51 protein-coding genes, 1 pseudogene and 1 riboswitch (1 of these 53 running past the window's edge) are annotated in these 56,021 nt (G+C 64.4%); of the genes and pseudogenes, 21 read left to right on the plus strand and 31 right to left on the minus strand.

All coding sequences use genetic code 11. The features are described from left to right. Positions 1-17: 17 nt before the first annotated feature. Positions 18-359, minus strand: a complete 342-nt coding sequence (locus C6P61_RS07325; RefSeq protein ID WP_105729281.1) for a zinc ribbon domain-containing protein YjdM — start codon at positions 357-359, stop codon at positions 18-20. A gap of 117 nt (positions 360-476) precedes the next feature. On the opposite strand from C6P61_RS07325, the pseudogene C6P61_RS07330 reads away from it, so the two are divergent. Next, positions 477-1,220: pseudogene (locus C6P61_RS07330) on the plus strand (YoaK family protein); the annotation flags it as partial. A 66-nt stretch (positions 1,221-1,286) separates the two neighbouring features. Here C6P61_RS07330 and C6P61_RS07335 read toward each other — a convergent pair. Continuing rightward, complete coding sequence (locus tag C6P61_RS07335; protein WP_105729283.1) at positions 1,287-2,870, minus strand: methyl-accepting chemotaxis protein; 1,584 nt, start codon at positions 2,868-2,870, stop codon at positions 1,287-1,289. 106 nt (positions 2,871-2,976) lie between these two features. Next, positions 2,977-3,184, plus strand: a riboswitch (cobalamin riboswitch). A gap of 311 nt (positions 3,185-3,495) precedes the next feature. Between C6P61_RS07335 and C6P61_RS07340 the strand changes: the two genes are divergently transcribed. The 3 genes from C6P61_RS07340 to leuE are packed head-to-tail and all read left to right on the plus strand — an operon-like array spanning position 3,496 to position 7,460. After that, positions 3,496-5,775 (plus strand): ribonucleoside-diphosphate reductase subunit alpha, encoded by a 2,280-nt coding sequence (locus C6P61_RS07340; RefSeq protein ID WP_105729284.1) that lies wholly within the window; start codon positions 3,496-3,498, stop codon positions 5,773-5,775. Then, positions 5,772-6,785 (plus strand): ribonucleotide-diphosphate reductase subunit beta, encoded by a 1,014-nt coding sequence (locus tag C6P61_RS07345; RefSeq protein WP_105729285.1) that lies wholly within the window; start codon positions 5,772-5,774, stop codon positions 6,783-6,785. Before C6P61_RS07340 ends, C6P61_RS07345 begins: the two co-directional genes overlap by 4 nt. A 9-nt stretch (positions 6,786-6,794) precedes the next feature. After that, the gene (leuE, locus tag C6P61_RS07350) at positions 6,795-7,460 is read left to right on the plus strand and encodes a leucine efflux protein LeuE (RefSeq protein ID WP_105729286.1); all 666 of its coding nucleotides are present in this window, start codon (positions 6,795-6,797) and stop codon (positions 7,458-7,460) included. 45 nt (positions 7,461-7,505) lie between these two features. Here leuE and C6P61_RS07355 read toward each other — a convergent pair whose 3' ends face one another. Both C6P61_RS07355 and hmpA read right to left on the minus strand, forming a co-directional pair. Continuing rightward, a complete protein-coding gene (locus C6P61_RS07355; RefSeq protein ID WP_244908825.1) occupies positions 7,506-8,612 on the minus strand; it encodes an HPP family protein in 1,107 nt (368 codons plus the stop codon). Between the two features lie 22 nt (positions 8,613-8,634). After that, on the minus strand, positions 8,635-9,813 hold the full coding sequence (hmpA, locus tag C6P61_RS07360) for an NO-inducible flavohemoprotein (RefSeq protein ID WP_105729288.1): 1,179 nt from the start codon (positions 9,811-9,813) through the stop codon (positions 8,635-8,637). 166 nt (positions 9,814-9,979) lie between these two features. Between hmpA and norR the strand changes: the two genes are divergently transcribed. The 4 genes from norR to mobB are packed head-to-tail and all read left to right on the plus strand — an operon-like array spanning position 9,980 to position 13,242. After that, the gene (gene norR, locus C6P61_RS07365) at positions 9,980-11,617 is read left to right on the plus strand and encodes a nitric oxide reductase transcriptional regulator NorR (protein WP_105729289.1); all 1,638 of its coding nucleotides are present in this window, start codon (positions 9,980-9,982) and stop codon (positions 11,615-11,617) included. 5 nt (positions 11,618-11,622) lie between these two features. Continuing rightward, positions 11,623-12,348, plus strand: coding sequence for an AzlC family ABC transporter permease (locus C6P61_RS07370; RefSeq protein WP_211296941.1), 726 nt, complete (start codon positions 11,623-11,625; stop codon positions 12,346-12,348). After that, positions 12,345-12,677 carry an AzlD domain-containing protein gene (locus tag C6P61_RS07375; protein WP_105729290.1) on the plus strand — a complete coding sequence of 111 codons (333 nt, stop codon included), beginning with the start codon at positions 12,345-12,347 and terminating at the stop codon, positions 12,675-12,677. Before C6P61_RS07370 ends, C6P61_RS07375 begins: the two co-directional genes overlap by 4 nt. A gap of 34 nt (positions 12,678-12,711) precedes the next feature. Next, positions 12,712-13,242, plus strand: a complete 531-nt coding sequence (gene mobB / locus C6P61_RS07380) for a molybdopterin-guanine dinucleotide biosynthesis protein B (RefSeq protein WP_105729291.1) — start codon at positions 12,712-12,714, stop codon at positions 13,240-13,242. Between the two features lie 41 nt (positions 13,243-13,283). On the opposite strand, the gene C6P61_RS07385 is transcribed toward mobB, so the two are convergent. Both C6P61_RS07385 and C6P61_RS07390 read right to left on the minus strand, forming a co-directional pair. Beyond that, on the minus strand, positions 13,284-14,279 hold the full coding sequence (locus tag C6P61_RS07385) for a tripartite tricarboxylate transporter substrate-binding protein (protein ID WP_105729334.1): 996 nt from the start codon (positions 14,277-14,279) through the stop codon (positions 13,284-13,286). A 53-nt stretch (positions 14,280-14,332) separates the two neighbouring features. Continuing rightward, positions 14,333-15,490: an alpha-hydroxy acid oxidase gene (locus C6P61_RS07390; RefSeq protein ID WP_105729292.1), complete on the minus strand. Its 1,158-nt coding sequence runs from the start codon at positions 15,488-15,490 to the stop codon at positions 14,333-14,335. A 173-nt stretch (positions 15,491-15,663) separates the two neighbouring features. On the opposite strand from C6P61_RS07390, the gene C6P61_RS07395 reads away from it, so the two are divergent. The 3 genes from C6P61_RS07395 to C6P61_RS18045 all read left to right on the plus strand — a co-directional run bounded on the left by C6P61_RS07395 (position 15,664) and on the right by C6P61_RS18045 (position 17,339). Then, positions 15,664-16,119: a hypothetical protein gene (locus C6P61_RS07395; RefSeq protein WP_105729293.1), complete on the plus strand. Its 456-nt coding sequence runs from the start codon at positions 15,664-15,666 to the stop codon at positions 16,117-16,119. Between the two features lie 120 nt (positions 16,120-16,239). Then, positions 16,240-16,926, plus strand: coding sequence for a DNA translocase FtsK (locus C6P61_RS07400; RefSeq protein ID WP_170067338.1), 687 nt, complete (start codon positions 16,240-16,242; stop codon positions 16,924-16,926). Between the two features lie 20 nt (positions 16,927-16,946). After that, on the plus strand, positions 16,947-17,339 hold the full coding sequence (locus C6P61_RS18045) for a restriction endonuclease subunit S domain-containing protein (RefSeq protein WP_211296942.1): 393 nt from the start codon (positions 16,947-16,949) through the stop codon (positions 17,337-17,339). Positions 17,340-17,509: 170 nt separating this feature from the next. Here the strand turns inward: C6P61_RS18045 and C6P61_RS07410 are convergent, their stop codons facing one another. From C6P61_RS07410 to C6P61_RS07425, 4 genes are read right to left on the minus strand one after another with little or no spacing between them, the layout of a single operon-like run. After that, on the minus strand, positions 17,510-19,261 hold the full coding sequence (locus C6P61_RS07410) for an ABC1 kinase family protein (RefSeq protein ID WP_105729295.1): 1,752 nt from the start codon (positions 19,259-19,261) through the stop codon (positions 17,510-17,512). Then, positions 19,261-19,446 carry a hypothetical protein gene (locus C6P61_RS07415; protein ID WP_105729296.1) on the minus strand — a complete coding sequence of 62 codons (186 nt, stop codon included), beginning with the start codon at positions 19,444-19,446 and terminating at the stop codon, positions 19,261-19,263. Before C6P61_RS07415 ends, C6P61_RS07410 begins: the two co-directional genes overlap by 1 nt. A 33-nt stretch (positions 19,447-19,479) precedes the next feature. Further along, on the minus strand, positions 19,480-20,166 hold the full coding sequence (locus C6P61_RS07420) for a response regulator (protein ID WP_105729297.1): 687 nt from the start codon (positions 20,164-20,166) through the stop codon (positions 19,480-19,482). After that, positions 20,163-21,557 carry a DUF4118 domain-containing protein gene (locus C6P61_RS07425; RefSeq protein ID WP_105729298.1) on the minus strand — a complete coding sequence of 465 codons (1,395 nt, stop codon included), beginning with the start codon at positions 21,555-21,557 and terminating at the stop codon, positions 20,163-20,165. The genes C6P61_RS07420 and C6P61_RS07425 overlap by 4 nt, the downstream gene beginning before the upstream one ends. Positions 21,558-21,783: 226 nt before the next feature. Here C6P61_RS07425 and C6P61_RS07430 point away from each other — a divergent pair, with 226 nt between their 5' ends. Beyond that, positions 21,784-23,652 (plus strand): potassium transporter Kup, encoded by a 1,869-nt coding sequence (locus C6P61_RS07430; protein WP_105729299.1) that lies wholly within the window; start codon positions 21,784-21,786, stop codon positions 23,650-23,652. Positions 23,653-23,703: 51 nt separating this feature from the next. On the opposite strand, the gene C6P61_RS07435 is transcribed toward C6P61_RS07430, so the two are convergent. The 6 genes from C6P61_RS07435 to C6P61_RS07460 all read right to left on the minus strand — a co-directional run bounded on the left by C6P61_RS07435 (position 23,704) and on the right by C6P61_RS07460 (position 29,380). Further along, entirely contained in the window at positions 23,704-24,414 is a 711-nt protein-coding gene (locus C6P61_RS07435) for a DUF6781 family protein (protein ID WP_105729300.1), read from the minus strand. A 100-nt stretch (positions 24,415-24,514) separates the two neighbouring features. Next, positions 24,515-26,407: a sensor domain-containing diguanylate cyclase gene (locus tag C6P61_RS07440; protein ID WP_105729301.1), complete on the minus strand. Its 1,893-nt coding sequence runs from the start codon at positions 26,405-26,407 to the stop codon at positions 24,515-24,517. 163 nt (positions 26,408-26,570) lie between these two features. Then, positions 26,571-27,137, minus strand: a complete 567-nt coding sequence (locus C6P61_RS07445) for a YceI family protein (protein WP_105729302.1) — start codon at positions 27,135-27,137, stop codon at positions 26,571-26,573. Positions 27,138-27,172: 35 nt separating this feature from the next. Further along, positions 27,173-27,739: a YceI family protein gene (locus C6P61_RS07450; protein WP_105729303.1), complete on the minus strand. Its 567-nt coding sequence runs from the start codon at positions 27,737-27,739 to the stop codon at positions 27,173-27,175. Positions 27,740-27,784: 45 nt separating this feature from the next. Then, entirely contained in the window at positions 27,785-28,345 is a 561-nt protein-coding gene (locus C6P61_RS07455; protein ID WP_105729304.1) for a cytochrome b, read from the minus strand. Between the two features lie 153 nt (positions 28,346-28,498). After that, positions 28,499-29,380, minus strand: a complete 882-nt coding sequence (locus C6P61_RS07460) for a lysophospholipid acyltransferase family protein (protein WP_170067339.1) — start codon at positions 29,378-29,380, stop codon at positions 28,499-28,501. Positions 29,381-29,517: 137 nt separating this feature from the next. On the opposite strand from C6P61_RS07460, the gene C6P61_RS07465 reads away from it, so the two are divergent. After that, entirely contained in the window at positions 29,518-30,654 is a 1,137-nt protein-coding gene (locus tag C6P61_RS07465) for an alkene reductase (protein WP_105729306.1), read from the plus strand. Here the strand turns inward: C6P61_RS07465 and C6P61_RS07470 are convergent. The 9 genes from C6P61_RS07470 to C6P61_RS07510 form a co-directional block, all read right to left on the minus strand. Then, complete coding sequence (locus tag C6P61_RS07470) at positions 30,636-32,048, minus strand: putative bifunctional diguanylate cyclase/phosphodiesterase (RefSeq protein ID WP_105729307.1); 1,413 nt, start codon at positions 32,046-32,048, stop codon at positions 30,636-30,638. The genes C6P61_RS07465 and C6P61_RS07470 overlap by 19 nt on opposite strands. A gap of 7 nt (positions 32,049-32,055) precedes the next feature. Continuing rightward, positions 32,056-33,534: an aldehyde dehydrogenase gene (locus C6P61_RS07475; RefSeq protein ID WP_105729308.1), complete on the minus strand. Its 1,479-nt coding sequence runs from the start codon at positions 33,532-33,534 to the stop codon at positions 32,056-32,058. A 90-nt stretch (positions 33,535-33,624) separates the two neighbouring features. Next, positions 33,625-34,461, minus strand: a complete 837-nt coding sequence (locus C6P61_RS07480; protein ID WP_105729309.1) for an ABC transporter permease — start codon at positions 34,459-34,461, stop codon at positions 33,625-33,627. A gap of 15 nt (positions 34,462-34,476) precedes the next feature. After that, positions 34,477-35,388, minus strand: a complete 912-nt coding sequence (locus C6P61_RS07485; RefSeq protein ID WP_105729310.1) for an ABC transporter permease — start codon at positions 35,386-35,388, stop codon at positions 34,477-34,479. An 11-nt stretch (positions 35,389-35,399) separates the two neighbouring features. Then, entirely contained in the window at positions 35,400-36,497 is a 1,098-nt protein-coding gene (locus tag C6P61_RS07490; protein ID WP_105729311.1) for an ABC transporter ATP-binding protein, read from the minus strand. A gap of 86 nt (positions 36,498-36,583) precedes the next feature. Further along, complete coding sequence (locus tag C6P61_RS07495) at positions 36,584-37,723, minus strand: extracellular solute-binding protein (protein ID WP_105729335.1); 1,140 nt, start codon at positions 37,721-37,723, stop codon at positions 36,584-36,586. A gap of 598 nt (positions 37,724-38,321) precedes the next feature. Beyond that, positions 38,322-39,743: an aspartate aminotransferase family protein gene (locus C6P61_RS07500; RefSeq protein WP_105729312.1), complete on the minus strand. Its 1,422-nt coding sequence runs from the start codon at positions 39,741-39,743 to the stop codon at positions 38,322-38,324. Between the two features lie 17 nt (positions 39,744-39,760). Beyond that, positions 39,761-41,134 carry a glutamine synthetase family protein gene (locus C6P61_RS07505; protein WP_105729313.1) on the minus strand — a complete coding sequence of 458 codons (1,374 nt, stop codon included), beginning with the start codon at positions 41,132-41,134 and terminating at the stop codon, positions 39,761-39,763. Then, positions 41,131-41,922, minus strand: a complete 792-nt coding sequence (locus C6P61_RS07510) for a gamma-glutamyl-gamma-aminobutyrate hydrolase family protein (protein ID WP_105729336.1) — start codon at positions 41,920-41,922, stop codon at positions 41,131-41,133. The genes C6P61_RS07505 and C6P61_RS07510 overlap by 4 nt, the downstream gene beginning before the upstream one ends. Before the next feature lie 605 nt (positions 41,923-42,527). On the opposite strand from C6P61_RS07510, the gene C6P61_RS17630 reads away from it, so the two are divergent. Both C6P61_RS17630 and C6P61_RS07520 read left to right on the plus strand, forming a co-directional pair. After that, the gene (locus C6P61_RS17630) at positions 42,528-45,023 is read left to right on the plus strand and encodes a phospholipase D-like domain-containing protein (RefSeq protein ID WP_146114989.1); all 2,496 of its coding nucleotides are present in this window, start codon (positions 42,528-42,530) and stop codon (positions 45,021-45,023) included. A gap of 8 nt (positions 45,024-45,031) precedes the next feature. Next, a complete protein-coding gene (locus tag C6P61_RS07520; protein WP_244908826.1) occupies positions 45,032-45,559 on the plus strand; it encodes a flavin reductase family protein in 528 nt (175 codons plus the stop codon). 99 nt (positions 45,560-45,658) lie between these two features. On the opposite strand, the gene C6P61_RS17635 is transcribed toward C6P61_RS07520, so the two are convergent. Then, on the minus strand, positions 45,659-46,117 hold the full coding sequence (locus tag C6P61_RS17635; protein ID WP_146114990.1) for a hypothetical protein: 459 nt from the start codon (positions 46,115-46,117) through the stop codon (positions 45,659-45,661). Positions 46,118-46,476: 359 nt separating this feature from the next. Then, complete coding sequence (locus tag C6P61_RS17640; RefSeq protein WP_146114991.1) at positions 46,477-46,947, minus strand: hypothetical protein; 471 nt, start codon at positions 46,945-46,947, stop codon at positions 46,477-46,479. 582 nt (positions 46,948-47,529) lie between these two features. On the opposite strand from C6P61_RS17640, the gene C6P61_RS17920 reads away from it, so the two are divergent. Beyond that, on the plus strand, positions 47,530-47,685 hold the full coding sequence (locus C6P61_RS17920) for a hypothetical protein (RefSeq protein ID WP_170067340.1): 156 nt from the start codon (positions 47,530-47,532) through the stop codon (positions 47,683-47,685). A gap of 16 nt (positions 47,686-47,701) precedes the next feature. Here the strand turns inward: C6P61_RS17920 and C6P61_RS07525 are convergent, their stop codons facing one another. Continuing rightward, entirely contained in the window at positions 47,702-49,069 is a 1,368-nt protein-coding gene (locus C6P61_RS07525) for a D-serine ammonia-lyase (protein WP_105729316.1), read from the minus strand. A 122-nt stretch (positions 49,070-49,191) separates the two neighbouring features. Here C6P61_RS07525 and C6P61_RS07530 point away from each other — a divergent pair, with 122 nt between their 5' ends. Beyond that, a complete protein-coding gene (locus C6P61_RS07530) occupies positions 49,192-49,422 on the plus strand; it encodes a DUF2281 domain-containing protein (RefSeq protein ID WP_105729317.1) in 231 nt (76 codons plus the stop codon). Between the two features lie 99 nt (positions 49,423-49,521). On the opposite strand, the gene C6P61_RS07535 is transcribed toward C6P61_RS07530, so the two are convergent. Next, positions 49,522-49,749: a helix-turn-helix domain-containing protein gene (locus C6P61_RS07535; RefSeq protein ID WP_244908828.1), complete on the minus strand. Its 228-nt coding sequence runs from the start codon at positions 49,747-49,749 to the stop codon at positions 49,522-49,524. 57 nt (positions 49,750-49,806) lie between these two features. Here C6P61_RS07535 and C6P61_RS07540 point away from each other — a divergent pair, with 57 nt between their 5' ends. Continuing rightward, a complete protein-coding gene (locus C6P61_RS07540) occupies positions 49,807-50,427 on the plus strand; it encodes an FMN-binding negative transcriptional regulator (protein WP_105729318.1) in 621 nt (206 codons plus the stop codon). A gap of 32 nt (positions 50,428-50,459) precedes the next feature. Here C6P61_RS07540 and C6P61_RS07545 read toward each other — a convergent pair whose 3' ends face one another. Continuing rightward, the gene (locus C6P61_RS07545; protein ID WP_105729319.1) at positions 50,460-51,365 is read right to left on the minus strand and encodes a LysR family transcriptional regulator; all 906 of its coding nucleotides are present in this window, start codon (positions 51,363-51,365) and stop codon (positions 50,460-50,462) included. 113 nt (positions 51,366-51,478) lie between these two features. Here C6P61_RS07545 and C6P61_RS07550 point away from each other — a divergent pair, with 113 nt between their 5' ends. Genes C6P61_RS07550 through C6P61_RS07560 form a run of 3 tightly spaced genes read left to right on the plus strand, consistent with a single transcriptional unit; the run spans position 51,479 to position 54,780 of the window. After that, positions 51,479-52,015: a VOC family protein gene (locus C6P61_RS07550; RefSeq protein WP_105729320.1), complete on the plus strand. Its 537-nt coding sequence runs from the start codon at positions 51,479-51,481 to the stop codon at positions 52,013-52,015. 29 nt (positions 52,016-52,044) lie between these two features. After that, positions 52,045-53,376 (plus strand): fumarylacetoacetase, encoded by a 1,332-nt coding sequence (gene fahA, locus C6P61_RS07555; protein WP_105729321.1) that lies wholly within the window; start codon positions 52,045-52,047, stop codon positions 53,374-53,376. A 48-nt stretch (positions 53,377-53,424) separates the two neighbouring features. Continuing rightward, positions 53,425-54,780 carry an MFS transporter gene (locus C6P61_RS07560; RefSeq protein ID WP_105729322.1) on the plus strand — a complete coding sequence of 452 codons (1,356 nt, stop codon included), beginning with the start codon at positions 53,425-53,427 and terminating at the stop codon, positions 54,778-54,780. Between the two features lie 18 nt (positions 54,781-54,798). Here C6P61_RS07560 and C6P61_RS07565 read toward each other — a convergent pair whose 3' ends face one another. Further along, positions 54,799-56,021 carry the 3' portion of an AMP-binding protein gene (locus tag C6P61_RS07565; RefSeq protein ID WP_105729323.1) on the minus strand. The gene runs 1,591 nt beyond the window's last position, so only the last 1,223 of its 2,814 coding nucleotides appear in the window; its start codon lies off the right edge, out of view; the stop codon is at positions 54,799-54,801.

The following is a 56,021-nucleotide window of genomic DNA, read 5'->3' on the forward strand; positions in this document are numbered from 1 at the left end:
AGACTTTGAACACGCTCTCAGGCCTTCTTGATGAACTCGGACTTGAGCTGCATCGGACCGAAACCCTCGATCTTGCAGTCGATGTCGTGGTCGCCTTCGATCAGGCGGATGTTCTTGACCTTGGTGCCGACCTTGATCACGGTCGACGAGCCCTTGACCTTGAGGTCCTTGATCAGCGTGACGGTGTCGCCGTCCTGCAGCAGGTTGCCGTGGGCATCCTTCCAGACCTTGGCGGCTTCCTCGGCCGGCGCGGACTCGGTGGCGCTCCATTCGTGGCCGCATTCCGGGCAGATCAGCTGGCTGCCGTCCTCGTAGCTGTACTCGGACTGACATTTCGGGCAGGGGGGCAGTGAACTCATGGGTTTTCCTTCTGGGTAGGGGCTGGATCGACGATTCGGCAGCCGTCAGGGCCGATCCGGCATCTTGTTAACATACCAGAACATTGGCCCCTGCCAAGAGCAACAGGCCGCGCATAGATGCCGATCCAGTACGCCAGAAAATTGACCGGAAGCCGGCGCAGCGCGCAGGCCAACCACCAGCTTGGCCTGATGCTGGCCTTCGTCGCCGGCGCCGCCAACGCGGGCGGCTTCCTGGCCGTGCATCAGTACACCTCCCACATGACGGGCATCGTCTCGGCCATGGCCGACCACCTGGCGCTCGGGCAGTTCCGTGACTACCTGACCGGCTTCGGGGCGCTGCTGTCCTTCATCGCTGGCGCGGCCTGCAGCGCGATCCTGGTCAACTTCGCGCGCCGTCGGCGCCTGCACAGCCTGTTCGCGCTGCCGCTGATGGCAGAGGCGTTGCTGCTGCTCGGTTTTGGCGCGCTCGGCGAACGGCTGTCCCATGTCGCCGGCCTGTTCGTGCCGCTGACGGTGATGCTGCTGAGCTTCATCATGGGGCTGCAGAACGCGCTGATCACCAAGCTGTCACATGCCGAGATCCGCACCACCCATATCACCGGCCTGGTGACCGACATCGGGATCGAGCTCGGCAAGATGGCGTACTGGAACTCGTCCGACCCCGCCCTGCCGCCGGTGCGCGCCAATCCGGTCCGGCTGCGGGTATTGCTGCAGCTGGCGGTCTGCTTCTTCGTCGGCGGCGTCAGCGGGGCGCTGGGCTTCAAGCTGATCGGCTATCTGGCCACCCTGCCGCTGGCGCTGCTGCTGCTGGCACTGGCCGGCGTACCCGCCATCGACGACCTGAGCCGGCTCTGGCGCCGGCGCCAGGGCTGAGCCGGCCTGGCCGCGCGAGCCAATCAAGCTCGGCGCTCTGAGGGTCAGGCGCGCTCAGGCCACCCTTGTCATGGCCAGGGAAGGCAGCCTGAACACGGAAGTCGCCTCGACCAGATCAGCCGCCTTGCGATCCAGGCTCCTGGCCGCAGTGGCCATCTCCTCCTCCATGCCGGCATTCTGCCGGGTAATCTGGTCCATGCTGGTGACGGCGCTGCCGACCTGCGCCACGCCCTGACTCTGCTCCTGGCTGGCGACGGTGATGACTGCGACCACATCCGTCACCTGCTTGATTCCGGCAACGATGTCGGCCATGGTCTTGCCAGCGCTCTCGACCAGCGCCGCCCCCTGCTCGACCCGCTGCACGCTGTCGGTGATGAGGGACGTGATTTCACGCGCTGCCGCCGAGCTGCGACCGGCCAGGCTGCGGACCTCGCTGGCAACGACGGCAAAGCCACGGCCCTGCTCGCCAGCACGGGCTGCCTCGACGGCCGCATTGAGCGCCAGCAGATTGGTCTGGAACGCGATGCTGTCGATGACGGCAATGATGTCCGAGATCTTGCGCGAGCTCTGGTTGATGCCCTGCATGGTGTCGACCACATTGCCGACCACTTCACCGCCATAGGCGGCAACCTGGCTGGCGCTCTGGGCGAGCCGGTTGGCCTGCGTGGCGCTGTCCGCGTTCTGGCGCACGGTGGAGCCGAATTCGTCGATCGAACCGGCCATCTCTGCCAGGGAGTGGGCCTGGGTCTCGGTGCGCGAAGACAGCTCCATATTGCCGGCCGCGATCTGTTGCGAGGCGGAAGACACCGCATCGGCATCCCGGCGCACCCCGGCCACGATCTCGATCAGGCCGTCCTGCATGCGCTTGACGGCCGCCAGCACGCTGTTGGAGTCGTCAGCGCGCAGCGCGATCTGGCGGGTCAGGTCTCCGGCTGCCACTTGATTGAAGATCTCGCGCAACTCCCGGGGCTCGGTCCCGAGATCGGCGGCCAGGCTGCGCTCGATCAACACGGCAGCCATGACCGATAGCGCGACCGCCAGCACGATGCCGAGGATCAGTCCGTTGCGCTGGGCCACATAGGACTCGCGTGCCTCGGCCAGCAGGGTGTTGGAGCGACGCTGAGCGAACTCGGCATAGTCCTTGGAGGCCTTGATGAGCCTGGCCAGCAAGGGACGGCATTCGTCGTTCATGCGCTGGATGGCCGTCGCGTGTTCCCCCTCGAGCGCCAGCGCCACGATGCCCAGGGCCACCGGGGCGTAGAGCTTTTCGGTGTCCTCGATCGTCGCGATCAGTTGGCGCCCTTCGGGCGCTGCGTCAGTGGTCTCGGCCAGTTTCTTGAGTTGCGCCAGCGCCTCGGAGACATCCGCATGCGCCTTGTCGACAGCATCCTTTTCATGAGCGAGATCCTCGAACCGGGTCACGAGCACCAGGTTGCGCGCCGCGATGGCACGCTGCTCGACTCCCTCCCGGACACGCTCGACAGTATGGGCACGGGCGCTGATGACGTTGACCATGTGATCGAAACGATCATTTGCCTCCGACAGCAGCATGATGCCCGCACCAGAAATCACGATGACAACTGCAATAATTACACTAAAAACGATCGCCAGCTTGCTACGAATTGACAAATCCACCATAGGGTTTCCTTCTGCAACTGCTAAATAAAAAACATTATTTAAACAGAAGGGTTAATTCCTGGTGCATGCGTAGATGCCCGTACAGACTGCCGGTCCGCCACGAACCGGTATGATTCTGTTTTTGGGTGTGTCGGCTCAGCTTGCTGGGCGACGTTGAACGGGAAGCCGGTGCCGCTGCTGCAAGCAGCCATTCCGGCGCAGCCCCCGCTGCTGTAAGCCTGACGACTCCGCCTGTTGCCACTGTGCGCAAGCATGGGAAGGCGCGGAGAAGGATGAAGGCAAGCCAGAATACCGGCCCGAAAAAACAGCCAGCACCATTCCCCGGGGTGACGGGAAAAAGCGGCCGCATCGCCCTGGCATGAGCCGGGCTGGCGGCTTTTTTTCATCCTCCGCCTGGTGCCGTTCTCGGAACCATTCGACGGGAGGATTCGAATGCATGTCTTTGCTCACCACTGCCTGCCTGGACCAGCGCCCGGGCGGCCCGCTGTCGCACTGGCCCTGAAGGCCATCGGCGCGCCCCCCTCGCGGCCGGCCCCCTAGCCGACCGCCTATCGCCATTCCCGACCGACCGCCCCGGCTGCTGCCTACGGGCGGCAGGTTTCCTGTTTTTTTCTGCACCACCGCCATGGACGTCATCAAGCGCGACGGCTCGCGCGAAGCCTTCGACTTCGCCAAAATCGAGCGACTCAACGAATTTGCCACCCAGGGCCTCAATGTCGACCTGGGCCTGTTGCGCAGCCAGATCAAGCTGCTGGTCTACGATGGCATGCAGACGCGCGAGATCTTCCAGGCGCAGAACAAGGCCGCCGCCGGCCTGATCTCGACCGACAACCCGGACTTCACCTTCGTCGCGGCGCGCTATCTGCTGGCCGAGACCATGAAGATCGCGACCGGCTCGGCGCGCTATCCGGCGCTGGCCGAAACCATCGCGCGCGGTGTCGCGGCCGGCCGCTACACCCAGCGCATGGGCGAGGCCTTCGACCTGGCCGCACTCGACGCGGCGATCAAGCCCGAGCGCGACTACCAGTTCGACTACTACGGCCTGCAGAACCTGGTCGACCGCTACCTGATGCGCGACGTGCAGCAGCAGCTGATCGAGCTGCCGCAGCATTTCTTCATGCGGGTGGCGATGGGCGTGTCGCTGCAGGAGGACAACCCGACCGCGCGTGCGATCGAGTTCTACGACCTGCTGTCGAGCTTCGACTACATGGCCTCGACGCCGACGCTGTTCAACTCGGGCACCGTCCACTCGCAGCTGTCGAGCTGCTACCTCAATACGGTCAATGACCAGATCAGCGCCGACATCGATGCCGGCGAGCACCGCTTTGCCTCGATCTTCGGCACCATCGAGGAATCGGCCCGGCTGAGCAAGTACGCTGGCGGCATCGGCACCGACTGGACCCGGGTTCGCGCGGCCGGCTCGCATATCCAGTCGACCAACGGCAAGAGCTCGGGCGTCATCCCCTACCTGAAGATCTACAACGACACCGCGGTCGGCGTGAACCAGGGCGGCCGGCGCAAGGGCAGCTTCGCGCCCTACCTCGAGGTCTGGCACCCGGATTTCTGGGACTATTGCGAGATCAAGAAGGAGTTCGGTGACGACCGCCTGCGCGCGCACGACATCTTCCCGGCGGCCTGGATCGCCGACCTGTTCATGGAGCGGGTCGAGAGCAACGGCATCTGGAGCGAGTTCCAGCCCGAGCGCTTCCCTGAACTGCACGAGCTCTATGGCGATGCCTTCAAGGCGCGCTACGAGCAGCTCGAGCGCGAGGGCAAGGCCTACAAGCAGCGCCCGGCGGTCGAGGTCTGGAAGCGCATCCTGACCAACCTGTTCGAGACCGGCCACCCCTGGATCACCTTCAAGGACGAGTGCAACCGCCGCAGCCCACAGGACCATGTCGGCGTCGTGCATTCGAGTAATCTCTGTACAGAAATTACCCTGAACACCAGCGACACCGAGACCGCGGTCTGCAACCTGGGCTCGGTCAACCTGGCGCGCCATGTCAAGGACGGCCAGCTCGATGGCGACAAGATCGCACGCACGGTCAAGACCGCGCTGCGCATGCTCGACAACGTGATCGACCTGAACTTCTACCCGTCGGACCGCGCCAAGGCCTCGAACCTGCGCCATCGTCCGGTCGGCCTGGGCCTGATGGGCGAGACCGAGGCCAAGGTGGCCTGCGGCATCGACTTTGCGAGCGCCGCTGGCGTGGCGTTCTCGGACCGGGCCATGGAGCTGATCAGCTTCCACGCGATCCAGGCTTCGAGCGCACTGGCGCAGGAGCGCGGCGCCTACGAGACCTTCCCGGGCTCCAAGTGGAGCCGGGGCCTGCTGCCGATCGACACCGCACGCCAGCGCGAGACCAGCCTGGGCGAAGCGGCCTGGGCGGCGCTGCGGACCCAGGTCCAGGCGCAGGGCATGCGCAACAGCAACGTGATGGCGATCGCGCCGACCGCGACCATCAGCATCATCACCGGCACCACGCCCTGCATCGAGCCGATCTTCGAGATCGAGCGCAGTGAAAAGAACATGAGCGGCCAGTTCAAGGTGGTCGATCCCTGCGTCAAGTACGGCCGCCCGGACCTGCTCAAGACGGTGTGGGAGATCGATCCGGGCTGGATCCTGCAGAGCGCCGCCGCGCGCCAGAAATGGATCGACCAGTCGCAGAGCGTCAACATCTTCGTCAAGCAGGGCACCAAGGGCCGCGAGCTGGCCGAGATCTACCTGAGCGCCTGGAAGCTGGGACTCAAGACCACCTATTACCTGCGCGGCCAGACCAAGACCAAGGAAGTGGCCAAGCCGGCGCTGGCCAATGCCGCGCTGCCGGCCGGCGACGTGGCCGAAGCCGAACTGCCGACCAATTTCTGCTCGATCGACAACCCGAACTGCGAGGCCTGCCAATGAGCTCGACCCTGAACAACACCACCCGCATCACCAACGAGCGCCGCATCGCCTTCGGGCCGCAGGACCAGCTCATGAACATGAGCCGGACCAAGTACAAGTGGGCGACCGAGATCTACGACCGCATGGAAGCCAACACCTGGTTCCCGAAGTCGATCCCGCTGGTGGCCGACCGCGAGACCTACCGCAGCGGTGCGCTCAACGCGCGCGAGCGCAATGCCTATGACAAGGCGCTGGCCTTCGTGTCGAACCTGGACGGCATCCAGTTCAACAACCTGATCCACAACATCGGCCAGCACATCACGGCACCCGAGGTCAGCCTGGCGATCGCGCGCCAGGCCTCGGAGGAAGGCGTGCATGTGCGCAGCTACCAGTTCCTGATCGAGGCGGTCTCGCTCGATCCGGAATCGGTCTACATGATGTTCGAGCATGACGGCATGCTGGCCAAGAAGAACGAGTTCATCATGCGTTCCTCGTCGGTGCTGAAGGACGAGCCGACGCCGGCCAACTTCGCGCGCGCCATCGTCGGCAACGTGATCCTGGAAGGCATCTACTTCTACTCGGCCTTCCTGGTGTTCTACACGCTGGCGCGCAACGGCAAGATGCTGGGCAGCGCGGACATGATCAAGTACATCAACCGCGACGAGGGCGAGACCCATCTCGACCTGTTCACCAACCTGCACCACGCGTTCCAGGCCGAGAACCCCGAGCTGTATGACGAGCAATTCCGCCATGACGCGATCCAGCTGATCAAGGACGCGGTCGAGCTCGAGGTCAGCTGGGGCCAGTACATCATCCAGGGCGGCATCCTGGGCCTGACCGACGAGGTGGTGGAGAACTTCGTCAAGGGCCTGGCCAACAAGCGCGCGATGGCGCTGAACCTGGGCGTGATCTATCCGGGCGTGGTCAACGCCGTGCCCTGGTTCGATGACTTCAGCAAGCCTAACGGCACGCGCAGCAACTTCTTCGAGAGCAAGCCGACCGACTACGCCACCGACGGCCTGGAGTGGTAGCCTAAGCCCATGGCCTACGGCATCACCGACCTCACCACCTTCATCCTCGGCACGATCTTCATCGTGCTGCTGCCGGGCCCGAACTCGCTCTACGTGATGGCGCTGGCCTCGCGCCACGGCGTGGCGGCCGGCTACCGGGGGGCGGCCGGCATCTTTGCCGGCGATACGGTGCTGATGCTGCTGTCGACGGCCGGCGCGGCCTCGCTGCTGCGCAGCACACCGCTGGCCTTCATGCTGGTCAAGTACCTGGGCGCGGCCTACCTGGCCTGGCTTGGCATCGGGCTGGTGCGCGCGGCCTGGCGGCAATGGACCGCGCGGCCGGCGCAGGCCGGCACGGCAAGGCCAACAGACGCGAAACTGGAGCGGAACGCGGGCCGGCCGTTCCGGACCGCCTTCCTGATCAGCCTGATGAATCCGAAGGCGATCCTGTTCTTCGTCTCCTTCTTCATCCAGTTCGTCGATCCGGACTACGCCTACCCGACGCTGTCCTTCCTGCTGCTCGGGCTGATCGTGCAGGCCTGCAGTGCGCTCTACCTGAGCGCGCTGATCTTCGGCGGCGTGCGGCTGGCCGAACGCTTCGGTCGCCACCAGCGCCTGGCCGCAGGCGGGATGGGGGCGATGGGCACGCTGTTCATCGGCTTCGCGCTGCGGCTGGCAAGCGCTTCGCTGGGCTGAAGCCCGGCCCCGACCAGCGCCAGCACCGACAGGCCGGAACGCGGGCTAGCGGCTGGCCTGGAACAGCACCGCCAGCAGATCCGAGGGCGTCACCATGCCGACCACGCGCTGCTGCTCATCGAGCACCGGCATGTGGTGCAGCCCGCCATCGGCAAAGGCCCGCGCGAGTTCGGGAATCGGCTGGCGCGGACTGGCGCTCACGACCTGGCTGCTCATGATGTCCTCGACGCGGCGGGCGGTGCTCAGGCGCGGCAGCCGCCTCGGGTCAGCGGTCGTCTGCCCGACGACAAAGTCGTGCAGCGACAGCATGCCGAGCAGCCGGCCTTGCACATCGGTGACCGGCAAGGCATTGATGTGATGGCGGGTCAGCCGACTCCAGGCCAGGTCGATGCTGTCTTGCGGCCCGACCCGGATCACGTCGCGCGACATCAGGTCCTGACAACGCATGTCGCCCCAGCGCCGGTTCTGCGCCTGCAGGCTGGCGCGCAGCACGATCTCCTCCAGGTCCTCGCGGTCGATGTCGAGCCGTTCGCCGAACGAGGCCAGCGCCAGGTCGAGGTCCTCTTTCAGGCTGCCCCTCAGGCTCGGCGCCGGATCGCGCGTGCCACGGGCGCGGCCGCCGGCACCGCCGCGATGCGGATAGCGGTGACCGCTCAGGTTGTTGAACAGCAGCGCCACCAGCAGCATGAAGGCGGAATTGATGCCGACCGGCCAGAACGCAAAGCCATAGCCCAGCAGCTGGACGGACGGGCTGCCGAGCACCGCGGTCAATGCCACCGCTCCCCCTGGCGGATGCAGGCAGCGCAGCGCCAGCATGGCCGCGGCCGCCAGCGCCCCGGCCAATGCGGCTACCGCGACGCTGTGGCCGAGCAGCTGTGCGCAGCTGACACCGATCAGCGCCGAGACCAGGTTGCCGCCCAGGATAGCCCAGGGCTGGGCCAGCGGACTGGCCGGCAGCAGGAACAGCAGCACGGCCGACGCCCCCATCGGGGCGATCAACCAGGGGTCCATCTCACCCAGGGCCTGCCGGCTCAGCCAGCCGGTCAGCCACAGGCCCAGGCCGATGCCCAGGCTGCCGAGCCAGAGCTCCCGCTGCCCCATCGGCAGGGCCGCAGGGCAGCAGGCCCGCAAGCGATCCCAGAGCCGGTTCACGACAGCAGGGCTCCGGCCGATTTCAGTTCAGCGCCGCGGCGGGACCGAAGAACTCGAAATGGGTTTGCGCCTCCGGCACGCCGAGCGCCTTCAGCTGGCGCTTGACCTGCGCCATGAACGGCTTGGGGCCGAGGAAATAGGCATCCAGATCACGGCTGGCCGGCAGCCAGTCGGCCAGCCGCTGCTGGTCGAGCAGACCGACCGCATCGACCTGATCGGCAGCATCGGCCTGGTCGTAGCAGTAGAAGCGCTGCAGCTGGGGATGACGGGCAGCCAGACCATCGACGGTGTCGCGGAAGGCGTGGCTGGCGCGGTCGCGGGCGCAGTGGATGAAGTGGACCGCGCGTTCGGTCTCGAGCGCCGCCTGCAGCATCGCCAGCGTCGGGGTGATGCCGACTCCGCCGCTGATCAGCACCAGCGGCTTGTCGCCGTCGCGCAGCACGAAGTTGCCCGCCGGCGGGAACAGCTGCAGGACATCGCCGACCGCGACCTGGTCGTGCAGATGCTCGGACACCCGGCCACCGGGCTCGCGCTTGACGCTGATGCGCAGTTCGCTGCCATTGGCGACCGACGACAGCGAATAGTTGCGCCGCTGCTCCTGGCCGTCGAGCACCAGGCGCAGGCCGATGTACTGGCCTGGCTGGTGCGCGATCACCGGGCCGCCATCGACCGGGCTCAGGTAGAACGAGGTGATGACGCTGCTCTCGGCCTGCTTGCGCGTGACGCGGAAGGCACGCTCGCCACGCCAGCCGCCCGGAGCGGCCTCGATCGCGGCGTAGGTCTGCTCCTCGGCACCGATCAGCAGGTCGGCCAGCTGCTGGTAGGCCGCGCCCCAGGCGTCGATCACGGCATCGGTCGCGATCTCGGCCCCCAGCACTTCGCGGATCGCGCGCAGCAGGCAGGCGCCGACGATCGGGTAATGCTCGGGCTTGACCTGCAGCGACACATGCTTGTGCACGATCTGCGCCGGCAGATTGCCCAGCGCCTCGAGGCGGTCGATATGCTTGGCATACATCAGCACGCTGTTGGCGAGCGCACGCGGCTGGTCGCCGCTGGCCTGGTGGGCCTGGTTGAACAGGGGCCGCACCTCGGGAAACTCGCCGAGCATGATGCGGTAGAAATGCTGGGTCAGGGTCTCGCCGCCGGTTTCAAGCAGCGGGACGGTCGATTTCACAATGGCGCGCTGGGCGTCGTTCAACATGATGGAGGCTCCTCATCGGTGGGTTCGGTCAGGCCAGATGGCCCTGCCCCCTCTAACGCAATGCACATGCCAGGCCCGGCAACGATACCGATCAAGGACTTGGCGCAGACCGAGTCGTAATGACCTAATCTTTGATAGAGTCAATACGACTTCAATGGGTGTAAAAATGACTCCATCCGCCTGGCTCAATGCCGTCGTCCCGCTGGTCGCCAACCTGCCGCAGAAGATGCCGGCATCCGAGCGCTACCGCCACTTGCTGGCCACCGTGCGGCGGCTGTTCGCCTGCGATGCGGTCGCGTTGCTGCGGCTCGAGAACGACTGCCTGCTGCCGCTGGCGATCGACGGCCTGAGCCCGGACACGCTGGGCCGGCGCTTTCGCGTCGCCGAGCATCCGCGCTTGCAGCGGCTGCTCGAGGCCAGGCAGGCGACCCGTTTTCCGCCCGACAGCTCGCTGCCCGACCCCTACGACGGCCTGGTCGAGGCCAGCCAGGGCCAGCTCGAAGTGCATGACTGCATGGGGGTGGTGCTGCAGATGGAAGGCGAGCCCTGGGGCCTGCTGACGCTCGACGCGCTGACACCGGGCCGCTTCACGCCGGCCCAGGTCGAGAGCCTGGGCGCCTTTGGCAACTTCGCCGCTGCCACGGTCGCCGCCGCCACGCGCATCCAGCGACTGGAGCAATGGGCCGAGAGCGAACATCTGCAGGCCGAACGCTACCGGCGCGCCGCCAGTCAGCCCAACCGGCCGCTGCTGGGCCAGAGCACGGTCTTCAAGCGCATGCTGAAGGAACTCGACCTGGTCGGTGCCAGCGACCTGACCGTGCTGATCACCGGCGAGACTGGCGTCGGCAAGGAGCTGGTGGCGCAGGCGCTGCACGAGCGCTCGGCCCGGCACGACCAGGCCTTCGTGAGCCTGAACTGCGCCGCCTTGCCCGAGACGCTGGTCGAGAGCGAGCTGTTCGGCCATGTGCGCGGCGCCTTCACCGGCGCGGTCAGCGGGCGCGAGGGCAAGTTCGAGCTGGCCGATGGCGGCACCCTGTTTCTCGACGAGGTCGGCGAGCTGTCGCTGGCGGTGCAAGCCAAGCTGCTGCGCGTGCTGCAAAGCGGGCAACTGCAGCGGCTCGGCTCCGACCGGGAGCATCGGGTCGATGTGCGCCTGGTCGTCGCGACGAACCGCGACCTGGCCAGCGAGGTACGGGCCGGCCGGATGCGGGCCGACATCTACCACCGGCTCAGCGTCTACCCGCTGCCGGTGCCGCCCTTGCGCGAGCGCGGCCGCGACGTGCTGCTGCTGAGCGGCTTCTTCTTGGAAGAAAACCGCTGCCGCCTGGGGATCTCGAGCCTGCGGCTGGAGCCCGACGCGCAGGAGGCGCTGCTGGCCTATGAATGGCCGGGCAATGTGCGCGAGCTCGAGCACCTGATCGGGCGCAGCGTACTGAAGGCGCTCGGGCGCCAGAGTCCGCGGCCGCGCATCCTGAGCCTGAGCGCCCAGGACCTCGGCCTGCCCAGCCCCGACCCCATGTCCAGGCCCTGGGATGACGATTCGAGTTCGCTCGGGGCCCCGCTGGCGGTTGCCAAGCCAGCCGTGCCGGCGCCCGGACTGCGCCAGACGGTCGAGGCGTTCGAGCGCCGCCTGATCGAGCAATGCCTGCTGCGCCATCAGCACAACTGGGCCGCCGCGGCGCGGGAACTGCAGATGGACCGGGCCAACCTGGCCCGGCTGGCGCGGCGACTGGGCTGCAACAGCCCGCCGCCGCCGGCCACGGATGGGTCCCGGCGCAGCACCCGCAGCGACGACAGGCCGTAGACTCGATGTCTTTTGGACCGCTGCTGATGGACCCCGCTTTTCGACAAGGTGCCCGCGAGGGCCTGCGCACCGTGCTGCCGTTCTCGGTCGGTACCCTGCCCTGGGCCATCGTGACCGGGCTGGCGATGCGCTCGACCGGGCTGAGCGAGCTCGAGTCGATGGGAATGAGCGTGCTGGTGTTCGCCGCCACCGCCCAGCTCGGCGCGCTGCCGCTGATCGCCTCGGGCGCGCCGCTGTGGCTGATCTTCCTGACCGGACTGGTGCTGAACCTGCGCTTCCTGATCTTCAGCGCCAGCATCGCGCCGGCCTTCCACGACCGGCCCTGGGCCCAGCGCCTGGCCAGCAGCTACCTGCTGACGGACAGCGCCTTCACGCTGCTGTCGCCGCGCCTGCTGACGACACCGGACCCGCAATGGCGCTGGGGCTACTACCTCGCTCCGGTGCTGTACGGCTGGCTGCTGTGGCAGGCTGGCGTGCTGATCGGGGTCTTCGGCGCCGAGATCCTGCCGAGCAACTGGTCACTCGAGTTCATGGCGACGATCGCGCTGATGGTGATGCTGGTGCCGATGGCACGCACGCGCCCGATGCTGCTGGCCGCGCTCGCGGGCGGCCTGACGGCCGTGCTGCTGCGCGATCTGCCGCTGCGGTTGGGCCTGTTCGCCGGCATCGCGGCAGGCATTGCCACCGGCTTCGCGGCTGAACACTGGCAAACCCGAGGAGAACCACAATGATCGAGGGCTTCTGGCTCTGGCTGGCCTTCGGGCTGCTGTCGGCAACCACCTTCCTGACGCGCGGCAGCTTCATCATGGCCGGAGAAAAAGGCCGGCTGCCGCCCGCGCTGCAGCGCGCGCTGCGCTATGCCCCGGCCGCCGCGCTGGCGGCACTGGTGGCGCCCGACCTGCTGCTGGTGCAGGGCCAGCTACAGCCCTTCAACCCCAAGCTGCTGGCCGGGCTGGCGGTGATCGCGGTGGCGCTGCACACGCGCAAGCCCTGGCTGCCGTTCGCGCTCGGCATGGCGGTGCTGATCGGCCTGCGCCAGGGCCTGGGCATGGGCGGCTGAGCTTGACCCCGGACCAGACGAAGGAACACCCCACATGACCTCCCAAGCCTCCGACCGGACCCGGGTCTTCGGCATCGCCGGCCATTCCGGCATGGGCAAGACCACCCTGCTTGAGCGCCTGCTGCCCGAGCTGCGCGCGCGCGGCCTGACGGTGTCGCTGATCAAGCACAGCCATAAGGACATCGAGATCGACCGGCCCGGCAAGGACTCCTACCGGCTGCGCGAGGCCGGCTGCCACGAGGTGCTGCTGCTCGGCAACCAGCGCTGGGCGCTGATGCACGAGCTGCGCGGTGCCCCGGAGCCGGAGCTCGACGAGCTGCTCGGCCATATGCAGGCCTGCGACCTGGTGCTGGTCGAGGGCTTCAAGGGCGGAAACTTCCCGAAGCTCGAGGTCTGGCGCGCCGAGCCCGGGCGCGAGCCGCTGGCGGGCTCCTGGCCCGGCATCATCGGCATCGCCAGCGACGGCCCGCTGCCCGATGGCGTGCCGCCGGGGCTGGAGCCGCTGGAGCTGGCCGACATCGGGGCGATCGCCGACTTCGCGCTCAGGCATGCTGCGCGGCGCTGAACGCCGGGCTGGCCCAGCCTGCCCGACCCGAACGCAGCGGGTCAGCGCGGCTGGTAGCCGGCGTCCTGCACCATCTGGCTCCAGGTGGCACGGGTCGCCTGCAGGCGCGCGCCGAGCTGCGCCGGCGTGCTGCTGCTGGGGATGACGCCGAGCGCGCTCATCTTGTCGCTGAACTCGGCCGACTTGACGACCTTGCTGATCGCGCGGTTGTAGCGCTGCAGCAGCGCGGGCGGCAGGCCGGCAGGCGCGTACACCGCCGTGAAAATGACCTCCTCGTAGCCCTTGATGCCCTGCTCGGCATAGGTCGGCACATCGGGCAGCTGCGGCAGGCGACGGGTGCCGTTGACCGCGACGATGCGCAGCTTGCCGGCCTGGGCCTGCGGCAGCATGACGGCGACCGAGCCGATGCCGGCAGCGATCTGGCCCGCCACCAGGTCCTGCACGATGGGCGCATCGCCGCGATAGGGCGCCGAGACGAAATCGGTGCCGAGCGCGCGGCCGACGATGCCGACCGCGAAATCCGGCGCGCTGGCGGGCGCCGGCACGCCGATATTGGCCTTGTCCGGATTGGCCTTGGCCCATTGCGCCAGCACGCGCAGGCCGCTGCCCTTGGTGCCGAGCAGCGCGGTGCTCACCGCCATCAGGTCCGGGTTGATCGCGACCAGGCCGACCGGAGCGAAGTCCCGCTCCGGATCGAAGCCGGGGTTAAGCAGCGTCAGCGGAATCATGGCCACGGTGTGGCTGTTCGAGACGAACAGGGTGTTGCCGTCCGGGCGCGCCGCCTTCAAGGCCTGGGCGGCGATCTGCCCGCCCGCGCCAGGCTTGTTCTCGACCAGCACGTTGCGGCCCAGCTCCTGCTGTAGGCCATGGGCCAGATGGCGGGCGATGGCGTCAGTGCCGCCGCCAGCCGGGAATCCGACCAGCAGCTTGATCGGCGCGGCATCGGTCTGCGCGGCTGCCGGCTGCAGCAGGGTGACGGCGAACAGACAGGCGCCGGCCAGGCAGGACAAGGGCTGGGACAGGACAGGGAATCTCATGCGGGCCTCGTGCAAGAAAAGGGTGAAGAACCGGCGGCGGCGGGAATCGACGATCAAGGCGAACCGGGATAGCTGCCCGGCAGCAGGATGTCGCAGCCGACGCTGTCGAGCCGGGTCTGGCCGCACAGCGCCAGCGTGACATCGAGCTCCTTGTGCAGGATCTCGAGGCAGCGGGTCACGCCAGCCTCGCCCAGGGCACCGAGGCCGTACAGGAAGGGCCGGCCGATGTAGCAACCGCGCGCGCCCAGGGCCCGGGCACGCAGCAGGTCCTGGCCGCTGCGCACGCCGCCATCCAGATGCACCTCGATCCGATCGCGCACGGCGTCGACGATGGCCGGCAGCGCGCGGATGCTGGACTCGGCACCGTCGAGCTGGCGCCCGCCATGGTTGCTCACGATCAGCGCATCGGCACCGATGTCGAGCGCGAGCCGGGCGTCCTCGGGGTCGAGGATGCCCTTGAGGATCAGCTTGCCGTCCCAGAGGCTGCGAATCCAGCGCACCGCGTCCCAGTCGAGCGTGGGATCGAACTGGCTGGCGGTCCATTCGGACAGCGAGCCCATGTCCTCCACCCCGCTGACATGGCCGACGATGTTGCCGAACTGGCGCCGCTTCGTGCCCAGCATGCCGAGCGCCCAGCGCGGCTTGGTCGCGATGTCGAGCAGATTGGTCAGCGTGAGCCGCGGCGGCGTCGACAGGCCGTTCTTGATGTCCTTGTGGCGCTGGCCCAGGATCTGCAGGTCCAGCGTCAGCACCAGGGCGGTACAGCCGGCGGCCTTGGCGCGCGCGATCAGGCGCTCGATGAAGGCGCGGTCGCGCATCACGTAGAGCTGGAACCAGAAGCCCGGTCCGGCCTGCTCGGCCACGTCCTCGATCGAGCAGATGCTCATGGTCGAGAGCGTGAACGGCACGCCGAACTTTCGCGCCGCGCGCGCGGCCAGGATCTCGCCGTCGGCATGCTGCATGCCGGTCAGGCCGGTCGGCGCCAGCGCCACCGGCATGGCGACCTCCTGGCCGACCATCGTGGTGCGGGTGCTGCGCCCCTCCATGTTGACCGCCACGCGCTGGCGGAACTTGATGGCCTGGAAATCGGCCTCGTTGGCGCGGTAGGTGCTCTCGGTCCAGCTGCCGGAGTCAGCGTAGTCGTAGAACATGCGCGGCACCCGCTGGCGGGCGAGACGGCGCAGGTCGTCAATATTCGTGATCGGGGTCATGGCACCTATTGTCTTCCAGCTGCACCAGGCCGACACTGGCCAGCTCGGACAGAATGCATTTTACATTTTGTTACAAAATACCAGGGATTTCGGGAATGTTAGAACGGGGGTAAGCCTGTATCACAGGCAATTCATTCAATCGTGAACACGGCCAAACTTCAACAAGGTAAATCATGAAAACAATCGCATGCAAAAAAGATAATGATGTCATCGTTCAAGCAACCTGCCTACTTCTCGTTCGGCATTTCCGAAATTTGATTGAACTGAACGATTCAGGTTATGGCTTCCACACCCGTATCTTTTCGCACATACTGCACCCAGAACACCGATTTGTTCATGCGGGTGATTCTGAGCAAGTCACCGCAGATACCCCGACTCATCCCGAGCATGTTGTCCCATGTGCCACGCTGATCGAGGAATGTAAGCGTTTAATCAGCGCCGGCCATCACACGGACGAGCAGATCGCCCATCTTTTGCAGAAACACTGGAAGGTAGCCACCATAACAAAGAAAGAGAAAATGACATTAGATTTTGATCTTGGCTACAAATCAAAAATGCCAGAAGGCTGGGACTTTGAAAATAGCGACACTTTTTCAAGATTCAAGCTTGCAAACATTTCTTTGAAGTAATGCCGTACAAAAATGGAAAACTGCAGCCACCACTGCGCTTCGAGTTGTCCACTTCCAAACGATCTTCGAATTGCAATCAAAGGCGCATCCCTCCCACTCGGTGCTGCTGCAGCACAGCCTGTGAATGTTGAAGGATGCTGCCAGGCAGTGATGTCAGCACTTGGCCCAGACTCGGTCATCTCGATCGAGCTTGATGAAGTCCGCAGCCTGATCGGGCAGGGATATCTTTCGCTGGGGTACGGCCAAGCGCCCACCGACACAGGCAACATCATCCAGGCTTGTAAGGCTTCGGTTCATGGCCTCCTGACTGAGAACCCGGATCTGCTGCAAACGGCCACTGGCGTTCTGGTCATCATCCGGACACCGCGACATGCGACCATCAAACTGAGTGCAGTCCGCACTGGATTACGCGAAATCTGGCAGCACAGTCCAGATTCGGCGCAACGCCTTTACAGCTGTATTGCCAGCGAGGCTACTACTGGCCGGCATGAGGTTTACACCTTGGTGGTGAATGACAACCATTCAAGAGCAATCGATCAGCAACTGGCAGCCAACCGATACTTGACACTGGATGCAGCTTTGCTAAAAATCTCGCGCCTGCTGGATCAGACGGAGTCCGAGGCAATCCTGTTGCGGCGTGCATGTCGCATGCTCACAAAGCACCAGAGATGCTCGACCAGTCTTATTCAGCGCAAGCTGAGGCTTGGGCACTCCCGGACATCGAATCTGATGGCACAGCTTGAACGGGAGGGAATCGTCGGTTCCATTTCACCGAATGGACTCCGGCAGGTGCTGGTACGATTCTGAGCTGCAAGTCATCTTGCACAATGAAAGCAGGACTACTCAGGCTGCAAGACCATACCAAGTTGATGTCATGCGACAAGCTGTACCGGTTGCGCTTGCGTCCCAACGCATGCGCACCAGTGTTTCTGGCGTTGTATCTCGGCATTCCCCAAGTTCGCGGTCAGATTGAAATTCCGCAGCAGGAGCCAGTAGCTCGATGCTCAGCGCCTATCTTGGAACTGGACGTTCCCGCTCCCACTTTCCTTGACCGCGAAACCACCAGGATCGACGCGCTGGTGGCCGAAGTCCAGTCCGCCATCACCCTGCTGCAGGAACGTCGCGCCGCCCTGATCTCCCCCCCTGGCGCACCGGCTCAACAAGATCAGCCAGGTTCTCGACCTTACCCAAGGTTACCGTTATTTGATAAACCTTGGTAAGGTCGATAAGAATGGTCCATCCTTTCAGACTTGCTCAGGCCTGCTGGCAAGACTGGTGAAGGCGGGTTCATCCTCCGCCTTTCACGCCTCATGAATCCGGAATTCCCGGTACTTGATTCCTGAATTTCACGCGAGTCGTATGCTGGCTCGCCGGGCGTGAGAACAGGCGCTCACCCATCATCCCGATCGCGCCGATTGCTGGCCCAGATCGACAGCAGCAGCCAGACGCTGCCCAGGCCAGCGCCCAGGAAGCCCAGCAGGCCAAAGGCCGGCAGACCGAGCCAGCTCGGGCCGCCCGGCACCGTCATGACGATCGACGAACCGATGATCAGCGCCGCGATCACGATGCCGACCACCAGCCGGTTCGCCGCCCGGTCGAGCTGGTTGCCGATCCGGCGCAGGTCGAGCACGTCGATGTGGATGTCGAGCCGGCCCTTGCGCGCCGCGCGCAACAGGCGCGACAGGTCCTGCGGCAGCCCGGCCAGCAGGCCGAGCAGCTCGCTGACGCTGCGCCAGCCGCGTCCGAGCAGGGCGGCGGGCTGGTAGCGTTCGCGCAGCAGCTGACGCAACAGCGGCAGCGCCTCGCCCGCCATGTCGAAGTCGGGGTCGAGCTCGCGGCCCATACCTTCCAGCGTGACGAAGGCCTTGACCAGCAGGCCCAGGTCGGCCGGCAAGGCGACGCGGTGGTGGCGCAGGATGGCGACCACGTCCGACAGCAGCGCTGCCAGCTTGAGTTGCCGCAGCGGCAAGCCGCGGTATTGCTCGACGAAGGCCTCGATCTCGGCCACCAGCGCCTCGTGGTCGACCGCGCCGTCGCCGCTCCAGTCGGTCAGCACATCGGCGACACGGGCCGGCTCCTGCTGCACCAGGCCCAGCAGCAGCGCCATCAGCTGCTCGCGCCGCTGCTCGGACAGGCGACCGACCATGCCGAAATCGATGAAGGCAATCCGGTTGCCCGGCAGATAGAACACGTTGCCGGGGTGCGGATCGGCATGAAAGAAGCCATCCTGCACGATCATCTTGAGCACCGCATGCGCGCCCCGGCGCGCCAGTACCTTGCGGTCCAGGCCGGCGGCATCGACCTCGGCCAGCTTGCGCCCCGGTATGCCGGCGATGTAGTCCTGCACGCAGACCCGCTCGCCGCTCCATTGCCAGTGCACGCGCGGCACCACGATCAGCGGCGCGGCCTGCAGCAGCTCGCCGCCGCCGGGCCGGGGCTGGCTCGCGTCGGCATCGGCATAGCCCTCGAACTGGGTCGCGATCCGGGTCGCGTTGCGGCATTCGACCGCGAAATCGAGCTCATTGCGCAGCGACTTGCCAAACTGCTGCACCACCTGCTGCGGGCTGAAGGTGCGCAGCTCGGGGCTCTCGGACTCGGCCAGCTGCGCCAGCCGCAGCAGCCAGCGCAGGTCGGCCTCGATCACCGGCCGGATGCCGGGACGGCGCACCTTGACCACCACCTCGGTGCCGTCATGCAAGCGGGCCCGGTGCACCTGCGCGACCGAGGCCGCCGCCAGCGGCACGGGATCGAAGGCCGCAAACACCTGCTCGGGCAGGCCGCCGAGGTCCTCGACCAGCTGCGGCAACAGCAGCTCGTAGGGCACGGCTGGCGCGCTGTCCTGCAACTGGCTGAACTCGGCGATCCACTCGGGCTCGAACAGGTCGACCCGGGTCGCGAGCACCTGACCCAGCTTGACGAAGGTCGGTCCGAGCTCCTCGAGCACGCGCCGCAGCCGCTGCGGCGGCGTCAGATGGGTCAGCTCATGGCTGTCGCGCCAGTGCAGCGCGCGGCCGGCATCCTCGAGCGCATTGGCCAGCCCGAAGCGCTGGACCAGGTCGCCGAAGCCGTAGCGGATCAGGACCGAGGCGATGTCGTGCAGGCGGCCCAAGTCGCGGACCGAGGCCAGCGCCTGCCACAGCATCAGGCGTCCTTGCTGCTCTGTTCAGCCCAGCAGACGAGCCAGAGCTGAGCAGCAGCTTGCGCTGCAGCTTCCCTGCGGTATTGCTCTGCGCCCATGAGATTCTCCTGCTGGTAGGTGGCGGCGATGGTCCCAAGCCAGCCTCCCGCATAGCCCTGCTGCTGGCAAGCTGCGGCGAAAGACGGCAAGCGAATATCGTAGCATCCGACCGGGAGTTCCGCTCAGACCGCCGCCAGGCGGTAGCCCACGCCGACATCGGTCAGCAAGTGCCTGGGCTCGGCCGGATCGCGCTCGATCTTGGCCCGCAGCTGGCCCATGTAAAGGCGCAGGTAATGCGTATGGCCGCTGAAGGCCTCGCCCCAGACATCGGCCAGCAGTTGCCGGTGAGTCACGACCCGGCCCGCGCTGCGCACCAGCCGCGCGAGCAGCTTGAACTCGGTCGGCGTGAGATGCACCGGCTCGCCGTCGCGCAACACCATGCGAGCGGCAAGATCGATACGCAGGTCGTCGAGCTCGTGCAGCGTGACGGCGGGCTCGAGCGCCGTGCCGCGATGGCGCAGCGCGACGCGCAGGCGCGCGAGCAGCTCGCCGATGCTGAAGGGCTTGGTCAGGTAATCATCCGCCCCCGCATCGAGCAGCCTGATCTTCTGCGCCTCCTGGTCGCGTGCCGAGACGACGATGACGGGCAGGTTGGAGCGCTGACGCAGCTCGTGCACGAGGTCGGCACCATCGCCGTCGGGCAGACCGAGGTCGAGCAGGACCAGATCGGGTGAATCGTATCGCAGGATAGCGCAGGCCTCGCTGAGCGAAACCGCCGTCAGGACGTCGAAGCCCTCGACAGCGAGCGCGGACTGCATGAAGGTCCTGATCTCGCGGTCGTCCTCGACCACCAGTACGCGCAGGGTCATGACGACTCCTCCAAGGGCTGCTGAAGCTCGACCGGCAGGCTCAGGCGAAAGCGGCAGCCGCCGCCCTCACGGCCCTCGACGACGAGGATGCCACCGTGGGCCATCGCGATCGCGCGGCAGACCGCCAGGCCGAGACCCGCGCCACGCTGCCCCGAGCGGTCGCTGCGCGAATAGGGACGGAAGACGGATTCGCGCAGCGCCACGGGAATGCCGGGACCGCAGTCAGAAACGCAAAGGTCAATTCGTCCCGGCCCGTACAAGGCCTGGATCTCGATGCTGCCCTCGGCGTACTTCAGCGCATTGTCCAGCAGGTTGATAAGCAACTGGCCGAGCAGCACCGGATCGACGCGTAGCAACGGCAGCCCGGCCGGAATCACAGAGCGGATGCGACGCCCGGAGTCCTGCGGTCGCACCCGCGCCAGCACGGCGCCGACGATCTCCTCGACCGACTCCCAGTCCCGGTGGAGTTCGACGACTGGGTCTGACAGACGAGCGAGCTGCAGCGTGTTCTCGGTCAGAACGGTCAGGTAGCGCGCCTCGGTCGCGATGCTCCCGAGCATGCGCGACTGCAGCTCGGGCGATAGCCGGTCGCGCTGCGTCTGCAGCGAGGACGATGCCCCGAGAATGGTCGCGAGCGGCGTGCGCAGGTCGTGCGAGATCGATGCCAGGAAGGTGTTGAGCAGTTCGTGGCGCTGCGCCTCGCTGCGGGCAGCGAGGACGGCCTCGTCGAGCTCAAGCCGCCAGAGCGCCTGCGCCAGCAGCGCCGCCAGCGTGCGGCCATGCTCAAGCCCCTCCTGCTCTTGTGCGGCAGCGGCCGGAATTACAGCCATGCCGAACACCCTGCCCTGCTCGCCCAGCGGCAGGCAGATGCCCTGCGCCGCCTCTGGCACGCTATTGCCCTCATCCGCGAACGTCAGAATGGCGCCAGTGCCAAACGCAGCCTGCAGCGCGGCCTGCCCGATGGTACGGACCTCGTGCATGGCAGCAGCAGCCGACAGGCGCATCGCGAGCTCCTGCAGCTGCCGCGCCCGGCCTTCGCTCAGGCGCGCCGCACGGGCTTCGCGCTGCAGGCCGGCTGCCAGGCGGCTGGTCATGAAAGCGACAAACAGCATGACCACGAGCGCGATCAGGTGCTCGCGCTGGTCGACCGCGAAGGTCCAGCGCGGCGGCACGAAGAAGAAATTCAGCGCCGCGACAGCACCAACCGCACAGACCGCCGCCTCCAACCGCCCCAGACGGTAGGAAACGATCTCCACCACCAGCACATAGAGCATGGCCTGGCTGGTCAGCGAGACATAGGAATCGATCAGCAGGCCGAACGCGGTCGCCGCCGCGAGCAGCAGCAGGACGAGCGCCCAGCGTACGGGATACAGGTCTAGGATCAAGGACAAGACGAAGGCTGGAATCGGTTGTGCCGGAGATTTCGTGCCGGGTAATCAGCCGGAAATGGCGACCACCGTGCAGAAAAACTCAGTTTGCAGTATGTCACCGCACGCATAAGGAAAGCATAAGTGCCAGACGCCACCATGCACCGCGCGGCCGACCGGAGCAGTCGAAGCGCCACACAATCCGGACATTGCAACCACGCAGCGGCCTTCAATGCGACCGTACTGACACATGTCCGCACCCAAATCCTCGCTGGGACCCCTGACCCTGGGAGCCATAGGCGTCGTCTACGGCGACATCGGCACCAGCGTGCTCTACGCCGTCAAGGAAGTGTTCAGCTCCGGCCATCTCGAGCCGACCACAGCCAACGTCTACGGCGTCATGTCCATGTTCTTCTGGACGCTGACGCTGATCGTTACGCTCAAGTACGTGACGCTCGTGATGCGCGCCGACAACCACGGCGAGGGCGGCCTGGTGGCACTGCTCGCGCTGGCCATGGAGGCGGTCAGCAACAGGCCGCGCCTGCGCAACTTCCTGCTCCTGCTCGGCGTCTTCGGTGCCGGACTGTTCTACGGTGACGGCGTGATCACGCCGGCGATCTCGGTGCTGTCCGCAGTGGAGGGGCTCGAGATCGTCTCACTCACCTTCACCAAGGCGGTGATCCCGCTGACCCTGCTGGTCCTGCTCGCACTGTTCGCGGTCCAGAAGCACGGCACTGCCGGCATAGGCAGGCTGTTCGGCCCGATCATGGTGGTCTGGTTCGTCGTGATCGGTGCGGCTGGCGCGGTGCAGGTGCTCGAGCGCCCCGAGATCCTGTGGGCGATCAGCCCGCATCACGCGCTCGGCTTCATGTGGCGCAACCCTGGTCTGACCTTCGTACTGCTCGGGGCGGTGGTGCTATGCGTCACGGGCGGCGAGGCGCTCTATGCGGACATGGGGCATTTCGGCCGCAAGCCGATCAGGCTGGCCTGGTTCGGCCTGGCGATGCCGGCGCTCGCGCTCAACTACTTGGGCCAGGGCGCTCTGCTGCTCGCCCGGCCCGAGGCGGTAGAGAACCCCTTCTTCCTGATGATTCCGCAGTGGGGCATGCTGCCCATGGTCGGTCTCGCGACAGCTGCGACCGTGATCGCGTCGCAGGCGCTGATCTCGGGCGCGTACAGCGTGACCAAGCAGGTCATACAGCTGGGCTACCTGCCGCGCCTGCAGATTCAGCACACCAGCGCCGAGGAAAGCGGCCAGATCTACCTGCCCTTCGTGAACTGGGGCCTGTTTGTCTGCATCGTGCTGGCGGTGGGGATGTTCAAGACCTCAAGCAACCTGGCTGCCGCCTACGGCATCGCTGTCACGCTCGTGATGCTGATCACGACCGTGCTGACCTTCTTCGTCGTCCGCTACCGCTGGGGCTACCCGCTCTGGCTGAGCCTGGGCGCGACCAGCTTCTTCGTCGTGATCGACTTGGCGTTCTTCGGCTCCAACCTGCTCAAGCTCACCGAGGGCGGCTGGTTCCCGCTCGCGATCGGAGCAGTCGTGTTCCTGCTGATGACGACTTGGCACGAAGGGCGCCGGCTGCTCGGCGAATCGATCAGCAACCACGCGCTCGATCTGGGCGACTTCCTCGAATCGATCTTCGCAAACCCGCCGGTGCGCGCGGACGGCACGGCTGTCTTCCTGTCCGCGCAGCCAGACACGGTGCCCAACGCGCTGCTGCACAACCTCAAGCACAACAAGGTGCTGCACGAGCAGAACCTGTTCGTGACGGTGCGCAACCACGGAGTACCTTGGATCAAGCCAGCGCAGCGCCTGGAGGCCGAGGCGCTGGGACGCGGCTGCTGGAAAGTGATCGTCAACCTGGGCTTCATGGACGACACTGACCTGCCGCGTGCCCTGGCGCAGCTAGAGCGCCGCGGCGTCGCGCTCGACCCGATGCGAACGAGCTATTTCCTGTCGCGCGACATCATCGTTCCTTCGATGGGCGGGCGCATGGCACAGTGGCGCGAGAAGCTGTTCGCGCAGATGCACCACAACGCGAGCTCGGCGGCCGAGTTCCTGAAACTGCCGAACAACGCCGTCGTCGAGCTCGGCAGCAAGATCGAGATCTGAGGCGAAACCGTCCGGACCCGCACGGGTAGGCGTCAATCCGGCAGGCGACGTTCAGGTCTCCTTGTGGCCGGGTCCGGCCTTGGCCGCCGGCTTGACCTGTTCGGCCAGGCCGCCCAGCACGCCGGCGGCGATCTGGCGCAGCAGGTCGGTGCTGGCCTGCGCGAGCTTGAGTCCGGCATCGAGCTGGGCCTTGCCGACCTCGCCGAGCTGCTGCGCCGTCGTCAGCCAGCCCTGCTGCAGCTGGGCACCGACGGCCGAGCCGTGCAGGCGGGAATGGGCCAGCAGCTCGGACAGGATGACGCCGGCCGCATCGCGCGTGCGGCTGGCGGTGGACTGCAGGGTTTCGAGGAACATCTGCTCGAGCTGCTCGAAATCGGCGCGCGCATGCTTGAGGTCGGTGGCCGAGAAGGCCTGCGCCTTGCCAGCCGCCTCCTGCAGCGCCAGGCTGGCGCTCTGCGCCAGCTGGGCCAGCGCGGCATCGAGCCCGGCGACGACCTGCTGCAGCTGCTCCTTGGCCTGGCCGGTCTGGGCCAGCGCTGGCTGCAGCAGCGGCTGGGCACCGGCCAGCGCGCCGTTGAGCACGGCCTGGCTCAGCTCGCGCAGCGCGGCCAGGTCGAACTTGCCGCTGCCGATCTGGGCCAGCGTCAACTGCCGGACCTGATCCTGCAGGTTCAGGCCTTGCTCGACCGCTCGCTTGACATCGGCTTCGAGTTGCGCGGCGGCGCTGCTGCCGGCCTGGGTCTGATCGTTCGGGTTTGCCATCGCATCTTCTCCGGTTGGTGGGCTATCAAGTTACAGACTGTCCATGTCAGGAGTCTCGCCCATCGCGCCGGGACTGGCAAGAAGGACGGCGAGCGCCGGCTCAGGCGAGCAGGCGCACGGCGTTCCTGCCTTCGGCCTTGGCCTGGTAGAGCGCGAGGTCGGCCCGCTTGAGCCAGGACTGCGGCGAGTCCTCGGGCCTGCACTGCGTGACACCAAAGCTGGCGGTCACCTGCCCCACGGTCTCGAAGGTTTGCAAGGCCAGCAAGGCGCGCAGCTTGTCGGCCAGACCGACGGCCTCGTCGGCGTCGCAATGCGGCATCATGATGACGAACTCCTCGCCGCCCCAGCGCGCCAGCGTATCGGCCGCCCTGAGGTTGCGCTGCACCAGCCGGGTCAGGCCGACCAGCACCGTATCGCCCACCGGATGCCCGTAGCGGTCGTTGACGGCCTTGAAATGATCGATGTCGAACATCAGCAGTGACAGCGGCTCGGCGTAGCGCTGCGACTGGATCAGCTCGCGCTGCAGTTCCTGCTCGAAATGGCGCCGGTTCCAGGCCCCGGTCAGCGTGTCGGTCGTGGCCAGGTTGCTGAGCTGGGCATTGACCAGCTGCAGCTCCCGGTTGGCCGCCTGGGCAGCATCGCGGGCCTGGCGCAGCGCCAGTTCATGGGCATTGCGCAGGCTGATGTCACGGGTCACGCCCAGGATGCCGCTCGGGCGCTGCTGCTCGTCGAACAGCGGCGTCAGGCTCGAGGTATGCCAGCGCCAGCTGCCATCGGCATGGCGGACCCGGTACTCGATGCCGCTGGTCTTCCCGGGCAGGCTGCTGAGCCAGACCGGCCAATCGTCCGGATGCACGAGGCTGGTGTAATGCTGCCCGACCACCGAGGCCGGGTCGGTGCCCAGCCGGTCACGCCAGTTGGGCGAGACATACTGGAAGCAGCCTTGCAGGTCCAGGGTGTAGATGATGTCGTGGGCCTGCTCGACAAAGGTGCGGAACTTCTTCTCGCTGGCCTTGAGCTCGTCCTCGAGCCGCTGCCGCTGGACGATGTCCTGCTCCAGCCGGAGCGCCAGCGCCAGTTGCACCCAGTAGCCGCGCAGCAACAGGGCGGCGACAATCATCAGCAGCAGCGCGGCGAGTCCGATCTTCCAGATTCGGGCATACCAGTCGCGCAGCCAGACCTGGTCATGCTCGCCCTGATAGACGATCAGCGGCAGCCCCTCGACCTTGCGCAACACGCCCAGTTGCGGCTGGCCATCGAGTTGCGAGACACGGCGGCCGACGCTGACATCGACATTGCCGTCGATGAAGGCCCGGATCATCGGACTGTCGAGGGACTTGCCGACCACGCCGGCCAGCGCTGGCTTGCGTGCCACCACCTGCAACTGGGAGTCGATCAAGGTGATCACGCCATCGGACCCGGTGTCGATCCGGTCCAGCAGCGTCGAGAACATCGTGGTGTCGAGCCCGATGACCACAAAGCCGCTGCCCATGGCGCCAGGGCCCGGAATGCGCCGGGCCTGGGTCACGGCATAGCGGCCGAGGTTAGACATCACCATCGGCGTGACGACCGATTCGGCGGTCGGGCGCTCACGCAGCAGGCGGCAATAGTCCCACTCGCTGGCATCGAAATAGGACTGGACGCGGGCGTCGTGGGTGTAGCGCCGGATACAGGCCGGGTCGAACAGGCTCAGGCCCTGCGCATACGGCAAGGTCTGCAGCTTGGCATCGAGCCAGTGCACCCAGCGGCGCTGCTGCTGAGCCGAAGTGCGCCCCAGCCTGAGCTCGGAGGGCGGGAAATTGGCCGCGACATCGCGCAGCAGGTAGTCCGAGGTCTGGAACACCCCCTTGACCCATTCACCGACCAGCAGGGCATTGTTCTGCAGCCGGATCGAAGTCCGGGCATAGGCATCGTCGTAGCTGCGCTTGAGTTCCCCGGCAGCCATCAGCACAACCAGCAGGCAGAACGCAAGGAAAAGCAGCAGGCTGCGCACATAGGGTTGCCTGTTCGGTCTTGGCTCGGTCCCCACTCGTCGTCTCGATTGTTTATTTGAGAAATTTGATTGTAAGCATAAGTGTTACGCGGCGAAAAAAAACCCGCCACGGTGGGCGGGTTGCGGTCGGCCGCCACCCAGACGGGTGGCTGCTGAAATCCGATTACTGCTTGACGGCCTCGACCTGCAGCACGATGCGGACGTTCTTCGGGAAGCCCCAATCGATGCCGTAGTTGACGCCGAAGGCCGCGCGGTCGATGGTCGCTTCGAAGTCGCCACCGCAGACTTCGCGCTTGAGCATCGGGCTCTGGTAGCAGTTGAACTGGTTGGCCTTGAAGCTCACCGGCTGGGTCTTGCCCAGCAGGGTCAGCTGGCCCTGGACTTCGGTCACCTTGTCGCCGTCGAAGACGAACTTGTCGGACACGAAGCGTGCCTTCGGGAACTGGGCGACGTTGAAGATGTCAGCGCTTTGCAGGTGCTTGTCGAAGGCGGCGGTGCCGGAGTTGACCGAAGTCATGTCCAGGCTGATGTCGACCTTGCCGGTCTTGGCAGCGCGGTCGAACTCGATGGTGCCTTCCTTCTTGTCGAAGCGGGCGCGGTTGACCGAGGCGCCGAAGTGGCTGATCTCGAAGGTCGCGAAGGTGTGGGTCGGGTCGACCGTGTAGTTGGCGGCTTGGGCGGCACCGGCCGACAGCAGAGCAGCGGCGATCAGGGTCAGGGACTTGCGCATGGGGTTGACTCCAGTAAAAAATGAGGTGGGATGGATTACAGCTTGGCCACGCCGGTCAGCGCGAGCTTGAACTTGACTTGCACTTCGTCGGCCACCATCGAGGTGTCGGCCCACTCGTTCTCGCCGATCTTGAACGCCAGGCGCTTGATCGGGAAGGCACCGGTCGCGGTGGTGACGGCACCACTTTGCGTCAGCGTGACGGGCACGACGACATCGCTGCTGGCACCCTTGATCGCGAGCTTGCCGGCGATCTCGAACTTGCCGCCGCCCAGGGCCTTGACGGCGCCGGACTGGAAGGTCGCCTTCGGGAACTTGGGCGCATTGAACCAGACCGGCTTGGGCAGCTCGGCATCGGCTTCCTTGCTGATCGAGACGCTGGCCAGATCGACGCTGAAGGCGATCTTGGTCGCTGCGGGCTTGGCCGGCTCGAAGGCGATCTGGCCGTCGAACTGGCGGAAGCGCCCTTCGACCGGAACGCCCATCTGCTTGCTGACGAAGGTGATCTCGCTTTGCGCCGGCACCAGCTTCTGCTGGGCATGAGCCGGGCCAAAGGCAGCGGCAGCTGCCAGGGTCAGAACCAGACCGAAAAACTTCTGTTTCATGGGAAACACTCCAGAAAATTCAATTGAAATCAGCGCTGGCAGCGTTCAGCGGCCGAACCACATGCGCTGCAGCAGACCGTCGCGGTCGATCACCACATGCTTGAGCGCACCAGCCACATGCAAGCCCGCCAGCAGCAGCATCGCGACGGCCGACAGCTCATGCCAGGGCTTGATGAACTCGGCCAGCTCCGGGGAGACCGGCACGAAATCAGGCAGCGGCAGGGCGCCAAACAGCACGATCGGGAAGCCAGCCGCCGAGCTGTAGGCCCAGCCGATCAGCGGAACCGCGAAGAACAGCAGGTACAGGCCATGATGGGTCGCGTGGTGGGCAATGGCCTGCCAGCGCGGCATCGCCTGCTCGATCTGGGCCGGCAGCGCGGGCGGACGGTGGGTCAGGCGCCAGAACAGGCGCAGCGCGGACAGCAGCAGGATCACGACACCCGCCCATTTGTGCCAGCTGTAGAGCTGGAGCCGCTGCGGCGAGAACGGCAGATCGGTCATGTAGGAGCCGAGCACGAAGATGCCGATCAGCGCCGCGGCCAACAGCCAGTGCAGCAGAATGGCAACGCCGTGGTAACGGGTGATGGGTGAAGTGGTACTGGACATGCAGGCTAGTTTAGGAACCGGGCCCGGTCAGTGACGACAAGCGGCTTGAAGCCTTGATTCGAAAAATTCGAATACAAATAAACAGGAAAGCCGGTCGGAATCCTGGGCTGGCGACAGCGGTCGCATCTTGCCGTGCCAGACCGGGGAAGCGGCTCAAGGTCGGTACAGCCTGGCCTGGCCGTCCGGCCGGGTCTTGAAGCGGCGGTGCAGCCAGTGGTACTGGCCCGGCATGGTCCGGATATAGCCCTCGAGCTGCTGGTTCATGAAGCGGGCATCGACGCTGTCGTCGCCGCTCGGATAGCCGGCCCAGGCCTCCATGACCTCGACCTGGTAGCCGCCCGGCACGATGCGGCAGATCCACGGCACGACCGGTACGCCAGCGGCCTTGGCCAACCGGGGCAGCGAGGTCACGGTGGCCGCATCCTGCTCGAAGAACTTGACGAACACCGAATCGCGCGCGCCCAGGTCCATGTCCGGCAGCAGGCAGAGCGCCGCGCCCTCGCGCAGACCCTTGAGCAGCGGGCGCACCCCCTCGCGGCGCGCGACCAGGCGCGGCGCGGCGTAGCGCAACCGGCCCTCGCGCACCCAGCGGTCCATCGCCGGTCCGCTCTGGGGCGAGTAGAAGGTCCACCAGTTGCGCGCGATTGCCTGCGTCAGTCGGGTCCAGCCGGCATCCATGCCGTAGAAATGCGGCACGAAGCACAGCACCGCACCCGGCTGCTGCAGCAGGTCGACCCGGCCGGTCAGCGCGACGCGGCGCTCGATCAGGCCGTCATTGCCATGCCAGAGCCAGACCCGGTCGACGAAGCTCTGGCCGAAGCTCACGAAGGTCTCGCGCGCCCAGCGCGCGCGCTGGCCCGGGTCGGCCTCGGGAAAGCAGAGCTCGAGGTTGCGCTCGACGATGTAGCGGCGCCGGCGCGCGAGCGCCCACAGCGTCAGGCCAAACGCTGCCCCAGCCGCCCGAAAAACAGGCAGCGGCAGCTTGGCCAGCCAACGCTGGACGCGATCGGAAACGGAACGGACGGACTGGGTCAAGACAGGCCAGGATGGACAGGAAGCCGCCATTATCCCGAATGCACCCGCCGTCAAGGGGAAATGGGCCATGCCGCCCAGCGAACCGGATCGGCCAAGCCTAAACTTGAAAGCCGTCACAACTGTCCCCTGCAAACTCCATGTCCAACTCGCCTACCCTGTTTGATCCTGTCACCGTCGGCGCCTGGCAGCTGCCGAACCGCGTCGTGATGGCGCCGTTGACGCGCAACCGCGCCCCGGGCCAGATCCCCACGGCCATCATGGCGACCTACTACGGCCAGCGCGCCCACCCGGTCACCGGTGCCGGCCTGATCGTCAGCGAAGGCACGCCGGTCTGCGCCGAAGGCCACGGCTACTCCGACACGCCCGGCCTGCACAGCCCGGAACAGGTCGAGGCCTGGAAGCCCGTGACCGCCGCCGTCCATGCCCAGGGCGGCCATATCGTGGCCCAGCTCTGGCATGTGGGACGCATCTCGCATGTCGAGCTGCAGCCCAACGGCCAGGCACCGGTCGCGCCGTCGGCGGTGCGCGCCAACGCCAAGTGCTATCTGATCAAGGACGAGAACGGCCAGCGCAGCGGCGGCTTCGTCGACTGCTCGGAGCCGCGCGCGCTCCAGCTTGACGAGATCGCTGGCGTGGTCGAGAGCTTTGCCCAGGGTGCGCGCCACGCGATCGCGGCCGGCTTTGACGGGGTCGAGATCCATGGCGCCAACGGCTACCTGCTCGACCAGTTCCTGCGCGAGGAATCGAACCGGCGCGACGACGCCTATGGCGGCTCGATCGAGAACCGCTGCCGCCTCGTGGTCGAGATGGTGCGCGCCTGCTGCGACGCCATCGGCGCCGACCGCGTCGGCCTGCGCCTGTCGCCGGTGATGGAAGGCAATGGCGCGGTCTGCGACCCGCAGGCCCAGGCCATCCACGAGCAGCTGCTGCGCCAACTGGCCCCGCTGGGACTGGCCTACCTGCACCTGATCGAAGGCCAGACCGGTGGCGCGCGCGACCACAAGCCGTTCGACTATGCCGCGCTGCGCGCCGCCTACCGCGACGCGGGCGGGCAGGCGGCCTGGATGGTCAACAACGGCTACGACCTGGCGCTGGCCCAGCAGTCGCTGGCCGAAGGGGCCGACCTGGTCGCCTTCGGCAAGGCCTTCATCGCCAACCCCGACCTGACCGAGCGCCTGCGCCAGGGCGGCCCGTTCAACGAGCCGGACCGCAACACCTTCTACGGCGGCGGCGACGCGGCCAAGGGCTACACCGACTACCCCGCGTTGGCCTGAGCGAACGCCGGCTCCTCCAGCGCCGACCCCCCTGCCACCGGCTGCGCCCAATCGGACGGGAGGCAGCCGGCCATGGCATAGGCCTCGAAGTCGACCAGCTCCAGCGGGGCCGAGAACCAGTGGCCCTGGAACAGCCGGCAGCCCAGCTCGGACAGCAACTGCCACTGCTCGACGTTCTCGACCCCCTCGGCGATCACCTGCAGGCCCAGGCCGCGACCGAGCATGAGCACCGTGCCGACAATCGCGCTGTCACGGTCCTGGTGGCCGAGGTCGGCGACGAAGCTCTTGTCGATCTTGAGCTGCTCGAGCGGCAGATGCCTGAGGTACTGCAGCGAGGAATAACCGGTGCCGAAATCGTCGATCGCAAAGGCGATGCCAGCCGCACGCAGCTCATGCATCTTGGCCTTGACCTGGTCGAACTCCTGCAGCAACACCCCTTCGGTGAGCTCGAGCTTGAGCCGGCCGGGTACCACCGCGTGGTACTCGACCAGGCCGAGCACCATGGCGACGAAACTGGCCTGCTGCATCTGCAGCGCGCTGACGTTGACCGCCAGCGACCAGCCCTGCCGGCCGGGCTGGCGCGACCATTGCGCGAGCTGGCGGCAGGCCTGCTCGAGCACGGACTGGCCCAGCGGCAGGATCAGCCCGGTGCGCTCGGCCAGCGGGATGAACTCGTCGGGAGTGACCCAGCCACGCTCCGGATGGCGCCAGCGCACGAGCGCCTCGGCGCCGACCAGCCGGCCCTTGACATCGTGCTGGGGCTGGTAGAACAGCTCGAACTGAGCGCGTGCGAGGCCCTCGCGCAACTCGACCTCCTGGGTCGAGGTTTCGGCCAGATCGGACTGCAGCAGATGCAGCAGGATCAGCAGGGTGCCGATTGCCGTGATCGAGGTGATCCAGGAGCCCGGCACGCGCAGGCTGTCGGACATGGCATGGGAACTGGGTATGCCGAACTGGGTCGCACTCAACAGCACGAACAGCATCAGGAACAGCAAGGGCAGGCCCTGGCGCAGGCGCGGATCGTCGTGGCGAAAGACGACGATCGAGAAGATCGCCATCGGCAGCAAGTAAAGGTGGGTGGTGCGCGGCGCGGCTGCGGTCGGCAGGTCAAGGTAGATCGTATGGCCCAGCACCACCAGCAGCAGGCCCAGCAACAGAGTCAGCGCGGCACGACGCAGTTGACCCTGTTGGGCGAGACGGCCGCCGTGGATGGCCAGCAGGAACAGGAAGAGGTCGGACGCGACGATCAGCCAGTCACCACGCCAGCCGAAGAACAGCGCCCAGCCCATCGATACCAGCAGGGTGATCGCGCTGGAGACCAGCAGCATGCGGCGCACGCGTCGCTGGTGCAGCCCGCTGCCCGGACCAGGGCTGTTCGATGGGTGGTGCGGCATTCAGGCCTCAGACCGGGCTGTCGATCCTGATCCAGGTCGTCTTGAGCTCGGTGTACTTGTCGAAGGCATGCAGCGACTTGTCACGCCCGATACCGCTCTGGCGGAAACCGCCAAAGGGCACGGTGATGTCGTCGTCGTTGTACTGGTTGACATGCACGGTGCCGGCGCGCAGCGCGCGCGCCACGCCATGCGCCTTGTTGAGGTCGCGGGTCCAGACCGCGGCCTGCAGGCCGTACAGGCTGTCATTGGCCTGGCGCACCGCTTCGGCGGCGTCGCTGAAGGACAGCACGCTGAGCACCGGGCCGAAGATCTCCTCGCGCGCGATCCGCATGTCGTTGCTGACGCCGTCGAAGATGGTCGGCTGCACATAGCAGCCGCCGGCCACCGGCTCGACCGCCGCGCCGCCAGTCAGCAGGCGTGCGCCCTGCTCCCGGCCGGATTCGATGAAGCCCAGCACGGTATCGAGCTGAGTACGGTCGACCACTGCGCCCATGATCGTGCCCGAGGCCAGCGGATCGGCCGGCTGGTATCTGGGCACCAGCGCCAAGGCCTTTTCCAGGAAGGCGTCCTTGATCGATTCCTCGACGAACAGGCGCGACGGCGCGTTGCAGCTCTCGCCCTGGTTGAAGAAGACGCTGTTGACCGCGGCCTCGACCGCGCGATCCAGGTTCGGGCAGTCGGCGAACACGATGTTGGGCGACTTGCCACCGAGCTCGGTCCAGGCGCGCTTGAGGTTGCTCTGGCCGGCCATGACATGGATCTGCTTGCCGACCCGGGTCGAACCGGTGAAGGCGATGCCATCGACATCCATGTGCAGCGCGAGCGGGCTGCCGGCTTCGGGCCCGTAGCCCGGCACCACGTTGAAGACGCCAGGCGGAATGCCGGCTTCCAGCGCGAGCTCGGCCAGCCGCAAGGCGGTCAGCGGCGACTTCTCGCTCGGTTTCAGCACCACCGAATTGCCGGCCGCCAGTGCTGGCGCGATCTTCCAGGCCGCCATCAGCAGCGGATAGTTCCACGGCACGATCACGCCGACCACGCCGAGCGGCTCGCGCGTGATCAGCGCCAGCGAATCGGCCGGCGTCGGCGCGATCTCGTCGTAGATCTTGTCGACCGCCTCGCCATACCAGCGGATGCAGTTGGCCGCCCCCGCGACATCGACGCTGCGCGCGAAACGCAGCGGCTTGCCCATGTCCAGGCATTCGGTCAGCGCGAGCTCGTCGCGCTGCGCCATCAGCAGCTCGGCCAGCTTGATCAGCACGCGCTTGCGCTGCGCCGGCGGCTGGCCGGCCCAGCGCCGGTCGTTGAAGGCGGCGCGCGCGGCCGCGACGGCGGCATCGATGTCGCCAGCGCCGCCACGGGCGATCTGGGCGATCACGCGGCCATCGACCGGCGACCGGTCATCGAAGGTCTGGCCATCCTGTGCGGCACAGCGCCGACCGTTGATCAGGGCGCGGCCATCGAAATTCGGGGGGCTGATATCGGTCATGGGACTCCGGGACTGGGAATGTCAGGCTAGCTTAGCGCCAAGCAGGGCCGGCAGCCAAGCCGTCGGACGGTGCGGCTGCCGGTGCGGGTCTCAACTGCGGGTCGCGGCTGCAATTTCGCGCGCACGTCTTCGGGTCTGGCGCGCGACCCAGACACTGTAGGCCACGATCACCACCGTCACGGTCGCGATCAGCAGCGTCGCCGCGGCGTAGATGGTCGGGTTGATGCCGCGGCGCGCATAGCCGAAGATCACCTGCGGCAGCGTGTTGACGCCGGGACCGGACAGGAACTCCGAGATCACCACATCGTCGAACGACAGCGTGAACGACAACAGGAAGGCCGCCAGGATGGCTTGGAAGATGTTGGGCAGCGTCACCAGGAAGAACACCTGGTGCGGACGCGCCCCGAGGTCCATCGCCGCCTCCTCGATCGCGCGGTCCATCTCGAGCAGGCGCGACTGCACCACCACCATCGCATAGGCCATACCCACCAGCGTGTGGCCCAGGATGATGGTCAGCATGCCGCGCTCGGGCCAGCCCAGCAGGTTCTGCGCGCCGACCATCAGCAGCAGCAGCGACAGGCCGATCACGACCTCGGGCATCACCAGCGGCGCGTTGACCATGCCCGAGAACAGCGTGCGGCCGAAGAAGCGCCGGTAGCGCACCAGCACGAAGGCCGCGAAGGTGCCCAGGGTGGCCGACAGCACCCCGGTCACGGCCGCGACCTTGAGCGAGAGGAAGAAGCCCTCGACGATCTTGCTGTCGCGCGTCAGTGCCTCGTACCAGCGCAGCGAGAAGCCCGTGAAGCGGGCGTCCTGGCGCGTACTGTTGAACGAGAACACCACCATGAACAGCAGCGGCAGGTAGAGGAAGGCATAGACCAGCAACAGCCAGGCCTTGCCGAGGTGCTTTTCGAGGAATTTCATCATCGCTTGTGCTCCCGCTCAATGCCGGCCGTCGGCCTGTTGGCCATGGCGCCGGTAGTACAGGGCCAGCGGCACCACGATGGCCGCGATCATCACCACCGCCAGCGCCGACGCGCGCGGCCAGTTGTTGGCCGTGAACATCTCGTCCCAGACCACGCGGCCGATCATCAGGTTCTCGGGCCCGCCGAGCAGCGACGGAATCACGAACTCGCCCAGCGCCGGAATGAAGACCAACATGAAGCCCGCGATGATGCCGGCGCGCGACAGCGGCACCGTGACCAGCCAGAACGCCTTCCAGGGCGTGGCGCCGAGGTCGTAGGCCGCTTCCAGCAAGCCGTAGTCGAGCTTGACCAGGTTGGCATAGAGCGGCAGCACCATGAAGGGCAGGTAGACATAGGTCATGCCGACCAGCATCGAGACATCGGTGTAGAGCATCTGCACCGGCTCGGCAATCAGCCCGAGCGCCAGCAGCAACTGGTTCAGCAGGCCCTGGTCGGCCAGGATACCCTTCCAGGCATAGACCCGCAGCAGGAAGCTGGTCCAGAACGGCAGCATCACCATCATCAGCAGCGCCGGGCGCAAGTGGGCATCGGCGCGTGCCAGGAAATAGGCAAACGGATAGCCGAAAGCCAGGCAGAGCAGCCCGGTCGCGAACGCGTACTTGAGCGAGCGGCCATAGGCCTCGAGGTAGATCGTGTCGAACAGCGCCCCGTCCTCGGCGCGGAAGATCGAGCTGTAGTTCTCGTACTTGAGGTTGAGCACCCCGCTCGCGCTGTCCCACAGCGGCTTGAACGGGTGGATGTCGTTGCCCATCTCGACGAAGCTGATGTAGGCCAGGATCAGGAACGGCAGCAAGAAGAACACGGCCAGCCAGGTGAACGGCAGGCCGATCACGAACTCGCGCCCGAGCAGACGGAAGAAGCGGTTCATCGCAAGCTCCCTCAGTCGCGCAGCGCGACGCCGTCGGTGTCGTCCCACCAGAAGAAGACCTCGTCTTCCCAGGTCAGGTCGAGCAGGTCATGGCGCGAGCCGTTGGGCTCGGTGATCTTGACCTTGGAGCCATCCGGCGTGACCACGATGAAGGTGTTGAAGCTGCCGAAGTAGGCGATCTCCTTGACCCGACCGCGGAACAGGTTGCGGTCCACGCCAGCAGGGCATTGCTTGGCGATGCTGATCTTCTCCGGGCGCACCGCCAGCGTGACCGGCATGCCGAGCGCGCCGCTGATGCCATGGCCGACCTGCATCTCGCCGAGTGCGGTCGTGACCGCGCAGCGGTCGACCTCGTCGAGGCTGAGCTGGCCGTCGAACAGGTTGACGTTGCCGATGAAGTCGGCCACGAAGCGGTTGGACGGAAATTCGTAGACCTCCTTCGGGCTGCCGACCTGCAGCACGCGGCCCTTGCTCATGATCGCGATCCGGTTGGCCATGGTCATGGCCTCCTCCTGGTCATGCGTCACCATGACGCAGGTCACGCCGACGCTCTCGATGATGTTGACCAGTTCGAACTGGGTCTGCTCGCGCAGCTTCTTGTCGAGCGCACCCAGCGGCTCGTCGAGCAGCAGCAACTGGGGCCGCTTGGCCAGGCTGCGCGCCAGCGCGACGCGCTGCTGCTGGCCGCCCGAGAGCTGATGCGGCTTGCGCCTGGCATAGGGGGCCAGCTGCACCAGCTCGAGCATCTCGCCGACCCGGCGCTTGATCTCGTCCTTCGGGCAACCCTCGCGCTTGAGGCCGAAGGCCACGTTCTCCCAGATGTCCAGATGCGGAAACAGCGCATAGTTCTGGAACATCATGTTGATCGGGCGCTCGTAGGGTGGCAGAGCGGCGACATCCTGCCCGCCGAGCAGGATGCGGCCCGAACTCGGTTTCTCGAAGCCAGCCAGCATGCGCAGCAGGGTCGACTTGCCGCAGCCCGAACTGCCCAGCAGGGCAAAGATCTCGCCCTGGCGGATCGACAGGTTGACCTCGTCGACCGCGACTGCCTCGTCGAAGCGCTTGACCAGGTCTTCGGTGACCAGATAGCCCTCTTTCATCTCTGCCATGGTGGCCCTCGGAATGCCCAAATGCTCTGTCAAAAAAAAGGGCTGTTTGCGCCAAACAGCCCTGCTTCACCGGATCAGCCGGCGTCTTACTTGCCTTGCTTGAAGGCGTTGTAGGCGTTGGCCATGGCTTCGCGTGCCTCGTTGCTGAAGCTGCTCGGCGGCACCATCTTGGCCAGGTAGGCCGACTCGACAAAGATGGTCTTGTTGCCAGCGATGGCCGGGTCGACCTGGTCGATCGCCGCCTTGTTGCCGGTGTTGTAGTTCATCTCGTTGGCCATCTTGGCCGCGTTCTCGGGGCGCAGGTAGAACTCGATGAACTTGTGCGCGTTGTCCGGGTGCTTGGCGTCCTTGGTGATCGCCATGGTGTCGAAGAAGCTCAAGGCGCCCGTGCTCGGCAGCAAGGCCTCGATCACGTCCTTGGAGCCGTTTTCCTTGGCGCGGCCGGCCGCGATGTTGATGTCGCCAGCCCAGCCGACCACCGCACAGGCCTTGCCGCCCGCGATGTCGTCGATCATGGTCGCGCTGAACAGGCGGATGTCCTTGCGCACCTTGCCCAGCATCTCGGTCGCGGCCTTGTAATCCGCCGCATCGTTCGAGTAGGCGTCCTTGCCGATGTAGTGCAGCGCAGCCGGCAGGATCTCGGTCGGCGAATCGAGGTAGGCGATGCCGCAGGACTTGAGCTTGGCGGTGTACTCGGGCTTGAACACCAGGTCCCAGGCGTTCTCGGGCATCGGGGTCTTGCCCAGCGCCTTCTCGACCTTGGTCTTGTTGATGCCGACGGTAGTGAAGCTCCAGCCCCAGGGGATCAGGTGCTGGTTGCCTGGGTCGGCCTTGTCGAGGATCTTCATGACATCCGGGTCGAGGTTGCCCAGGTTGGCGATCTTGGCCTTGTCGAGCGGCTGCAGCAGGCCGCCCTCGATCTGCGGCTTGGCGAACACCGCACCCGGCACCACGATGTCGTAGCCGGTGTTGCCAGCCACCAGCTTGGCATGCAGCGCCTCGTTGGTCTCGAAGGTGTCGTAGTTGACCTTGATGCCGGTTTCCTGCTCGAAGGCAGCCACCATGCCCTCGGGGATGTAGTCCGGCCAGTTGTAGATGTTGAGGACCTTTTCCTCGGCAGCGACCGGGGCGGGCGCCGGAGCCTGCGCGACCGGCTCCTCCTTCTTGCCACAAGCCGCCAGGGCAGCGACCGCAACGGTCGCCAGCAACAGAACACGTTTTTGCATCATTTTTCCTGTTTCAGGTGATCGGTGGTCCAGGCCATGGCCTGACCGGCAAGGCCTTGCATTTCCCGTGCCAGGCATCTCGGAACATTGTAGTCAAAGGGTAGTGGCAAAACCGGTTTCTGAAACCTGACTGCGGGGGTATGCCAAGCCAAATCAAGTACCCCCAGGGGGTATTTATGCCTGGTTTCTCAGCAGGTCCCTGTCCTTGCCAGCCGGTTTTCCTGTCCGCGGAAGTTTTACTGTTATCTCTTATGACTAATTTTTTAAAGATAGTCGTAGTAGTAGAAGGTTGAAGAAGTCTGTGGATAACTTGTTTTTCAAGAAATTTATCAAAATCTTGCAAGATTTAAAAGTCTGTGAATAACTAGTTTTCTGTGGACATCTTTGGGTATAGCAACTTCCCGCTTGACAAAACCTCTGTGGATAACCATCAAGTTACCAGAATTTAATCCACAGGCTTGTTAGCAACTTGGTTTTTCTGATTGCACAAAAAATAAGCGCCTCGATGAGGCGCTTTAAAAATCAATAACTTGCAAATGCGGTCAACAAGTTGTCCACATCGCTGTGCACGACTGACGGGAATAATTCAGACTTGTCCTCAGGCTCCGATCGCGACGCCACGCTCGCGCAAGTCCGCCAGCGTGCGGTCCAGCGCCAGCCGGATCAGCGCGATCATCTGGTCGATCTGCTCCCGGTCCATGATCAGCGGCGGCGCGACGATCATGCGGTCGCCGACCGCGCGCATGACCAGCCCGTTGTTGAAGCAGTGGTTGCGACACAGCATGCCGACACCGAGTTCGGGCGCGAACGGCTTGCGGCTGGCCTTGTCCTGCACCAGCGCGAGGCCGGCGACGAAGCCGCAGCTCTCGGCAATGCCGACCAGCGGGTGCTCGGCCAGCTCGCCGAAGCGCTGCGCCAGGTAGGGCCCGGTGTCGTTGCGCACCCGGCCCGGCAGGTCCTCGCGTTCGAGGATGTCGAGGTTGGCCAGCGCCACCGCGCAGGCCACCGGATGGCCGCTGTAGGTATAGCCGTGGGTGAACTCGCCGCCCTTCTCGACCATCACCTGCGCGATGCGCTCGTTGATCAGCGTGCCGCCCAGCGGCTGGTAACCGCTGGTCACGCCCTTGGCGAAGGTCACGAGGTCGGGCCGGATGCCGAACTTCTCGTAGCCGAACCAGTGGCCGAGGCGGCCGAAGCCGCAGATCACCTCATCGGCGATCAGCAGGATGCCGTACTGGTCGACGATGCGCTGCACCTCGGGCCAGTAGCTGTCGGGCGGGATGATCACGCCGCCGGCGCCCTGCACCGGCTCGGCAATGAAGGCGCCGACCCGCTCCGGGCCAACCTCGAGGATCTTGTCCTCCAGCCAGCGCGCGGCGCGCAGGCCGAAATCGTCCCGGCTCTCGCCCGGCTGGCTCAACCCGTACCAGTAGGGCTGCTGGATATGGGTGATGTCGGGCAGCGGCAGGTCGCCCTGCGCGTGCATGCCGCTCATGCCGCCGAGCGAGGCGCCCGCCATCGTGCTGCCGTGGTAGGCATTGATGCGGCTGATGATGACCTTGCGCCTGGGCTGGCCCATCAGGTCCCAGTAGCGCCGCACCAGTCGTACATTGGTGTCGTTGCTCTCGCTGCCGCTGCTCGAGAAGAACACATGGCTGAAGCGCCGCCCGCCGACCGGCGGCGCCAGTTCGCTCAGGCGCGCGGCCAGCCGCACTGCCGGCTCGGTCGTGGTCTGGAAGAAGCTGTTGTAGTAAGGCAGCTCGAGCATCTGGCGGTAGGCCGCCTCGGCCAGCTCGCGCCGGCCGTAGCCGGCGTTGACGCACCAGAGTCCGCTCATCGCGTCGAGGATCTGGTGCCCTTCGCTGTCCCAGACATGGACGCCGTCGGCGCGCGTGATGATGCGCGCGCCCTTGGCCGCCAGGCCCTGGTGATCGGTGAAGGGATGGAGGAAATGCGCGCTGTCGAGCGCCTGCAGCTCGACGGTCAAGGGCTGTCTGGATGGGGTTGGCTTATTAGTCATGGTCGGGTCTCCTGAAATCAGACATGCAGCAGCAGGTGCTCGCGCTCCCAGGGCGAGATCACCTTCATGAATTCCTCGAACTCGAGCTCCTTGACCTCGGTGTAGACCGTGATGAAGCCCTCGCCCAGCACCTCGTGCAGATCGGTCTCGCGCCGCAGCCAGTCGAGCGCCTCGCCCAGGCTGCGCGGCAGCGTGTAGGGCGCCAGATAGGCGTCACCGCGCATCTCGGGCTTGGGACGGATCTTGTTCTTGAGCCCGAGGTAGCCGCAGGCCAGCGTCATCGCCAGCGCGACATAGGGGTTGGCGTCGGCGCCGATGACACGGTTTTCGACCCGGCGCGCCTGCGGCCCCGAGATCGGCGAGCGGATGCCCACCGTCCGGTTGTCATAGCCCCACTCGATGTTGATCGGCGCCGCCGTATGGCGCGCCAGGCGGCGGTAGCTGTTGACATAGGGTGCCACCAGCGCCATCGCGGCCGGGATATAGCGCTGCAACCCGCCGATGAAGTAGAAGAACTCGTCCGACGGCGAGCCATCGGCCTTGCTGAAGATGTTGCGGCCGGTCGCCTGGTCGACCAGGCTCTGGTGGATATGCATCGCGCTGCCGGGCTCGCCCGCGATCGGCTTGGCCATGAAGGTCGCGTACATGTCGTGGCGCAGCGCAGCCTCGCGCACGGTGCGCTTGAACATGAACACCTCGTCGGCGAGGTTGAGCGGATCGCCGTGGAAGAAGTTGATCTCCATCTGGCCGGCACCGACCTCGTGGATCAGGGTGTCGACGTTGAGCTCCATCTTGCCGCAGTAGTCGTAGATGTCCTCGAACAGCGGGTCGAACTCGTTGACCGCGTCGATGCTGTAGGCCTGGCGCGAGGTCTCGGCGCGGCCGCTGCGTCCGACCGGCGCCTTCAGCGGCATGTTGGAGTCGGTGTTGCGCGCGGTCAGGTAGAACTCGAGCTCGGGCGCCACCACCGGGCTCAGCCCCATCTTTTCATAGAGGCCGCAGACATGGCGCAGCACGCTGCGCGGCGCGTAGGGAATCAGCTTGCCGTCATGGTCGAAGCAGTCGTGGATCACCTGCGCGGTCGGGTCGCTGGCCCAGGGCACGATGCGCACCGTTGACGGGTCGGGGCGCAGTTGCATGTCGTGGTCGGTCGGCGCGATCACGTCGTAATAGGGCCCGCTGGGCGGAAATTCGCCGGTCACGCCCATCGCGACGATAGCCTGCGGCAGCCGCATGCCGCGGTCCTCGGTGAACTTCTCGCGCGGCAGGATCTTGCCGCGCGCCACCCCGGTCAGGTCGGGCACCAGGCACTCGATTTCGGTCACGCGGCGCTGGTTCAGCCAATGCTCGAGGTCGTTGTAGCTCTGCGGAGCGTCCTTGCGGTTGTTCATGTTTGCCTCTGTGGGATGGTTCTGCTGCCGGATAGGCGCTCGGCCTGGCGCTGGCGCACCGCCGCGCCGAAGGCCGACAGGATGGCGGCGTAGAACGGGTGTTCGGCGCAGCGCCATTCGGGGTGCCACTGCACCGCGCAGGCAAAGCTGCGCGCGCCTTCGAGCTCGAACGCCTCGACCAGGCCGTCAGGCGCATGCGCGGTGGCACGCAAGCCGGGCGCGAGCCGGTCCACGCCCTGGCCGTGCAGCGAATTGACCCGCGCCACCGGCCCGCCGGCCCAGCGCTCCATCGCGCTGCCGGGTGCGAGCCGGACCTCGTGGCTGGGGGCGTATTCCTGCTCTGGCGTGTCGCCGCGTTCGCGGTGGTCCATCAGCCCCGGCACGCCATGCACGGTCTGGTGCAGGCTGCCGCCGAGCGCGACGTTGATCTCCTGGAAACCGCGGCAGATCCCCAGCAGCGGCACGCCCTGCTCGACACAGCTGCGCACCAGCGCAAGCGTGAGTGCATCGCGCGCCGGGTCGAGCGGCAGCAAGGGGTCGTGGACCTGTTGGTCGAAATGCGAGGGATGGACGTTGGACGGCGACCCGGTCAGCAGCACGCCGTCGACCAGGCCCAGCAAGCCGGGCAGATCAGTGGCTTGCGCGAGCGGGAACATCACGGGCTGCGCCAAGGCGCAATCCCGGACCGCGCGGGCGTACTTGTCGCCGAGCAGCAGGTAGGGCGTGGCATGCGGGCCCAGTTGACGATGGTCGGCCGGCAGCCAGACCAGGCAGGGTGGGGGCGTCATGTTCATGTCCTTCTGGCTTGTTGTCATTCTACGGGGGAAACGGCTCCCAGGCAAGGTGCTGGGACTGATCCTGGGAAGCAGGAACTGCGCCAAGCTGTGCATAATGATCAAAAACAAAAGTCATGGTGATGATTAGTGGGCAAAAATGTCAATGGTGTTCTGCTTCGTGAGTTGGACTGTCGGTGGTCTCTCTGGTGAGTGGTGAGGTAGTAAAAGGGCCTCCTGCAAGTAGTGGCTACGCAGCGGATGAGGACGTTGGTCATGGACGATCACCTGACGGCTGTGTGCAGCATTGCAGTCATAGTGGCCTTAATTGAACGGCTCCGATTTCCGCGCGGAGGAGCCGGACAACGAACACACCCAATCAGGTGCTGTAGTGGTCTCAATACACGGGGAATGCTTTCGCCATCATACGCAGTGCTTGCTACAGTAGAAAAATCTGTTGGATGATAAGATCCTACATAGTCTTTTTGCTATTTATCCCCCAAACAAGAAAAGTCAGAGTCGTGCTAAAGCTACTGTACCAATCGACCACCCATTCATCACAAACGTCGCCATTTGATGATGCCATTGTGCAGACATCAAAAGGAAACCCGATAAAGATCGTGAGCCCCTACATCGGACTTGGTTATCTGAAGCGGATCGTCGGTATCAGCTCGTCGTGGAAATTGATATCAGATCTTGATGAGTGGCTGGCTGCTGCACCTAGGAATGAACGTCCACTCATACACGACTTTCTTGACGTGAATCGAGATCAGGTACGTCACTACTCGGGCGTACACGCCAAGACGGTTATTGGCCCTCTGGCAGCCTATGTGGGATCTGCCAACCTGACACTCAGAGGCCTTCTGAGCCGGGTCGAACTGGGGTTTCGGGTAGAGACAACAGAACACTTGGATGAGTTGCACCGTTGGTTCGATGATTTGTGGAACCAAGCGACGTTCGCTGAAATGAAGGATGTGCAACACGTCATCGATCATCTTGACTTACAGCCAAACAGACTTGATAACGAAAAAGTTGTGACGGTTGGCAGGTCAATCAGGTCGACGAGGGCTAGACTCGTTCGACTGGAAAGTACAGAGACCCAGAAGACCAAACAAGTGCAGGAGGTGAATTCAAAAAATTCGATTCCTAAACTCAAAAAAACGGAAATCCACGAGGCTGAAGAACCTATCGTTCAGTTGCCAAGAATCAGAGCAAGATTCACTGGCTCAGATGACATCGAGGAGTTTCTTCATTACGTAGACATTTATGCCACGAGTGGTTTCTCCTTCAGTCAGGCGTTAGCCCATTTGCGATCCCGAGGTTTGAGAATAACAGCGGCACAACTCTACTTCGACATCCTTCCCTTGTGCGCCAACCGTGTGCGATCGGTGTTCTCCACCGAAACGGTCAACCGTTTGATCTACACGGATGGACGGTTTATCCAGAGTAATAAGCAACTGCTTGATAAGGTACAGACACCCTTTGATGCATTTCTCAGAAACATTGTTCGACGCCTTGATTTCAAGGAAAGCCGACCATTAGAACTCGGAAAAGAGCTTGCTGATAACCAGGAGATTACTCAACATGAACAGAAGATACTGATCGAATCATTATTAAAAAACAATTTACTGATCCGGGGAGATGGATTTCGCCTCAACGAGTCCTGGCAATGGACGTCACGATTCAAGCTGTTTAATAAGAGCCATCACGACTGGGAGACTAAATATCGGGTATTTATGCTCTATCGTGAAGAAGTCGCAGATGTAAAGACTGCCTTTCCAGAGCCTTTGGTTGAGTCAAAAAAATTACAGACAGATCTAATTAATCAAATAGACAACAGTGAAGACGGGAGAGTTCATTACATTCGGTCTAACCTTGTTCGGAAAAATGAAGCCCATGATCAAGTAATTCTTAACAATCTCACTTCCTTTTATGATCACCGTGAAAAAATAAGGAATGCAGAATTGGATGAGGTGTTTACTCAGTTGTGCAAATTGGTTTCATCGAGTGGATCGCTACTCAGAATGTCTATGAAGGAATTGATTGGGGAATTGATCAACGGAAGATCTCTTCAAAAAAGTGATGTATCCTCAGCAATTTCTGGGAAGCTGAGATTTAAAAGCCCACTCATCGTTAAAGTAAGTAATGTTCATGAAGGATGCTTGGTCATACAGCCAGGAAATCAGTCAAATATTGTATTGGAAATATTTCCAAAAACGGCATGTGCAATTTCAAAGACACCAGCGTGTCAATCACCGACCGCAAGAATTATTAAAGCAACGGGCGAGGCTCACGATGTTCTTAAAGAACTTCTAGAGAAAGCAGACTCCAATTACCTTGCCATGTGTAAAGAAATTGAAATTAAAAAATGGAAGCAGAAATCGTCAAGCAAAAACCTGCTTTCGTTTACGGGTCAGGACATGCCATTGCAGCATTATCAAAACATTCAAAATTTACTGCTTAAAGCACCGGAAAGCTTCCCGCATCTTTTCCGAATCAAAAAGAACGTCGGAAGTAGTGTGTCGATAATTATGGATCGAGATCACCTCTGGAGATTCCCATTAACAAAAGCATATATTGAACAAAATAAATTAAAGAAAACAGATTCACAAAATCTGACCTCATTTGCAAATCAAATAGAAAAATCTCAAATCATAAAAGTCAAATGCAACCAAACGACAATTTTAAGCTTAAACAAGAATCCATCGGAGAATAGTATTCCTGCAGGCTCAAGCAATCAAGAGAGCAGCACTAAATCTCCGTATAGAAAACATGAATTAAAAATAAAGGCTGATGAATTATTTTCACAACTAATTAAGCTGGCTATTAGCCATGGAAATCCAATAGAAAACAAAGGAACAAAAGAATCTAGACTTGCAATAAGTGAAGTTAACACCATAAATCTTAACCTCGCAACTGTCATCCTAAAATCTCGCCCAAAAATACCTAAAATAATAGATGCCAAAACAAAGGCAGGAATTACAATTATAACTTATAATCCACAATATTTTGGACAATTGAAAGAATACCCACTAACAAATGAATCCATGAAGGCTGGTTTTTTTCTACTTAAAAAAACCGGAGAAGAGAATCAGGAAGCAGAAATACAAACTTGAGATCGAGTTTGAACCAGGCATTCACGCTGATCGAGCCAGGGCCAGTGGTCCTCGTGACCACCCATGACGGGGGCAAGGACAACATCATGACCATCTCCTGGACCATGGTGATGGATTTCAAGCCGGTGTTCGCCATCACCACGGGGGCATGGAATCACTCCTTCGCGGCGCTGCGCAAGCACCGGGAATGCGTCATTGCCATTCCCACCGTCGATCTGCTGGACCAGGTGGTCGGCATAGGGACCTGTTCCGGGGCGGATACGGACAAGTTCTCCCGCTTCGGGCTCACGCCCGTGCCGGCCATGCAAGTCAGGCCGCCCCTGATCAAGGAATGCGTCGCCAACATCGAGTGCCAGGTCATCGACATCATCGAAAGGCACGATATCGTGGTGCTGGAGGGGGTCGCCGCCTACCTCGACACCGACCGCAAGGAGCAGCGCAGGCTCCACGCGGTGGGCGACGGGACCTTCATCGTTGATGGCCGCCGGCTGGATCGCAGGAAGATGATGGCCACCAAGTTGCCGGCGGGCGTTTAGCTGTGCTGTGCTTCGGTTTTAAATGGCTTGGGATAAAGGTAGATATGAAATTTTGAATTCGTTTGCTTTGCCGTGTATTGGGTGAATATTTCTTGCTTTCTACCTGTCGAATACGTGTTTAAAGCAGTGCTTGAGTTTTTCCTCTTCGGCCTCTATATTCATTGAGCCTACATGTCGTTTCGATAAAATCAGAACAATATTCTCAATATCATCGGTTGATTGGGAGTTTTTAATATCATCGATCTCCTGCTTCATTAAGCACTCGCAGCTTGAGCGGATAATCGGTTCCATCTCGGATTTCCATTTGGCGCTGCCGGTCATTTCAGCTCTTGCCTCGAATTCCGAAGAAAAAGGCTCCCCATCTTGTTCTGCACGCTGCATGTAGCTTCTTACTGCTGGAGCAATGACTGCCGCCACACAACCAGAGACTAATTCACCTATTACGCTTTTTCGGATATTGGAAATATCAACTGACGGTGTCGCGGAGGTCGCGTATTGGTCAGATAGGCATATTGTCAGCGCTGCGGCAATGCGAAGGTGTTTGGAGGTTGATGGCATGTAGTCTGTATGGCTTTATTGATGTTGATCAAAACTCGGCCTTCCACGGTGACGGGCATAGCCTGAGTCGCGAGAAAATGTCAGCATGAAGTAGCAAGATCTGAGTTTGAATCTGAGCATGCCGTGCACTTGAAAAACGGAGTTCCCTGATGAGATAGACCTTGTAGCTCCTCTTGGCATGAGATGATCTCGTTGATCACGAATGCGTCGCCACCCAAGGCGGCGAGTTTTTCGCCGTTTGATCACGAAACCATGCTGCGGCTGCATTTCCTGCTGCAGTGATTTGGTCTAAGATGGATTTCAAGCCGGTGTTCGCCATCACAACGGGGGGATGAAATGATGTGAGGTTGAGCTGAAATTTATTCAAATATGGAAAGCCACAGGTAAGCGGCTGCCATGATTTGCCCATAGCCCAAGAAAAGTCCAAAAAATACCTTGATGCGATCAGATCCGCTTACGCCTTCTTTCAGCGCCTTGTGTCCTTTTAGCACGGCAACTGAAGCGAGTATCGGAAGCATCCATGCGACCAAATTAACTAGACTAAGAGTGAGGCAGCTAGCTGCCAAACGACTGGCAGAAGACTGAGAATTCTTGTCTGCATGCGGAAAGATAATTCGTGATGCAGCGACCAACACCAAGGGGATTAATATGATCAGATCAACCCTGATATTGTATTCAGGGTGAAATTGACGTAGGGCAATTTCATTAATCAGAAAAGCGGCAACAGACAAGCCGAGTAAGATACCCGCTTGAGACTTTCTCTGGGGTTGTCCGGCTAGTTTAATAGACAGAATCAGGATCGCCGCGATTGGGATAAATGTGAGTTCCATTTTTTGACCTACCATGACGATTCACTTTGTGACAGTTTTTACTTCAAGTCAAGTCCCCCCTCGACATAAGCCGCAAATTCCCTCTCCGACACCATGCTCCCGCCCGTGCCCAGGCCAGATGTGCAGCATTGGACAGTCGTACGGGAGTGACGCCGATGCGCTCCTCCTGGTCCACGAGCACCAGCAGCCGTAACAGTGCCTCGTCCGTCAGCAGATGGATGCCTAGCATCCTGGATGCTGGCCGTTTCGTACACCTCGGTATGGACGTCCAGTCGCATGCAGGGCGAGTGGATCGGCTCGGCAAAGACGCAGTGCGCCGCTCGGGAAAAGTGTGGACCGATCACCCAGAATCCATTCATTGATCTATTCATGCATCGATTCAAGCCGTGCCTCTCCATGCTGCCAGCCTCCGCCTGCACGTGGGCCGAGGCCCCGCCACGTCCCGCTCGCTGCAGGAAAAGCTTGGGCTGAGCCAACCCACGCTGGGCGGCGAGGTGGTGCGGATTGGCGCCGCCCGATCCATTCAGTACCGGCTGTGCGATCGCAACCGTGGCTGTGCCGACTTGCCGGTGTACCGGGTCGATGCTGATGGTCTGGCCCGCGATGCTGGCCCTGGCGCGTGACTACCTGGACAAGTTACGCGCAGATGAACGGTTTTCCGGCAACTTCGCGCCCTGCCTGCAAGCCCTGGCCGCACATCTGGACGAGGCGGCCAGGCGGATTGACAGGCTGGGTTGAGCATCACGGTTTTCCATCAGACAGCATCTCCAGGTGATGGCTTGCACTGCACGCCCATCCCCCTCTCGACATAAGCGGCAAACTCTCCCTCCGGCACCATGCTCCCGCCCGTGCCCCAGACCAGATGCGTGGCATTCGCCAGTCGCTCCGGAGTGGCGCCGATGCGTTCCAGGTAGTTCCGGTCGCGCAGCACCCGCACCATGCCCGGCATTCCCGCCAGCGCCGAGGGCTCCAGCTTGACGCCCTCCTCCTGGTGCGCGAGCGCCAGCAGCCGGAACAGTTCCTCGTCGGTGACGGTGTAATAGCCGTCGATCAGGCGCTGCATGGTCCGGCCGACGAAGCCCGAGGGCCGTCCCACTGCCAGCCCGTCGGCGGCCGTCACGTTGTCGATGCCGAACTCCTGCACGCTGACCGCGTCGTGCAGCCCGGTGTAGACGCCCAGCAGCATGCAGGGCGAGTGGGTCGGCTCGGCGAAGATGCAGTGCGCCGCGTCGCCGAAGGCCAGCTTGAGCCCGAAGGCGATCCCGCCCGGCCCGCCGCCTACGCCGCAGGGCAGGTAGACGAACAGCGGATGATCCGCGTCGACCCGCACGCCGGCCTGCTCGAACTGGTGCTTGAGCCGTTCCGCCGCCACCGCGTAGCCCAGGAACAGGTACGGCGAGTTCTCGTCATCGACGAAGTAGCAGCTGGGGTCGGACTCGGCCTGCCGGCGCCCCTGCTCGACCGCGACGCTGTAGTCCGATCCGTACTCGACCACTGTCACGCCGCTGGCGCGCAGCTTGTCCTTCTTCCATTGCCGCGCGTCCGACGACATGTGGACGCTGGCCTGGAAGCCGAGCTGGGCGCTCATGATGCCGATTGACAGCCCGAGGTTGCCGGTCGAGCCAACTGCGATCTTGTACTGGCCGAAGAACCGGCGCGCGCTATCGCTCGCCAGCACCGCGTAGCTGTCGCCAGGGCGGATCAGCCCTGCCTGCAGCGCCAGGTCCTCGGCATGCTTGAGCACCTCGTGGATGCCGCCGCGCGCCTTGATCGAGCCCGAGATCGGCAGCTCGTTGTCGGTCTTGAGCCAGAGCTGGCCGCTCATCGGCAGGCCAGCCTCATCCAGCAGCAGGTGCTGCATACGCGGCAAGGGCCGGATGCCCGACTCGATCAGTCCGCCCGCCGCAGCGGTTTGCGGGAACACCTTGGCAATGTAGGGTGCGAAGCGCTGCAGGCGAGCGCTGGCCTGCGCGACCTCCTCGGCCCCGAGCCCGACATCAGCCAGCGCGGTGGCTGCGGGTGCAATCGCGGGGTTGAACCAGCTGGTTTCGCGCAGCGCTACCAGGTCGCGGATCAGGGGGTGGCTGGCGCACCAGGCTTCGAGGGTTTGGCCGTGGATCATGGCTGATGTCATGCTGATTATGGGGAGGAGGCGGCGTTATCGCAGCCATCATCGTGCATGGGTTAGCGACCAGAAGGATTAACATTGCATTTGCATTGCAACTGAGCCGGAGGGCACCCACCATGCCGACAATCGCTGAACGCCTATGGGAGACAGCCCATACATTGCCTGAACCCTTGCTGGCAGAGGTACTGGATTTTGCCGAGTTCCTGAGCGCTCGCCAGGCCCGGCAGGAGGCGGCTCGCCAGTCCGTGACACTGGCATCGTTGTGTGGCGGCCTGCGTGAGTCCACCACTTTTGCTGGCTCCCCTCTGGACATTCAGGACCAGTTGCGCGGCGTACACAGCGCGTAAAGTTGCCCGACGCGCTGATTGCAGCGACTGTTCTGTGCCATGGCTTGCAGTTGCTGTCCATGGATCTTGGACTTCAGTCCGTCATTCGCGATAACCGTCCTACTGCTTGAGGCTTTCTTGGGCGCCGTGCTCCGTCTCGCGCACCCAGGGATGCTCCTTCGGCAGGACCATCAGTGCCAGACCCAGGCCGTCCAGCACCGCCATGACCTTGTCCAGGCGGACCGAACCTTGCCCGTTCTCGAGCCGTGACATGAGGTCCACGGACACGCCGAGCAGGGCCGCCGCATCATCGATGCGCAGTGACTGGGATTTGCGACGGGCGCGCACGACGGGCCGGTTGTGGGATAGTGAAAGCTATTGCCGTCATTCATCCGCCCACCCACGATGTACATCCCTGCCCATTTCGCCGAGACCCGGCCCGACGAACTGACCCGCATCATCCGCGCGCACCCGCTCGGCATGCTGGTCACGAGTGACAGTGCAGGGCTCGACGCCGACCATGTCCCGTTCGAGTACGACGCCGGCGCGGGGACGCATGGCCTGCTCACGGCCCATGTGGCGCGCGCCAACCCGCTCTGGCAGCGCTGCCCGACCGGCACGCCGGTCATGGTCGTGTTCCGTGGCGCAGAGGCCTACATTTCGCCGAGCTGGTATCCGAGCAAGCACGAGACGCATCGCCAGGTCCCGACCTGGAACTACGAGGTGGTGCACGCCCATGGCCTGCTCACCGTGCGCGACGACGAGCGCTTCGTGCGTGGCATGGTCGGGCGACTGACGAAGCGGCACGAGGCCGGCGAGCCCGTCCCCTGGAAGATGAGCGACGCGGCGCCGGACTACATCGACGGCCTGCTGCGCCATATCGTGGGCATCGAGATCGCGATCACCTCGCTGGTCGGCAAGGTCAAGCTGAGCCAGAACCGGGAGGCGCGCGATCGTCTGAATGCCGCCGATAGGCTGCAGGCGCGTGGACATGACGCCATGGCACAGGCCATGCGCAAGGCCTAGCGCCCGCCCCCAGTAGCGTTCCGGCCGGCTGTTCACTGCAGATAAGGCATGGCCCTGATCTTCGGGCCGATGAAGTCCAGGAAGCTTTGCGCAATCGGCGACAGCGAGCGGCCGCGGCGCGTGAAGACCTCGAAGTTGCGGCGGATCTCAGGGCCGAACAGCTGGCTCATGCGCAGGCCGTAGAGCTCGACCAGCGGGGCAGCGTAGGGAATGCACAGCGCCACCCCGAGTCCGGCCTTGACCATCGACAGCGCGGTCGACATGTAGGCGACCTCGGTGGTGGCGCTGAAGGCCAGGTCGGGGGCGGCGGCGCGCAGGTCCTGGCTCAGGCGTTCGGTGAACTGGCCCTGCAGGGCGATGACCGGCTGATCGGCCAGGTCGGCCCAGCACAGGCGCTCGATGCCGGCCAGCGGATGATCGGGCGGAAACACTGCCATGAACGGTCCGTCGAACAGCCGGGTCGAGCTGATGTCGGAGTTCGGCTCGCGCTCCGGGCCGATGCCGAGCTCCACCTCGCCGGCGAAGACGCGCGCCATCACGCTCTCGACCGGGGTATCGATCAGCTTGACCTGGCTCAAGGGGTGTTGCGCCTGGAAGTCGGCGATCAGGTCCGGCATCAGGGTCGAGGCCAGCAGCTGTGATGCCGCGACCCGCACCACCCCGGTCTGCTGCAGCGTCGGGTCGACCACCTGGTGCAGCATGTCGTCGAGGTCTTGCAGCTTGGCGTCGAGCTGCGGGTAGAGCCGGGCGCCGATCTCGGTCAGGTAGACGCGCCGCGTACTGCGGTCGACCAGGCGCGTGCCCAGGGTCTGCTCGAGTTCCTTGATCAGGCCGCTGAGCGCCGATTGCGTGATGTACAGGCTCTCGGCGGCCAGGGTGAAGCTGCCGGTGCGCGCAACGGCCAGGAAGGCGCGCAGCTGCCTCAAGGTGACATTCATCTGTTAATCCGATAAATCCATAAGAAAAAACCGTTTGAATGATAGATGGATCTGGCGTCCAATGGCGACATCCGATTGACATTCACCCGACAACAACCACCCGAGGAGACCCCATGCTCGTGCAAAAGATCCACCATGTCGCCTACCGCTGCAAGGACGCCAAGACCACCGTCGACTGGTACGAAAAGCACCTCGACATGAAGCTGGTGCTGGCGATCGCCGAAAACGAAGTGCCTTCGACCAAGGCACCGGACCCGTACATGCATATCTTCCTGGATGCGGGCGACGGCAACATCCTGGCCTTCTTCGAGCTGCCGAGCCAGCCCGCCATGGGCCGCGACGAGAACACCCCGGCCTGGGTGCAGCATCTGGCGCTCAAGGTCGGCAGCTATCAGGACCTGATTGACGCCAAGGCCAGGCTCGAAGCCGCAGGCATAGCCGTGGTGGGCCCGACCGACCACACCATCTTCAAGTCGATCTACTTCTTCGACCCGAACGGCCACCGCCTGGAACTGGCCTGGGACTGCGGCACGCCCCAGATGATGCAGATGCTCGACCAGGTGAAATGGGACATGGTCAACGAGTGGGACCGGACCAAACAGGCGCCCAAGCACGCGGCCTGGATGCATGATGGCAGCATGTCCGCCTGATCGCTGTTTCTGACCTTATTCCAACACTCATGAGCCTGCTCAATCACACCCACGACCCGGCCGCCCGCAGCTGGGTTCAGTCCGCCAACGCAGCGGGCAGCGATTTCCCGATCCAGAACCTGCCGTTCTGTGTCTTCCGGCGCCGGGGTTCCGGCGCAGCGTTCCGCGGCGGCGTCGCCATCGGCGACCAGGTCATCGACCTGGCGCAGTTGGGCGCGGCCGGTGCGCTGCAAGGCCTGGCGGCCGAGGCCGCGCTGGCGGGTGCCGGTGCCAGCCTGAATCCGCTGATGGCCCTTGGCCCGGCGGCCTGGCAGGCGCTGCGCCACGGCCTGTTCGATCTGCTCAAGGCCGACGCGCCAGACGTGGCCGGTACGGCGGTGGAGGCCTTGCGTGGCTGTCTGGTCGCGCAGGCGCAAGTCGAATACACCGTCCCGGCGCAGATCGGTGACTACACCGACTTCTACACCTCGGTGCACCACGCAACCAATATCGGCAAGCTGTTCCGCCCGGACAACCCATTGATGCCCAACTACAAATGGGTGCCGATCGGCTATCACGGCCGCGCGTCGAGCATCGGCATCTCGGGCCAGGCCTTCCCGCGCCCGAAGGGCCAGCTCAAGGCTCCCGATGCCGAAGCCCCAGTGCTGGCGCCGAGCAAGCGCATGGACATCGAGCTGGAGCTCGGCATCTTCATCGGCCAGGGCAATGAGCAGGGTTCACCGATCGGCATCGAGGACGCGGAAAACCATGTGTTCGGCATCTGCCTGCTCAACGACTGGTCGGCGCGCGACATCCAGGCCTGGGAATACCAGCCGCTCGGGCCCTTCCTGTCGAAGAACTTTGCGTCAACCGTCTCGCCGTGGATCGTGACGCTGGAGGCGCTGGCGCCGTACCGCGTGCCGTTCACCCGGCCCGAGGGCGACCCGCAACCGCTGCCCTATCTGGACAGCGCAGCGAACCGTCAAGGCGGTTCGTTCGACATCCAGTTGCAGGTCGGGCTGCTGACCGACCAGATGCGTGCCGCCGGCCAGTCCGACGCGCAGCTCTGCCGCACCAGCTACCGCCATGCCTACTGGACCGTGGCGCAGATGGTGACCCATCACACCGTCAACGGCTGCAACCTGCAGCCGGGCGACCTGTTCGGCAGCGGCACCCTGTCGGGTCCGACGCTGGACCAGGCCGGTGCGCTGATCGAGCTGACCAGCGGTGGCAAGCACCCGATCGCACTGCCCAACGGCGAGAGCCGCACCTTCCTTGAGGATGGCGACGCGGTGGTGCTGCGCGGCTGGTGCGAGCAGGCGGGTGCTGCGCGCATCGGCTTTGGCGAGTGCTGGGGTCAGGTGCTGCCGGCACGGGCTTGACGGCCCGGGGGCGGCTGGCTGTCGCAGCGCGGGGCTAACATCGCCCCCATGTCCGACCTCCACCGCCCCGACATCCCGCCCTCCTCCGCTGCGGCTACCGCTGCCACCGCCACTGCTACCCGGCAGGCTGCGAGCACCGGCCCGCTGCGCCCCGGCGTGCGCAAGCGCGAAGCCTGGGCCTGGGCCATGTACGACTTCGCCAACTCGGGCTACACCACGGTCGTGATCACGGCGGTGTTCAACGCCTATTTCGTCTCGGTGGTGGCGGGCGGTGCGCCCTGGGCCACCTTCGCCTGGACTGCTGCGCTGTCGCTGTCCTACGCGCTGATCCTGCTGAGCGCGCCGCTGCTCGGTGCCTGGGCCGACACGCACGCGGGCAAGAAGCGGCTGCTGGCCTGGACCACGCTGGGCTGCGTGCTCGGCACCGTCGGGCTGGCGCTGGCCGGTCCGGGGGCGGTCGCGCTGGCGCTGGCCTTTGTCGTGCTGTCGAATTTCTGCTTCGGCAGCGGCGAGAACCTGATCGCTGCCTTCCTGCCCGAGCTCGCCGAGCCCGACAGCCTGGGCCAGGTCTCGGGCTGGGGCTGGGGCCTGGGCTATGTCGGCGGACTGGTCAGCCTGGGCGCCTGCCTGGGCTACATCACCTGGGCCCAGGCCAATGGTCAGGGTGCCGCGCACTTCGTTCCGATCTGCATGCTGATCACGGCCGCGCTGTTTGCGCTGGCGTCGCTGCCGACCTTCCTGCTGCTGCGCGAGCGCGCGACGCCGCAGCCCCAGAGCACCGAATCGGCCTGGAGCCGGGTGCTGGCCACGCTGCGCCAGGCCGGCCGCTACCGCGACATGCGCCGCTTCATGCTCTGCATCGTGTTCTACCAGGCTGGCATCCAGGCCGTGATCGCGCTGGCGGCAATCTATGCCGAGCAGGCGATGGGCTTTTCCACCGCCGACACGATCCAGCTGATCTTCCTGGTCAACATCACGGCTGCGCTCGGCGCGCTGGCCTTCGGGCGCTGGCAGGACCGCATCGGCCATGTGCGCGCGATCGCGCTGACGCTGGTCGGCTGGATCGTCATGGTGCTGCTGGCCTGGTCGGCGCAGGGGCCGACGCCGTTCTGGATCGCGGCCAATATCGCTGGCCTGTGCCTGGGCGCCAGCCAGTCGGCCGCGCGCGCGCTGGTCGGCTATCTGGCACCCGAGAGCCGGCATGGCGAGTTCTTCGGCCTCTGGGGGCTGGCAGTCAAGCTGTCGTCGATCCTCGGACCGCTGACCTATGGCGCGGTGAGCTGGCTCAGCGGCGGCGACCACCGGCTGGCGATCCTGGCGACTGGCAGCTATTTCGTGATCGGGCTGGCGCTGCTGGCGGGCGTGAATGCCGAACGCGGCCGGCGCGCGGCGTTGGGGGGCTGAGGCTGAGGCTCAGGCCGGTCAGCGCTGCAAGTCAGGTTCACCGCAGCCGGCCAGGATCGTGGCGCGTGCGGCATCGCGCAACACCAGCGCCCGTTCCCATTCGCTGCCTGGCAGCGGGCCAGGGTCCAGCACCGGACCGAGCGTGACGCGCACCGTTCCGCGCCTGGGCAGCCAGTGGCCGTCACGCAGCCGGTCACGGGTGCCGGCCAGCGCCACCGGCTGTAGTGCCAGGCCGGCGCGTGCCGCCGTGACAAAGGCGCCCATGTGGAACGGTCGCAGCCCCGGCGCGCGCGTGAAGGTCCCTTCGGGGAAAACCGCGAGCCGGTGGCCATGTTGCGCCGCCTCGGACAGTCGCTCGGCGTCGGCCAGGCCCTGCTGCAGGTCGAAGCGTTCGACGAACTCGCAGCCGAGCTTTTGCAGCAAGACGCGCGACCAGAAGTTGCGGATCAGCTCGCGCTTGGCGACGAAGCGCCAGCCCGGCGCCGGCAGCGCGGCGATCAGCACCAGGCCATCGAGGTAGCTGGCGTGGTTCGCGACCAGCAGCCTGGCATTGGCTGTAGCTGGCCCGGACTGGTCGACGATTTCGTGCTTGATGCCGGCCAGCGCCAGCCATAGCCGGGCCGCGTGGTGCAGCAGCCGCCAGGCCGAAGCGGGTTGGCGTGTCAGCGCGACCCCGAGCCAGACCGGCAGCGCGAGCAGGCTGAAGGCCGTAACAGCCCAGGCGCCAGCCAGCCGCTCGCTAACCAGCGTGACCAGCCGCCTGAACCTGGGCAGCGCGCCTGCCAGGAAGACCCGCGCCAGTTGCAGCCAGGCCGCGCGCGGCTTGGCTTCTGACAGGCCCTGTTCGAACAGCGCCCGGCTGGCGGCGCGCCTCACCTTGCCGCTCGAGGTCTTGAGCACGATACGCTGCGCGGACAGCCAGATCTCGTCGGCCGGCAGCCCGAGCAGTTCGACCACCTGGTCCTGGATCGCCTGGCGCAAGGCGGCCAGCGCGGCGGCTTCGGTGAGTCGGGTCTCGGCGGCGACGACCAGCCGCTCGGTGCCGCTGGCCGGGTCGGGGCTGCCGAAGACTGCGACGCAGCCGGGGCGCACGCCGGCAATCCGGCCCACGGCCTCCTCGACCTCCTGCGGGTAGATGTTGCGGCCGGCCTTGATCACGATGTCCTTAGAACGGCCAGTCAGGTAAAGCTCGCCGCCCGCCAGATAGGCGTAGTCGCCGGTGTCGAGCCAGCCGTCGCAGA

It is taken from the genome of Malikia spinosa (assembly GCF_002980625.1).
GTDB classification, from domain to species: domain Bacteria; phylum Pseudomonadota; class Gammaproteobacteria; order Burkholderiales; family Burkholderiaceae_C; genus Malikia; species Malikia spinosa.

What these genes read in the sequence shown, in the direction of transcription:
- C6P61_RS07325 (WP_105729281.1), bottom strand. Translation starts at nt 359, where the DNA reads ATGAGTTCACTGCCCCCCTGCCCGAAATGTCAGTCCGAGTACAGCTAC.
- C6P61_RS07335 (WP_105729283.1), bottom strand. Translation starts at nt 2,870, where the DNA reads ATGGTGGATTTGTCAATTCGTAGCAAGCTGGCGATCGTTTTTAGTGTA.
- C6P61_RS07340 (WP_105729284.1), top strand. Translation starts at nt 3,496, where the DNA reads ATGGACGTCATCAAGCGCGACGGCTCGCGCGAAGCCTTCGACTTCGCC.
- C6P61_RS07345 (WP_105729285.1), top strand. Translation starts at nt 5,772, where the DNA reads ATGAGCTCGACCCTGAACAACACCACCCGCATCACCAACGAGCGCCGC.
- leuE (WP_105729286.1), top strand. Translation starts at nt 6,795, where the DNA reads ATGGCCTACGGCATCACCGACCTCACCACCTTCATCCTCGGCACGATC.
- hmpA (WP_105729288.1), bottom strand. Translation starts at nt 9,813, where the DNA reads ATGTTGAACGACGCCCAGCGCGCCATTGTGAAATCGACCGTCCCGCTG.
- norR (WP_105729289.1), top strand. Translation starts at nt 9,980, where the DNA reads ATGACTCCATCCGCCTGGCTCAATGCCGTCGTCCCGCTGGTCGCCAAC.
- C6P61_RS07370 (WP_211296941.1), top strand. Translation starts at nt 11,623, where the DNA reads ATGTCTTTTGGACCGCTGCTGATGGACCCCGCTTTTCGACAAGGTGCC.
- C6P61_RS07375 (WP_105729290.1), top strand. Translation starts at nt 12,345, where the DNA reads ATGATCGAGGGCTTCTGGCTCTGGCTGGCCTTCGGGCTGCTGTCGGCA.
- mobB (WP_105729291.1), top strand. Translation starts at nt 12,712, where the DNA reads ATGACCTCCCAAGCCTCCGACCGGACCCGGGTCTTCGGCATCGCCGGC.
- C6P61_RS07385 (WP_105729334.1), bottom strand. Translation starts at nt 14,279, where the DNA reads ATGAGATTCCCTGTCCTGTCCCAGCCCTTGTCCTGCCTGGCCGGCGCC.
- C6P61_RS07390 (WP_105729292.1), bottom strand. Translation starts at nt 15,490, where the DNA reads ATGACCCCGATCACGAATATTGACGACCTGCGCCGTCTCGCCCGCCAG.
- C6P61_RS07395 (WP_105729293.1), top strand. Translation starts at nt 15,664, where the DNA reads ATGAAAACAATCGCATGCAAAAAAGATAATGATGTCATCGTTCAAGCA.
- C6P61_RS18045 (WP_211296942.1), top strand. Translation starts at nt 16,947, where the DNA reads ATGAAAGCAGGACTACTCAGGCTGCAAGACCATACCAAGTTGATGTCA.
- C6P61_RS07410 (WP_105729295.1), bottom strand. Translation starts at nt 19,261, where the DNA reads ATGCTGTGGCAGGCGCTGGCCTCGGTCCGCGACTTGGGCCGCCTGCAC.
- C6P61_RS07420 (WP_105729297.1), bottom strand. Translation starts at nt 20,166, where the DNA reads ATGACCCTGCGCGTACTGGTGGTCGAGGACGACCGCGAGATCAGGACC.
- C6P61_RS07430 (WP_105729299.1), top strand. Translation starts at nt 21,784, where the DNA reads ATGTCCGCACCCAAATCCTCGCTGGGACCCCTGACCCTGGGAGCCATA.
- C6P61_RS07435 (WP_105729300.1), bottom strand. Translation starts at nt 24,414, where the DNA reads ATGGCAAACCCGAACGATCAGACCCAGGCCGGCAGCAGCGCCGCCGCG.
- C6P61_RS07445 (WP_105729302.1), bottom strand. Translation starts at nt 27,137, where the DNA reads ATGCGCAAGTCCCTGACCCTGATCGCCGCTGCTCTGCTGTCGGCCGGT.
- C6P61_RS07450 (WP_105729303.1), bottom strand. Translation starts at nt 27,739, where the DNA reads ATGAAACAGAAGTTTTTCGGTCTGGTTCTGACCCTGGCAGCTGCCGCT.
- C6P61_RS07455 (WP_105729304.1), bottom strand. Translation starts at nt 28,345, where the DNA reads ATGTCCAGTACCACTTCACCCATCACCCGTTACCACGGCGTTGCCATT.
- C6P61_RS07465 (WP_105729306.1), top strand. Translation starts at nt 29,518, where the DNA reads ATGTCCAACTCGCCTACCCTGTTTGATCCTGTCACCGTCGGCGCCTGG.
- C6P61_RS07470 (WP_105729307.1), bottom strand. Translation starts at nt 32,048, where the DNA reads ATGCCGCACCACCCATCGAACAGCCCTGGTCCGGGCAGCGGGCTGCAC.
- C6P61_RS07475 (WP_105729308.1), bottom strand. Translation starts at nt 33,534, where the DNA reads ATGACCGATATCAGCCCCCCGAATTTCGATGGCCGCGCCCTGATCAAC.
- C6P61_RS07480 (WP_105729309.1), bottom strand. Translation starts at nt 34,461, where the DNA reads ATGATGAAATTCCTCGAAAAGCACCTCGGCAAGGCCTGGCTGTTGCTG.
- C6P61_RS07485 (WP_105729310.1), bottom strand. Translation starts at nt 35,388, where the DNA reads ATGAACCGCTTCTTCCGTCTGCTCGGGCGCGAGTTCGTGATCGGCCTG.
- C6P61_RS07490 (WP_105729311.1), bottom strand. Translation starts at nt 36,497, where the DNA reads ATGGCAGAGATGAAAGAGGGCTATCTGGTCACCGAAGACCTGGTCAAG.
- C6P61_RS07495 (WP_105729335.1), bottom strand. Translation starts at nt 37,723, where the DNA reads ATGCAAAAACGTGTTCTGTTGCTGGCGACCGTTGCGGTCGCTGCCCTG.
- C6P61_RS07500 (WP_105729312.1), bottom strand. Translation starts at nt 39,743, where the DNA reads ATGACTAATAAGCCAACCCCATCCAGACAGCCCTTGACCGTCGAGCTG.
- C6P61_RS07505 (WP_105729313.1), bottom strand. Translation starts at nt 41,134, where the DNA reads ATGAACAACCGCAAGGACGCTCCGCAGAGCTACAACGACCTCGAGCAT.
- C6P61_RS07510 (WP_105729336.1), bottom strand. Translation starts at nt 41,922, where the DNA reads ATGACGCCCCCACCCTGCCTGGTCTGGCTGCCGGCCGACCATCGTCAA.
- C6P61_RS17635 (WP_146114990.1), bottom strand. Translation starts at nt 46,117, where the DNA reads ATGCCATCAACCTCCAAACACCTTCGCATTGCCGCAGCGCTGACAATA.
- C6P61_RS17640 (WP_146114991.1), bottom strand. Translation starts at nt 46,947, where the DNA reads ATGGAACTCACATTTATCCCAATCGCGGCGATCCTGATTCTGTCTATT.
- C6P61_RS17920 (WP_170067340.1), top strand. Translation starts at nt 47,530, where the DNA reads ATGCTGATGGTCTGGCCCGCGATGCTGGCCCTGGCGCGTGACTACCTG.
- C6P61_RS07525 (WP_105729316.1), bottom strand. Translation starts at nt 49,069, where the DNA reads ATGATCCACGGCCAAACCCTCGAAGCCTGGTGCGCCAGCCACCCCCTG.
- C6P61_RS07530 (WP_105729317.1), top strand. Translation starts at nt 49,192, where the DNA reads ATGCCGACAATCGCTGAACGCCTATGGGAGACAGCCCATACATTGCCT.
- C6P61_RS07540 (WP_105729318.1), top strand. Translation starts at nt 49,807, where the DNA reads ATGTACATCCCTGCCCATTTCGCCGAGACCCGGCCCGACGAACTGACC.
- C6P61_RS07545 (WP_105729319.1), bottom strand. Translation starts at nt 51,365, where the DNA reads ATGAATGTCACCTTGAGGCAGCTGCGCGCCTTCCTGGCCGTTGCGCGC.
- C6P61_RS07550 (WP_105729320.1), top strand. Translation starts at nt 51,479, where the DNA reads ATGCTCGTGCAAAAGATCCACCATGTCGCCTACCGCTGCAAGGACGCC.
- fahA (WP_105729321.1), top strand. Translation starts at nt 52,045, where the DNA reads ATGAGCCTGCTCAATCACACCCACGACCCGGCCGCCCGCAGCTGGGTT.
- C6P61_RS07560 (WP_105729322.1), top strand. Translation starts at nt 53,425, where the DNA reads ATGTCCGACCTCCACCGCCCCGACATCCCGCCCTCCTCCGCTGCGGCT.